The organism is Nocardiopsis sp. EMB25 (assembly GCF_026797795.1).
Taxonomy (GTDB): domain Bacteria; phylum Actinomycetota; class Actinomycetes; order Streptosporangiales; family Streptosporangiaceae; genus Nocardiopsis; species Nocardiopsis lucentensis.
On record NZ_JAMTDN010000001.1, the window covers coordinates 4,880,846 to 4,936,494 of the forward strand.

Here is a 55,649-nt window from a genome sequence, read left to right on the forward strand (position 1 = left end):
CGCGGCCAGGTCGTGCTCACCCCTCTCGGACAGCAGCCGTTGGGTGGTCAGCGCGACCACCTCCGCCCCCTGCCGGGAGCGCACGAAGACGAGCGTACGGACCCCGTCCCGCACCAGGTCAGCGAGCATCTCCGCAGCCTGCGACGACGCCGTCCGCCGCACCGGGGCGCCCTGCTCACCCGTCATCTCGGTCAGCTCCGGCTCCACGAGCGCCACGGACATCCCCGCACGGGGTGAACCGTCCTCGGTGACCTCCGCGACCGGAACCCCCGTGAGTCGGCTCGCGCTCTCGCCGGGGCTTCCGGAGGTGGCCGAGGCCAGCACGAACACCGGCTCGGACCGGTACCGGGCACAGATCCGGCGCAGCCGCCGCAGGATCAGCGCGACGTGCGAACCGAACACCCCCCGGTACCGGTGCGCCTCGTCGATCACCACGTACCGCAGCCTGCGCAGGAAGCGCGACCACGCCCCGTGCCGGGGCAGGACGCCGTGGTGCAGCATGTCCGGATTGGTCAGGACGTAGTTGCCGTGCTCACGTACCCACGAACGCTCCTCCGGCCGCGTGTCCCCGTCGTAGACCGCCGCCCGCACGCCCGGAAGTCCGAGGTCCGATATCCACCGCAGCTGGTCCTGGGCGAGCGCCTTGGTCGGGGAGAGATAGAGCACGGTCCCACCCGAGTCAACCGCGTCCACCGCGGGCATAAGGAAGGCAAGCGACTTTCCCGAGGCGGTACCCGTGGCTATGATCACATCACTGCCCGAGCGTGCGAGGTCGGCCGCGGCGGCCTGGTGGGACCACGGACCCGTGATCCCCCGTGCCGCGAGGCGTTCGACCAGGTGGGGCGCGGTCCACCCCGGCCACTCCCCGCTCGCCCCGTCGCCCGGGGCCACACGTTCGATATGGGTCACCCGCGGGTACCGGGTATCGTCACGCCACACATCGGGGAGCACGGGCTCCGATCGCCTCATCCGAGACCCCTCCTCACTGGACACGTTCCCGACCCACGATCCTCCCGGCGAGGGGTGTGGCACTGGGGGACATCGGTTTCAGTGTGGCATCCGGGGGAAGAGTGGCGCGGTGTCACCGTTTTTCTGCTCATCGCAGGAAGACACACTCTGTACCCGTGGTTGAATGCGTGCTGGTGGGGTAACGCCCGGCAGAAGACCATTCGCGTTATACGCGGTTCGGCGCTGGAGGACTAGTGGACCTGAAGCTTGATCATTACACCGAGGGCGACACCGAGGTCGTTGTCGTTGAGGGTGAGATCGATGTCTATACCGCGCCCCGGCTCCGCGAGCTGCTGATCGACCTGGTCAACAAGGGCAACTTCCACCTCGTGGTCAACATGGAGAAGGTGGAGTTCCTGGACTCGACGGGCCTCGGCGTGCTCGTGGGCGGGCTCAAGCGCGTCCGCGCGCACAACGGGACGCTCGCCCTGGTCTGCACCCAGGAGCGCATCCTCAAGATCTTCCGGATCACCGGCCTGACCAAGGTGTTCGGTATCCACGACTCGGTGCAGGAAGCCATCGACAAGCGCCCCGAGAAGTAGTCCAGAGCGAGCGATGGCAACCATCACGCTGACGATCAGCGCGCTCCCGGCACACGTGCGGACGGCGCGGCTCATGGCCGCGACCGTCGCACGGCGGGCCGGTATCGCCGCGACAGCGATCGACGAGATCAGGCTGGCGGTCGGTGAGGCGTGTTCTCGGGCGGTGGCCGCGCACAAGCTGCACTGCCCGACACAGCCGATCCTGCTCCAGCTGATCGACGGTGCCGGCGCCGAGTCCACGGCGAAGGCCGATGGTGGCACGCCCGGTCGCGTCCTGCGCGCCAACGGCAACGCCACACAGCGTTTCGAGGTCGTCGTCTCCGACCGTGCCCCGGCCAAGGACACGGAGGAGTCGACCAATCACACGAGCCCCCTGCTCGACGGGCTCTTCCTCGACGGTGACGAGACCCCTCCAGGCGGGATCTCGGGGTTCTCCCCGGGCCTCGGCCTGGCGGTGATCACCGGCCTCGCGGACGAGGTGCGCATCGATCCCAGCGACCAGGGCACGATCGTGCGGATGAGCTGGCCGGTGGCGGCCGAGCGGGCACACGACCCCAGCTCCAACTAGATTCGCGAACCCGATCGGGGGGCGTCTCCGGCCGGAGACGCCCCCCGTCGCCGTCCCACGGCGACGGGGAGGCCCCGGAAGACACCGCCCGGGGCCTGTTCCTCGGAACGCTCACCCGAGGGGTGTCGTTCGCACACGGGCCGAAGCGAGGCGGCAGGCCCCGAAGGACACCGCTAGGGCGTGTGCCGTGGATGCTGCCCGTAGCGAGCGGCGCATCCGGTGCGGCTCTCGCAAGGCCGAAGAAGGAGTCAGCCCGGGGTTGGCTGTCGACTGATGAGAACGCCGCGAGAGTTGTGCCGGGGCGTCGCGCAGCAGGGTACGTGTCCGCGGAACACGCCCTAGTCGCAGACCTCCGACGAGACCTCGGAGTCGGCCTCCAGGCCCGCGCTCGCGTTGGCGGCGACCTCGTCGGCGGTGAGCACGTACCCCGTCTCGTCCTCGTTGGTCGCGGCGGCGAACACCACGCCGTAGACGGTCCCGTCGGGCGCCAGCAGCGGACCCCCGGAGTTGCCGGGGCGCACCACGGCCCGCACCTGGTAGATCTCCCGGCTCACCTGCTGGGAGTGGTAGAAGTCGGGTCCCTGCGCCGTCTGACGGGCCCTCACGCGCGCTGGGACGGCCGTGAAGCCGCTGTTGCGGGGGAACCCGGCCACGACCGCGTCGTCGCCCTGCTCGGCGGCTCCGTTGAACTCCAGCGGCTCCAGCTCCAATCCCGGCACGTCGAGGACGGCCAGATCCTGCTGGGCGTCGAACAGCACCAGGGTCGCCTCCAACTGGTGCCCGTCCCTCGTGACCACCCGCAGGTCCTCGGTGACCCCGGCGACCACGTGGGCATTGGTCATGATCCGGTCCTCGCCGTACACGAAGCCGGTCCCCTCCACCCGGCGCTGGCAGGCGGGCGCCGTTCCCAGCACCTTGACCACGCTGCGGCTGGCGTCGATCAGCTCCGATGTGGTGAGCACGTCGGGGTCGGGCGGCTCCACCTCGGCCAGCTCACCGGTGCCCAGACCACTGAACACCTGCGGGAAGTCACTCTGGTCGACGATCCGCCGGAAGGTCAGGAACCCGCCCCGGGCCGACTCCGGCATCACCGCGTCGACCGACTGGAGGACACGCGAGTCCCGCACCTGTCCGGCCACGAACGGCAGCGCCGAGTTGGCGACCGTGCTTCCGATGAACCACGCCACCAGCAGCACCGACAGCCCGCTGACGACGGCCCCGCCCATGGCGTCCAGGACCCGCGCCGAGTCCCACGTGACACGGTTCCGTACCAGGGTCCCCAGGTAGGAGAACAGGAACTGGCCCAGTGCCGCGGACAGGAACACCACCGCGATCGCCACCAGCGCCTGTCGCCCGGGGTCCACCACCCATTCCTGGATGTGGGTCGGGGCCGTCAGCGCGGCGAGGACGCCGCCGCCGATGAACCCCGAGAAGCTGAAGACCCCGACGATGAACCCCTGCCGGTAGCCGGTCACGGCGAACAGCAGCAGCAGGACGATCAGGATGACGTCCAGCACGGTCCCCTCCCCTCCCAGAGTGAGCGCTACCCGACCGGGCGCAGGCCGTGCGGGGTCGCTTCGAACATGTCGGTGAGACCCTCACGGCGCCACGGAAGTTCCCATCCGCCCAGCACGAGCAGACTGTCCACGATCGCTCCGGTGAATCCCCACACGAGCATGCCGTCGACACGGAAGCCCGGACCCCAGCGAGGGCCCTCGCCGTAGCGCACCTCGACCCGGTTCTCCGGAGCGGCCAGGTCGGCGACGGGGACCCGCGAGACCGCCGCGACCTCGCCCAGGTCCACGGGGCGCACCTCGCACGGCTCGCGCCACCACCCCAGGACGGGCACGACGCGAAAGTCGCTGTACCGCAGGTACAACTCGGGAAGGCGGCCGACGACGTCGATCCCGACCGGGTCGGCGCCGGTCTCCTCGGCGGCCTCGCGCAGCGCGGCGGCCTCGGGCGAGACGTCCGCGGCCTCGATCCGGCCGCCCGGGAAGGCGGGCTGTCCGGCGTGCCTGCGCAGGCCGTCGTTGCGCTGGATCAGGAGCAGGTCCGGCCCCTGGGGCCCCTCACCGAACAGGATGAGAACGGCGGACTCGCGCCCGCCGGTCTCCGGCGGGCGCATGGGTCGGGGCACGGGCATCGTCCTGGCCGAGTCCGCGAGCGCGGTGAGCCAGTGCGGTGTCGAGTTCATGAAGGGAACCTGTTCCAGGGGCCGAGAGCGCCGTCGTGTGGGTGGGGAGGGAGAGGGCCGGTCGCCCCGGGGACGAGGAGTGTGCGCTCGCCCACGTGATCAGGGTACAAACCGCCGTCCGATCCCCACGGGAGTCACAACGCGTCAGGCGAACGAACGCATCCGCAGCAGCTTGGTCGCGGTGGCCTCGTCCGTGGGCCCCTCGCCGTAGGACGGGCACCAGCGAGCCAGACCGCACGCGCCGCACGCCGGTCTGCGGGCGTGGCAGACGCGGCGCCCGTGCCACACGACGCGGTGGGACAGCATGGTCCAGTCCTTGCGCGGGAAGAGCTCCCCGATCGCGTGCTCGACCTTCACCGGGTCCTGCTCGTCGGTCCACCCGAAGCGTCGGACGAGCCTCCCGAAGTGCGTGTCCACGGTGATTCCCGGCACATCGAAGGCGTTACCAAGCAGTACGTTTGCCGTCTTCCTTCCTACACCGGATAGTTTGACCAGGTCCGCGAGGTTTCCCGGAACCTCGCCGCCGTGTCGCTCGCACAGCGCCTGCCCCAGCCCGATGAGGCTGTTGGCCTTGGCCCGGAAGAAACCGGTCGACCGGATCATCTCCTCCAACTCCTCACGACGGGCCGACGCGTAGGCCTCGGCGTCGGGGTAGCGCGCGAAGAGGGCGGGGGTGACCTGGTTGACCCGCTTGTCCGTGCACTGGGCGGACAGGATCGTCGCGACCAGGAGTTCGAGCGGGGTCGTGAAGTTCAGTTCGCAGTGCGCGTCCGGGTACAGCTCGACGAGCTCCCGGTACATCCGGCGGGCGCGGCGCACCAACGCGAGCCGGCTCTCCCCCGTCGGAGTGGTCGGCGCCGCGGTGCTGTCTGGTGTCTCACGGGGCATCGTCACAGGGTAGGCGCACGGCGGCCCGGGTGCCCGTGCCGACCGGGGAGGGGACACGCTCCTTGGCGGGATCCACTGACACGGTGCGCCAGTGACCGAGATTATGTAACCAATGTCCGATGACACGGCGCGGACCGCCCTGATACGGGTCGATGCGGACTAAGATCTCTTGGGCTGACGTCGGCTGTTGTGGGCTCGTGGTCTCCCGGCGGACAAGCCGAGGTAACGACCTGGTTTCACACCCGGGTGCGATATACGTCACACTGTTGGCGGTCAGGTTTTAGGAGGACGTGTGGTGGACGAGATCAACGAAGTACTGCGGAAGGCCCCCCTCTTCGAGGCCCTGGACGAGGAGGACACGGCCGGACTCCGCGCCTCGGTCAACGAGGTACGACTCGGCCGCGGCCAGACCCTCTTCAGCGAGGGGGACGAGGGTGACCGGCTGTACGTGATCCTCAGTGGGAAGGTGAAGCTGACCCGCACGGCCGTGGACGGCCGCGAGAACCTGCTGGGCGTGCTCGGCCCGAGCGAGATGTTCGGTGAGTTGTCGCTGTTCGACCCGCGTCCGCGCACCGCGAGCGCCGTCGCCGTCACGGACTCCGTGCTCGCCGGGCTGGGCCACGACGACCTGCGCCCCTTCCTCTCCAGCCGCCCGCACGTGTCGCTCCAGCTGCTCAAGTCGCTGGCCGCCCGTCTGCGCCGGACCAACGACGTGATGGCCGACCTGGTCTTCACGGACGTGCCCGGCCGTGTGGCCAAGGCCCTCCTGGAGCTCGCCGACAAGTTCGGCAAGGAGGGCGAGGACGGTCTGCACGTCCACCACGACCTCACTCAGGAGGAGCTCGCGCAGCTCGTCGGCGCCTCCCGCGAGACGGTGAACAAGGCGCTCGCCGAGTTCGCCCTGCGTGGATGGTTGCGGATCGAGGCCAAGGCCGTCGTCCTGCTGGACGTCGAGCGCATGCGCCGCCGCGCGCGCTAGGAGCGCTGGACACCGCGTGGCCGCTCACCCTGGAGGGGGTGGGCGGCCGCGGTCGTTCCCGGAGCCATAGCGCCTCCTACGACTCGACCTCCGCGGACAGCTCATCGCGCACCGCCAGGTAACGCAACTGCGCCCGCACCGACGAGCCCGCGGCGCCGCGAATCTGCTCCGAGATGTCCGGATAGACCCGGTCGATGATCTCCTCCACCCTGGTCGCACCCGCGCGAAGGGCCGACCGGACCTGGTCCAGGCGCGACTCGCGGTGGTCGATGTAGGAGCTCAGCACCGACACCGGTGAGGACAGGATCGGGCCGTGGCCCGGCAGGATCGTCCGCACCTGGTGCTCACGCGCGATGTCCCGCAACCGGTACAGCGAATCCATGTAGGGACCGAGCCCGTCGTCGCCGTCGATCACCGGCGTACCGTGCCCCAGCACCGTGTCGCCCGTCAGCAGCGCGTTGTCGGACTCCAGCAGCAGGCAGATCGAGTCGTCCGTGTGCCCCGGCGTCGTGATCACCCGCACCGACAGCCCGTCCACGGTGAGCACCTCGCCGTCGACCAGCCCGGCGCCGCCGACGCGCATCTCCGGGTCGACCGCGTGCACGGGGGCGCCCGTCAGCTCGGAGAAGTAGCGGCCTCCCTCGGTGTGGTCCGGGTGCCGGTGGGTCACGATCGCCATGAGGACCTGTGCGCCCTGTTCCTGCACCGTCCGCGCCACCCGTTCCAGGTGGCGCTCGTCGTGCGGCCCGGGGTCCACGACCACCACGCCGCGCGCACCGGGCTCCCGAAGGATCCAGGTGTTGGTTCCCTCCAACGTCATCGGGCCGGGGTTGGGGCACAGCACGCAGCTGGCGCGCAGCGTCCCGGAACCGTCGATCCTCATCGCACCTCGCTTCGCTCGCCGGTACCGGACCGGTCCGGAGGGGACGGCCACGGGACGCGGCGCGTCCGTCCGCACCAGTGCGGGCCACACCGTGACGTGGGGACCCCTCAGGGGGTCGCGTCGGGCTTCGGAAGGGGGTAGTGGGCCCCGTCCGGGGTCACGATCCGGGTCTGACCGTCGACATCCCGAACGTCCGGTTCAATGGGGACGATATCCCGTCGCGCCTCGCGTACACCTTCCAGGGTGCGACAGGCGGCCAGCTCGGCGCAGGAGACCACCGTGGGCGGCAGCATCGGCATCCGCCCGGCGGCGTTCTCCGCGGCGACCCGCGCCGGGTCGGTCCAGCGGGTCAGGTCGGCCTCACCGCCCACGTTCCGGGACTCCTGCCCGGGGGGCAGTTCGGCGGCGAAGAACCAGGTGTCGAAGCGGCGCGACTGCACCCTCGGCGTGACCCAGCGCGACCAGGCCCGCAGCCACTCCGAACGCACGACCAGCCCGCGCCGGGAGAGCACCTCGGTGAAGGAGTGGGAGCGGTCGACCAGCCCCCGCCGGTCCCGCTCCCACTCCTCCGTCGCGGTGTCGAGGGTGATGGCCGGCGCGCCGGCCGCCTCGGGCCCACTGGCCAGGAGGACCCCGGTCTCCTCGAAGGTCTCCCTGACCGCGGCGCACACCAGGGCGCGCGCCATCGGCACGTCGGTGCCCAGGACGCGGGCCCACTCGGCCGGGGACGGCCCGGTCCAGGGCAGGTCACCGTCGGCGTCGCGCTGGTCCACGATCCCGCCGGGGAACACGTAGGCGCCCGGGGCGAAGCCCATGGAACGGACCCTGCGCATGAGCAGGACCTCCATGTCCCGCCCGGCGGCCGGAACCCGGCCAGTGCCGGCCGCCCCGGCGCCGGCCCGCTCCGCACCGGCCCGCGCGGGTCGGAGCAGCATCACGGTGGCGGCGGGCCTGGCCTCGGTACCGCCCCTGAACGCGGACTGTTCGGCCATCGGCGCACCCTCCTGGTCTGTCTCGGGGCCGGTGGCCGCGCCACGGACCCGCTCCCCATCACGGCCGGACCGTCCGGTCAGCGGACCTCGACGATCATGTCCAGCTCGACCGGCGCGTCCAGCGGCAGCGCGGTCACGCCGACGGCGCTGCGCGCGTGCACCCCGGCGTCGCCGAAGACCCGGCCGACCAGGTCGCTGGCGCCGTTGATCACTCCGGGCTGGCCGGTGAAGTCCGGCGTGCTCGCCACGAACCCGGTCAGCTTCACGACGCGGACCACCCTGGACAGGTCGCCGATCTCGGCGCGGACCGCGGCGATGCCGTTGAGCGCGCACCGGGCGGCCAGCTCCTGGGCGGTCTCCGGAGTGACCTCGGCGCCGACCTTGCCCGTGGCCGGCAGCTCACCGTCGACCAGGGGCAGCTGCCCGGACACGTACACGTGGTCGCCGGAGCGGACCGTCGGCGTGTACGAGGCGAGCGGAGGCACGACGTCGGGCAGGGTCAGCCCCAGCTCGGCGACGCGTTCCTCGGGAGTGGCGGTCATCAGAGTTCTCGCTTCATGTAGGCGACGTACTGCTGGTTGCGCGGGTCGGTGCCCTCGGGAAGCGGAGCGGGCACGACGGAGACGAGCTCCCAGCCGTCCGCACCCCAGTTGTCCAGGATCTGCTTGGTGGCGTGCGACAGCAGAGCCACCGTCTGGTACTCCCACTTGCTCATGATGTACTCCCCCATCCGGAACCGGCGGCCCACCGGGGTGTGGCGGGGCCGCACGTCAACGCCGCCACCTTACTCACCCGGCGGATCGCACGCGTCCACCGCCGGCGCCCCGGCACGGTTCCCCCGACGTGCCCGGTCGCGGGGGTCGGCACGGACGTAGACTCCGTGGGGTGAACGAGGCTGAGTTCGGACCGGGGCGCCCTCGGGAGCCCCGTGCCGGGGTGCGACTGCACATCGTCACCGGCAAGGGCGGGACGGGTAAGACCACGGTGGCCACGGCGCTGGCCATGGCCCTGGCCTCGCGCGGCGGCCGCGTCCTCCTGGTCGAGGTCGAGGGGCGACAGGGAGTGGCGACCCTCCTCGGACACCCCGCGCTGCCGTACGAGGAGCGGGAGTTGATCCCCCTGCCGAGCGGCGGGCGGGTGTGCGTCCTGGCCGCCGACGCCGAATCGGCGCTGCTGGAGTACCTGGAGCTGTTCTACGGGATGCGGCGCGCCGGACAGGCGCTGAACCGGCTGGGCGCCGTCGACTTCGCGACCACGATCGCCCCCGGACTGCGCGACGTCCTGCTGACCGGCAAGGCCACCGAGGCCGTCCGCCGCCGCGTCGGCGCGCGCCGACGGGCCGCGGACAGCGCCTCCGCGCCCTTCCACTACGACGCCGTCGTCATGGACGCGCCGCCCACCGGCCGGATCGGCCGGTTCCTCAACGTCAACTCGGAGGTGGCCGGCCTGGCCCGTGTGGGTCCGGTCCGCGACCACGCCGACAAGGTCATGTCGGTCATCCGCTCCCCCCGGACCCGGGTGCACTTCGTGACCCTGCTGGAGGAGATGCCCGCGCAGGAGACCCTGGACGGGATCGCCGAGATCAACGCCCTGGGGCTGCGCGTGGGATCGGTGGTCGTCAACATGGCGCGTCCGCCCCTGCTGGGGGAGGACGACCTGGCCGCCACCGCGAACGGCGGGCTGGACAAGGCGGAACTCGTCTCCGGGCTGAAGGCGGCCGGGCTGTCCGACGTCGACGGCCTGGCGGCGGCACTGTCCGACGAGGTCCGGGCACACGCGCTGCGGGTGCGGCTGGAGCACCGGACACGGGCCCGTCTGGCGGAACTGGGGCGGCCCGTGGTGGAACTCCCCCACCTGGAGGGCGGTGTGGACCGCTCCGCGCTGGACGGACTGGCGGAGACTCTGGGGGAACAGGGGATGGACCGGTGACCGCGACGCACGCGCCCTCCGCGCCCCGTCTGGACGTGGACGCGCTCATCGACTCTCCGGAGACCCGGATCATCGTGTGCTGCGGCGCGGGTGGGGTCGGGAAGACCACGACGGCCGCCGCTCTGGGGCTGCGCGCGGCCGAACGGGGACGGCGGGCGGTGGTGATCACCGTGGACCCGGCCCGGAGGCTGGCTCAGTCACTGGGCCTGGAGTCCCTGGACAACGCGCCGCGCCCGGTTCCGCTCCCCGAGGGGACGCCGGGCGGCCTGCACGCGATGATGCTCGACATGAAGCGGACGTTCGACGAGGTCGTCGAGGAGCACGCCGACCCCGAACGCGCGCGCCAGATCCTGGCCAACCCCTTCTACCAAACGCTCTCCACCAGCTTCTCCGGAACGCAGGAGTACATGGCGATGGAGAAGCTGGGCCAGCTCCGCCAGTCGGGCGAGTGGGACCTGATCGTGGTGGACACACCGCCCAGCCGGTCGGCACTCGACTTCCTGGACGCCCCCAAGCGGTTGGGGCGGTTCCTGGACGGCAGGTTGATCCGGTTCCTCAGCGCTCCGGCGAGCACGGGCGCGTTCCGGTTTCTGGGAGCCGGGGTCAACCTGGTGACCTCCGCCGTGAACAAGGTGGTGGGCGCCCAACTCCTCAGCGACCTGCGCTCGTTCGTCTCGGCCTTCGACACCGTCTTCGGCGGTTTCCAGGCGCGAGCGGAGCGGACCTACCGGCTGCTCCAGGCGCCGGGGACGGCGTTCGTGGTGGTGACGGTGCCCGACACGGACGCCCTGCGCGAGGCCTCCTACTTCGTCGACCGCCTGGCGGCCGACGGGATGCCGCTGGCGGGGCTGGTGGTCAACCGCGCCCATCCCCTGCCGGACGGGGCGGGCGCGCGCCTGACGGCCGCGGAGGCGGTCAGGGCGGAGACGGCGCTGCGCGACGCGGGCACGCATCCGCTGGCGTCGGCCGCGCTGCGGTTGCACGCGGAGCGGGTCCGCACACGCGAGCACGAGGCCCGGCTGCGCGACCGCATGCTGTCCCACCACCGCGGGATCCGGGTGGCCGAGGTGGCCGCGCTCCCGGAGGACGTGCACGACCTGGCGGGGCTGCGGACCATCGGCGCGGCCCTCGCGGACGGGTGACCCGGGGGTCCGACGGGCCGGGACGGACACCGGTCGTCGGATGGGGCGGACGTCGCGAACGGCGGCGCGTCCCAGCCGTTACCTGATCGTATGAAACCGGACACCAGGGGAGGCGAACCCCGCCATCGACCATCGCGTCCCACCTCATAAGGCCCGCTCGAACCAAGCCACACGGAGGGGCCCGCGCCCTCGGAGCCGGGGGCCCGGGAGAGCGAACCGCGCCCCCGTTCGGGGACGTTGGGCGTGACAAGATGACCCGGAGGCGTCGCCCGGACCCCCGACGGGCGATTCGACACGGCTACGCACCCTCCGTTCCACATCACACCTGTTCGAGCGTTCGTGGTCACTTAGTCTGATGGGGTGGGTCAGGGGACATTGCTTCAAAGAATCAGTCAACTCGTCGTCGTCGGCGCCATCGCGGGACTCCTCGTGGCGGCGCTGGCCCTCCCGGCACTCGGCGGCCTCGGGATCACGGCGAGGAACGTCGCCAGCGGCTTCCTCGACATGCCGAGCAACCTGGAGACGCCGCCCCCTCCCCAACGTTCCACGATCTACGACCGCGAGGGCAACGTCATCGCGGAGGTCTTCGACCAGAACCGCGAGCTGGTCGAGCTTGAGGACGTCTCACCGGTCATGGTCGACGCGATCCTCGCCATCGAGGACGCCAGCTTCTACGAGCACGGCGGCATCGACGTCTCCGGCACCCTCCGCGCGGCCGTTCGCACCCTCAACGGCGACGTCGAGGGCGCGTCCTCCATCACCCAGCAGTACGTGAAGAACGTCCAGATCGAGGCCGCCACCTCCCAGGAGGAGCTGGAGCAGGCCCGTGAGACGACCATCGCGCGCAAGATCCGGGAGCTGCGTTACGCCGTGGCCCTGGAGCAGCGGATGAGCAAGGACGAGATCCTCGAGGGCTACCTCAACATCGCCTACTTCAGCGACGGCGCCTACGGGGTCGAGTCCGCGGCCCAGCACTTCTTCCAGGTGTCCGCGAGCGAGCTGGAGCTGCACCAGGCCGCCACGATCGCGGGTCTCGTGCGCTACCCGTACCTCTACAACCCGCGCTTCTACCCCGAGCAGACCACCGAGCGGCGCAACGTCGTGCTCGACCGCATGGTCGCCACCGGGGCGATCACCCAGGAGGAGGCGGACGAGGCCAAGGAGGTCCCGATCGACCTCGACCTGGACACCGAGCCCAACGGCTGCGTCCCCAGCGACCAGCCCTTCTTCTGCGACTACGTGATCCGGGAGATCGAGGCGGACGAGCGCTTCGGCTCCGACGAGACCGAGCGGGCGCGCTGGCTGCGCACCGCCGGCCTGGAGATCCACACCACCCTGGACCCGCAGACGCAGGAGGCGGGCCAGGCGGCCGTGGACGACTGGGTGCCCCGGGAGAACGAGTCCCGCAAGGTCGCCGCCCAGGCCATCATCGAGCCGGGCACCGGCCACATCATCGGCATGATGCAGAGCCGCAACTACGGCCCCGACGAGAGCAAGCTCGGCGAGACGTCCATCAACTTCGCCACCGACTTCGACCGGGGCGGGAGCACGGGCTTCCAGGCCGGGTCGACGTTCAAGCCGATCACTCTGGCCGCGGCCCTGGACGAGGGGCTGCCGTTCAACACCTCCTTCCCCGCGCCGGGCACCATGACGGTGAGTGGGCAGCGGTCCTGCAACGGCGGCAGTCTCCAGCCCTGGAACGTGTCGAACTTCGGGGACAGCAACGACGGCGTGCACAACATGGTCACGGGGACCCGCGCCTCGTCCAACACCTACTTCGCCCAGCTCCAGCGTCGGGTGGGGTTGTGCGACGTGATCGAGATGGCGGAGAACCTCGGCCTGCGGCGGGCCGACGGCACGCTGTTCACGGAGAACCCGAACACACTGGCCAACAGCAGCTTCACTCTGGGCAGTGAGGAGGTCTCGCCGCTGCGCGTCGCCAACGCCTACGCGACCTTCGCCTCGGGCGGGATCTACTGCGAGCCGCAGGCGATCACCCGCATCGTGGACAAGCAGGCCGACACGACCACCGACTTCGAGCCGGACTGCGAGCGGCGGCTCGACGAGGACGTGGCCGACGGGGTCGCCTTCCTGCTGTCGCAGACCTTCAACGGCGGCACCACCACCGGCCTGGGCATCGGCCGTCCGGCGGGCGCCAAGACCGGCACCACCGACAACTCGGCGGCGGCCTGGTTCGCCGGGATCACCCCCCAGATGGCCAGCTCCATCTTCGTCGGCGACCCGCGCGGCCCGCAGCAGCACCCGCTGACCAACGTCACCATCGGCGACCGCTACTTCAGCGTGGTCTTCGGCGCGACGATCCCGGGTCAGATCTGGCATGACACCATGCTGGCCGCCCACGAGGGCCTGGAGGTCGAGCAGCTGGCGCCCGCGCCCTCACAGTTCGGCTCCACGGCACCGCCCCGGCAGCCCAGGGAGACCGAGGAGCCCAGCCCGGCCGCAGACGAAGGCGGCGTGCCCGACGTGATCGGCATGGAGGAGGACGCCGCGGTGGCCGCCCTCCAGGACGCCGGGTACCGGGTGAACGTGTCCGGCGGCCGGATCCGCTCCTCACAGCCCGAGGGCACGGTGGCCGCGGTCAACCCCGACCCGGGCACACGCCTGCCGGAGGGCGCCACGGTGAACGTGTTCCTGAGCCAGGGCGGCCTCACGCCGACCGGCCCGGCGGACACCGAGACCTGGTTCCCGGTACAGCCAATGTCGCCGTTCCCGTCACCGCAGCGGAACGAGTGAACGACGGGCGGGGGTGGCGCGCCACCCCCGCCCGTTTCGTCGTGGGTCAGGCCAGCTGGCGCTTGACCTCGGCGGCCACCCGGGCCCCCTCGGCCCGACCGGCGATCCGGGGGTTGACCACCTTCATGACCTGGCCCATCGCACGCGGACCCTCGGCGCCGGTCTCGGCGATGGCGGCGGCGACCAGCTGGGAGAGCTCCTCGTCGGAGAGCTGCGCGGGCAGGTAGTCGGAGATGACCTCGCTCTCGGCCCGCTCAGCGGCGGCCTGCTCGGCCCGTCCGCCCTTGTCGAACGCCTCCGCGGCCTCCTTGCGCTTCTTCGCCTCGCGGGTGAGGAGCGTGATGATCTCGTCGTCGTCGAGGGAACGCTGGGTGGATCCGGCGGCCTCCTCGGTCGAGATCGCGGCGATGACCATGCGCAGGGTGCCGGTGCGAACCGTGTCACGCGCCTTGATGGCGGTGGTCAGGTCGTTCTTGAGGCGGTCTTTGAGTTCGGACATGGCACCGATCCTACGGCGGCGGCCCACGGCGGAACCAACGATTTGTGAACACGCGCACCGCGCATCTGAGACGATCGAGTCGACCAATGGAGGAGAGCCGATGGGAACGGACAGCGGGCGGGTCCTGCGCCGGATCGGGCGTGCGGCCGCCGTGACGGGCGCGATCGGTGCGGCGGGCCTGGGTTACGCCTCGGTGATCGAGCGCAACTGGTTCCGGCTGCGGCGGTACGAGTTGCCGCTGCTTCCGCCGGGGAGCGACCGGTTGCGAATCCTGCACCTGTCCGACGCACACCTGACGCCCGGCCGGAGGATGCTCATCGAGTGGATCCGGGGACTGGCGGCGCACGAGCCGGACCTGGTGGTCAACACGGGAGACTCGCTGGCGCACCCGGACGCCGTCGGGCCGTTCGTCGACGCCCTGGGGCCGCTCCTGGACCGGCCCGGGGCGTTCGTGTTCGGGTCGAACGACATGTACTCGCCGCGGTTGAAGAACCCCGCGCGGTACCTGTGGCGGACGAGTCGGGCCGACTACGAGGAGCGCCGGACCCCGGACCTGCCCTGGCGTGAGCTGGGCGAGGCGATGTCGGCGTCGGGTTGGTTGGACCTGAACAACCACCGGGGGGCGCTCAAGGCGGGCGGTCTGGACGTGGCGCTGGCGGGTGTGCACGACTCGCACATCGAGCTGGACCGGTACGAGGACGTCGCCGGTCCGGCGGACCCGCACGCGGACGTGCGGGTGGGTCTTCTGCACTCGCCGGAACCGGCCAATCTGAGCCGGTTCTCCGCCGACGGGTACCAGTTGCTGCTCGCGGGACACACGCACGGCGGCCAGCTGTGCCTGCCCTTCTACGGAACGCTCGTCACGAACTGCGGGATCGACCGGCGCCGCGCGTGGGGGCTGCACCGGTACGACGACGCGTGGCTGCACGTGTCCGGCGGCCTGGGCACGTCGCCGTACGCGCCGGTGCGGTTCTGCTGCCGCCCGGAAGCGTCGCTGCTGGACCTCGTCGCCGCGGGCTGAGCCGCCCGCCGTCGGGGGCCGGGAAAGGTGTGCGCGAGCACTCCACACGTCCGCTAGACTTGGGGACGTTGCTTCGGGGTGTAGCGCAGCTTGGCAGCGCGCTTCGTTCGGGACGAAGAGGTCGTGGGTTCAAATCCCGCCACCCCGACGGAGGAACGGGTGTCCACGCAGGTGGGCACCCGTTCTTTGTTGTGCGCGCCTTCCGGCGCGCGGTGGTCGGTGCGCATTCGGCGCACATGGAGTCGGGGAAGGCTTCCGGTTCTCACACCCCGGCGAGGGCGGGAAGGCGGGCCGTCGCCCGCGTCCGGTCGGAGTCCATCGCTTGGACGGGCGTGACGCCGGACCCGGAGGTGATGGCCAGGGACGCGGCGGTGTGCCGGAGCTTGTGCGGTGTCAGCCCCACACCGTCCAGCTTCGCCGCCTTGAGGGCCTGGGCGAACTCGCGGTGACGCCGGTCGCGCAACCGCACCGGTGTCCTGGGGCGCCTGCTCCGGCGCTGTGGGCAAGCAGCCCACGCGCACCCTGATCCTTCTTGCTCACGGAGACTTCGTCTGGTCGGCGGGGATCCCTCATCCGCTCTCCGCGCTGCCGAAGAGCCGCCGGTACCACCAGAGGTCGGTGCGCCACTGGCGACGATGAACGAACGGATCAGGCAGGGTCCGCTTCAGGTACAGCGTGTCCATGGGTGCGACACGGCGCTTCAGTTCAGCCCGTGCCCTGGGGGGAAGCCGCCGCATGATCTCGTCGAGAACATCACGGGCGTGCCTGACGTCTTCGAACGAGCAGCCCCTGCACGGGCACGCTGACTCCTGGGGGTAAAGAGGACGTCGTCCCGACGGAGCCAGGAACTCCGCGTACCGACGCAGCGCACGAGCAGTGGCACCGGTGAAGACGTAGTGGTCGTCCCCCGAGTGCCTCTCCACACGATGGATCAGGAGACTGGTGCGGGCCGACAGCCCCCTGATTTTAGGAGGAAGCGGATCTTCCCAGAAGAGAGGCCTGAGCTGTCTCGCGCGCAGCGCGCCAGGCCGTCTACGCGGCATCAGCCTTTCGAGTCGAGATCATGGACGCCATGATGCCAGGGCTCTCAGACGCGCGCTGTCGGGCACCTCGGACCGAAACCGTGGTGGCCCTCCTCTGTGGCAGGGGTGTACGGCTGGTCCACCGGTTGGACCGAACCGGTCCCTCGGATTCAGCCTCCGCAGAAGAACACCCGCGGTCCTACGAATGGATGGCGGGCATTCTTTTCAGGCTTTCCCATCACAGCCCTGGCCACCTCCGGGTCCGCACGCTGTCCGACGCGGAGAAGGCCCGAAGAGAGGTCGTGGGTTCACATCCCGCCACCCCGACGGAGGAACGGGTGTCCACGCAGGTGGGCACCCGTTCTTTGTTGTGCGCGTCTTCCGGCGCGCGGTGGTCGGGCGCGCCCGTTCAGTCGAGGACCGCGACGGCCTCGATCTCGACCAGGTGCTCCGGGACGTCGAGGGCGGCGACGCCCAGCAGCGTGGCCGGGGGAACCGGCGTGGTCCCCAGCTTCGCGGACGCCCGGGAGATCCCCTCCAGGAGCGCCGGCATCTTGTCCGGGGTCCAGTCGACGACGTGGACGGTCAGCTTCGCCACGTCGTCGAAGGAACCGCCGGCCCCGGTCAGGGCGGCGCCGATGTTGAGGTAGCACTGCTCGACCTGCGCGGCGAGGTCGCCCTCGCCGACGGTGACCCCCTCGGCGTCCCAGGCGACCTGCCCGGCGACGAAGACCAGCTTCGTCCCGGAGGAGATCGACACCTGCCGATAGACGTCGATCTGGGGCAGTGCCTCGGGGTTCATCAGTGTGACGGCCATACCGCCTTCTCTCCGTGTTCGGTGTGGTGGGATCGTGCCCACCCACACACGGTCTCTTGTGGTTACTCGAAAACCGTAGGAGAGTGTTCGCTGACATGGAAGAACGCACTTTTCAGTGACTGGGGAACCTCGTGGTGACCAAACAGCTCAAGGACTTGTCCGAGGACGCGGACCTGAGGCGCGCGGACTCCCTGGCGCGGGAGATCTTCTCGGACGTCGCCAACAAGTGGGCTTTGCTGATCATCGAGACCCTCGGCGACCGCACCCTGCGCTTCAGCGAGCTGCGGAAAGGGGTCGAGGGCATCAGCCACAAGATGCTCACCCAGAACCTGCGCATGCTGGAGCGCAACGGCCTGGTCGAGCGGGAGGTGTACCCCACCGTGCCGCCTCGGGTCGAGTACACCCTCACCGAGCCGGGACGGGGCCTGCGCGCGACGGTCGACGGAATGTGCGACTGGACCCAGAAGCACCTCGGCCGCATCGAGGACGCCCGCAGGCGCTTCGATGCCTGAGGCCCCGGACGGAGTTCAGCCGCGAGCGGCCCCGGGCTCCCCGCTTCGATCCAGCGTCGGGCCGAAGTCTCCCAGGCCGTTCACCCGTGTGTTGTGCGCGGCGCGGATCCTCCATCCGGCCCCGCGCCGCACCAGCACGTAGGTGATGACACCGCGCCGGTCCTCCGGTTCCCCGCCCGTCGGGAGCCGGTGCCCCGGCCACGTCCACAGGGTGTGGACGAGCGCCACACCCGGGGCGATCCCCTGGACGCTCACGACCTCCTGGGAGTAGTTCGCCTTCTGACCGAGCACGGAGGCGGGCACGTCCTCGTGCCCCTCGACGCTCTCCCGGCGCGACCTCCACCAGAGGCCGCGATGGGTCACGAAGTCCGCGTCCTCGGTGAAGTACTCGCCCCAGGCGTCCATGTCGTGGTCGATCCACAGCCGGGTGTGGGTGGCCAGCAGATCCCTGATCTCCTGTGTGTCACGTTCGTTCACGGACCCATCCTGATACCTTAATCTAAATTGAGGTCAAGTGCCTTCCCCGATCGCGTGACGGTGCCGCGGAATGAGTGTCGCCACGGACACGCGGCCCCGTTGCCCGCCCGGACCCGCGAGCGGGGCCCGTCTCAGCTCCGCTGCCTCTCACCGGTCTCGCCGCCGCGGACCCGGTCCCCCACTTCCAGCTCCGCGCGCTCCTCCGCCAGACGGCGCAGCGCCTCCTCCCGAGTGACCGTCGTGCGCGGGGTGACCAGGCTGACCACCACCCCCGCGATCAGGGCGACCACCAGCGACGGCAGCACCGCGTTCCCCCAGAAGTCGCTGTAGGCGTCGACGTTGTTCACGACCAGCGCCGCGGCCGATCCGCCGACCATCGCGGCGATCCCGCCCTGCCAGGTGGCGCGCGGCCAGAACTTGCCCAGGAGCGAGGCCACCAGCAGTCCCGTGAGCACCGTGGAGATCATCATGTTGATGTAGCCGATGATCGTCGTAGCCAGCAGGGCGAACGCCAAGGCCAGCAGGAGCACCGCCGCCAGGGCCCACCGCGAGTAGGCCACCAGCCGCTCCGCCTTCGGCAGCCGTCCCGTGACCACCTGGGAGATGTCCCTCATCAGGATGGTCACACCGACGATCGCGTCGGAGTCGCCCGAGGACATCGTCGCCGACAGGCCCGCGACCAGCAGGAACGCACCCACCCACATCGGGAAGAGGGTCGTGGCCAGGTACGGGAAGGCCATGTCCGGGTTCTCCAGCCCGGGCGCCAGGGCGCTGGCCGACATCCCCGCGACGGCGGGGAGGAGGGAGAAGACGGCGAACAGCACACCGGTGAGCAGGAAGCTGCGACGTACGGTACGAACGTTGACCGCGGAGTAGATCCGCTGCCTGAAGGAGGGCGTGGCCAGTACCCCCACGGCGTTGACCACCGCGAGAGACAGCGCGGGCAGCGGGCCGAGGGCCCCGACCCCCAGCATGGAGGCGGCCTCGTCGCTGACCCCCTCGTGCATCCCGTCGAACCCGCCCACGGCCACCAGGGCCAGCACGGCGAGGATGGTGAAACCGAGGAAGAGGATGGTGCCTTGGACGGCGTCGGTGATGACCACCGCCAGGTAGCCGCCCACCACGGTGTACAGGCCAAAGCCCAGAGCGACGACCACCTTGGCCAGGTTCGCGTCCATCCCGGTGAGGAAGGACAGGTACATCGCCCCGCCCATGATGTGCGCGCCCAGCCAGCCGACCGAGGCCAGGAACAGCAGGACCGCCACGACGCCCTTCACCGCCCGGCTGGCGCCGTAGTAGTAGCTCATCTCCTCGGAGAAGGTCATGAAGCCGTGTTCGCGCACGTTGGCGAAGATCCACACGAGCAGGAAGACGCCGATGGCGCCGCCGATCCCGTACAGCGCGGCCGCCCAGCCGTTCTCGTAGGCGAAGCCCATGGCACCGAGGGTCGACCCCGTGCCGACGAGGGTGGCCAGCGCGCTGCCCATCAGCAAGGGGGTGCCGAGCTTGCGTCCGGCGAGCAGGAAGTCCTCGCCACCGCTGGTGCGGCGGGCCACCCACCAGCTGATACCGAGCATGAACAGGACAGCGGCGAACAGGGCCACCAAGTAGCCCATATGCGTTTCGATCATGACATACGTCCAAAGGTCATGGGGGGATGACGCTCAGTGACCACAGAAGGTCCGGAGCGGATGAGGAGGGTGGGGTCCGTCCGACGCGTGCGCGCGGGACGGACCGGGACGAGGCAAAGGACCAGAGACGGATACCGCCTACCGAGCGGGCTTGTACAACACCGCGTCGACCTCGATGAGGAATCCGGGAAGGTCCGCCTGGATGGTGGTGCGTACCGGGGGCTCGTCTCCGAAGTACTCGGCGAAGACGGTGTTCATCGCCTGGAAGTCGTCGAGGTCGCGCAGGTAGACCCTTGCCTGGACGGCGTCGGCCAGGTTCGACCCGGCGGCCTCGGCCACGGTGGCGAGGTTGTCGAAGGTCGCGCGGGCCTGCTCTTCGAAGGACCCGTCCACCAGCGAGCGGTCGGCGCGGTGCGGGGTGGCGCCCGCGAGATGGACGAAGTCACCAGCGATGACCGCCTGCGAGTACGGCCCCCCGGGCGGCGCGGCGTCCGGGGCGGTGACGATCTGCTTCTTGCCAGCCATGTCCTGCTCCTCGATGGTGCGATGTGGTTGTGCGATACGAGTGTGGGGCGCGTCGGGTCCCGACGCGGTCAGAACAGCGTGCGAACGGCGTCCACGACCCGGTGTTCACCATTGAGCACCGGAATCAGCGGCCACTTGTCGAACACCGTGCACGCGTGGGACAGCCCCAGTTCGACGACGTCGCCGACGGCCGGCGTATCAGGGCCGGTACCGGTGACGTCGAGGAAGGCGTGGTGGTCGTTGAGTGCGACGACGCGCGCCGTGCCCGTGAGGGGGATCCTGCGTTCCCCCCGCACCAGGACGCGGGGAACGGGGAGGTCGATGTCGAAGGACACGTCGCGCTTGCCGACTCCCAACAGGGCCCGACCGGGCTCGGGTCGGGAGAGCACCCGCGCGTGGCAGGTGAGCGCGGGACGCAGCGGGTCGTCGTCAGCGGCGGAGCGCAGGGGGGACGCGCGCTCCATGAACAGGTCGTCGTGGGTCACGTAGCAGCCCGAACGGATGATCCGCCGGACCGGGCGTGACAGGCCGGACGGCTCCAACAGCGCGTCGGCGGCCAGGTCGGGGTAGCTGCTGCCACCCGCGGTGATGATCACCTCGTCCGCCTCCGCGAACAGGCCCTCGGCGTCGGCGCGCCGCGCGAACTCGGGCAGCGCGTCCAGCCAACGGCGCACCCGCTCGGGCGAGTCGTCGTCCCGGCGCTGCGGGAAGACGCCCTCGAACGCCTCGACCCCGGCGAGCGTGAGCCGCGGACTGGCGGCGACCAGCCGGGCCAGGGACAGCGCGTCGTCCACGCCCCGAACCCCGGTGCGCCCGCCCTCGACGCCCAACTCCACGAGCACCGGGAGGGGGCGCGCGGCCCCGGCCAGCGCCGACTCCATGATCCGCGCTCCCGCGGCGGAGTCCACCAGGCACAGGAGCTCGAAGTCCGGGTCGGCCAGGACCGAGGCCACTCAGGCGAGCTGCCCGTCCTCGACGATCTCGTTCGCGATCAGGACACGGCGGGACCCGTGGGCGCGCATGACGCGGGCCTGGGCGACGGTCGCGGCGGTCAGGCCCCAGGCTCCCCGCTCCAGCTGCGCCGACCACAGGTGCGGTGACATGGTGGTCTTGCCGTGCGGCGCGAGGTCGACGCCGTGGTCGGCGCACCAACGGGCGAACCGGTCCAGGTTGTGCCGCAGCGCGGCCTCGTCGAGTGTGACGGCGGGCAGCCACAGGTCGCTCAGACGGAGTCCGGCCGCCCGGACCGCGGCGGCCGTGGTGGGGCTGGCCGGCAGGGAACGCGCTTCGACCGGCGCGGTGTCCAGGGCGGCCAACGGCGCGGCGGGCAGACCCGCTCCGGCGATCGGGGACGGGACGGAGCCCCCTGCGACGTGCTCGGTCGTGGTGCCGGTCATCGCGTTCCCTCCGTGGTGGTCGTGTCCTCGGTTCCGAGGGTCCGTTCCGGGTGCCCGTGCCCCGGCACCCGATCCGGGCGCGGAAAGGGTTCGTCGAAGTCCTCGGGCCGGTCCAGATGCCGGACGGAGGTCCGGACTCGATCGCGGCGGTCGGCCTCGGCGCCGCGCTGGGCCGAGCTGAGGGGGACCCACACCGGCGGCGGGGCGGCGGCCAGCGGCGGCAGGAGTCGGCCCGCGGCGTAGGTGGCGGTGTTGGCCAGGCGGAGGGGGGACTCACGGACGCCCCCGTGCACGTCGACGGTGGGGAAGCGGCCGTACTCGGTCTCGAAGACGGCGATGTCGGCCCGCGCCCCGACCTCCAGGGTCCCGGCGTCGATCCCCAGGGCCCGGGCGGGTCGCACGGTGGCGGCCGCCACCGTCTCGGCGAGCCCCATTCCGGCGGCCAGAGCCTTGCCCATCACGGTCGGCATGTCGAAGGCGGGGCCGTGGACGGAGCGGACGTGCAGGTCGGTGGAGACGATCGGTTCGATCCCGGCGGCCAGCTCGGTTTCGAGGACGGCGAAGTCGAAGGCGCCCGATCCGTGTCCCAGGTCGAAGAGCACGCCGGCGTCGCGCAGACGCAGGAAGGTGTCCGTGGGCCGGCCGTCGGCGACGAGGCCGGCGGCCACACCCGTGGCGCAGTGGGTGAGGATGTCGCCCTCGGTGAGCAGGGGCGCGATGTCGGCGAGGTCGGGCGGACCGTAACCGATGTGCGCCATGAGCGGGCGCTCCAACCGCCGGGCGAGTTCGACGGCCCGGCGCAGCGGCTCCAGGCCGTGCTCGCCGACGGTGTGGCGGTCGATGCGTGCCTTGACGCCGCGGACCAGGTCACCGTGCTGGGCGGCGACCGCGGCGGCGGCGTCCACGTCGAGGTTCTCCAGTACGTGGTGTTCCCCCGTGCGACCGACGAGCCCGAGCCCGGAGACGTTGATCAGCGCGTGCACGCGCAGCGGCGAGGGGTCGGCGACGGCGCGGCGCAGTCCCTCCATGGCGTAGGCACCGGCGGATCCGGCGTCGACCCAGGTCGTCACGCCCGTGCGCCAGGCCAGGGGCTCGGGGTCGAGCCCCCAGTAGGTGGCGCCGTGCCACACGTGCGTGTGCGCGTCGACCAGCCCCGGCAGGACCAGTCGGCCGGACACGTCGACGGTCAGTGCCGCCCGGCTCCCGGGGAGCCCCGCGGCGACGGCGGCGATCCGTCCCGCGCGGACGGCGACGTCAGCGGTCTCGTCACGCCCCGACGCGGGGTCGATGACGCGACCGCCGCGCAGCAACAGGTCCCACACACCGACCATTCCCTTCGATGCTGCGCTATGTGCAGCAGTGTTGCGTATTTCTCATCGCAAGGAATAGCATTCGGCTGTGTCGCGGGTCAACACCCCGTGTGACGCGGACGACGAACGGGAGGTCGTGAGTGAACGAACCACAACGGACTGGGAACAGGGCGGACTCCCCCGCCGGTGGCCCGGACGGCGATCCCGGGTCGGTGGACGCCGTGTGCGTGGGCGAGACGATGGCGCTGCTCGTCCCCGAGGGAACCGTTGGACACGCCGCGGACACCGCGCCGCTGTTCCGCGCGGAGATCGGTGGAGCGGAGTCGAACGTCGCCGTGCACCTGGCCCGCTCGGGGCGGCCGGTGGCCTGGCGCGGCGCCCTGGGCGACGACCCCTTCGGACAGCGGATCCGCGACCGCCTCGCCGCCGCCGGGGTGCGCTGCGTCGTCCGCACCGACCCCGAACGCCCCACCGGCCTGTACATGAAGGAACCGGGCCCCGACGGCACCCGCGTGCGCTACTGGCGCCGCGGATCGGCCGCCTCCGCCCTCGGCGGGGAGGACGCCGCCGAGATCTGGCGACTGCGTCCCCGCCTGGTCCACACCTCGGGGATCACCGCGGCCCTGTCCGCGTCCGCGCACGGGCTGGTCGAGGAGCTGCTGGACGCCGCCCCCGAGGCCACCCTGCGCAGCTTCGACGTGAACTACCGGCCCGCGCTGCACGGCGCCCGCAACGCCGGAACCCTGCTCGACCTCGCCCGACGCGCCGACGTGGTCTTCTGCGGACTCGACGAGGCCCAATCGCTGTGGGGGGTGACCGACGTTCCGGAACTGTGCGACCTCCTGCGGGGAACCGGACGTCGAAGCCCCGACCTGATCATCGTCAAGCAGGGCGCCGAGGGCGCCACGGCCGTGCGCGACGGACGATCCTGGTTCCAGGCCGCGCCCAGGGTCGAGGTCGTCGAACCGGTCGGCGCCGGCGACGCCTTCGCCGCCGGGTTCCTCACGCGGTTGCTGGACGGGTCCCCGGTCCCGGACTGCCTGGCGGAGGGCGCCCGGTTGGCCGGGGTCGTCCTGGGGATCCACGGGGACATCCCGCCCACGCGGCCGCGCGTCCCCACCGCCTGCGAGACTGGCTCCGGCCCTGACCTGGGGCCGCGCCCGCAGTGACGAACCGAGGGGGAGGACCGCGGTGTCCAACAGCGTCGAACGCGCCATGCGCATCCTGGTGGAGCTGGCCGACGGACCGACCACCATCAGCGAGCTCGGTCGCCGCCTGGACGTGCACCGCACGACCTCGCTCCGCCTGCTGCGCACCCTGGAGGAGCAGCGGTTCGTGCGCCGCGCCGACGACGGCAGGTACCAGTTGGGGCCCCGGATGGCCACCCTCGCCGCCGCCGCGTTGGAGGGCTTCGACGTGCGCGGCCTGGCCGCCCGGCACCTCCGGGACCTGGGCGCCGCCTGTGGTCAGACCATCCACCTGGGCGCGCTGGAGGGCGACCGCGTGGTGTACCTGGACAAGGTCGAGTCGCGCCACGCCGTGCGCATGTACTCCCACATCGGCGCGCTCGCCCCGCTGCACGCCACCGGCATCGGCAAGGCGATCCTCGCCCATCTGCCGGAGCACGAGCGCGACGCCCTTCTCGGCGACCCGCCGTTCGCCCGGTGCACACCCAACACCCGCACGGACCGGGCGGCGCTGGACGAGGAGTTCGCCCTGACCGCGGAGCGCGGATGGGCGCTCGACGACTTCGAGCACGAGGAGTTCGTCCACTGCGTCGCCGCGCCCGTCTTCGACGCCTCCGGGAAGGTGACGGCGGCGATCTCGGTCTCGGCGCCCAGCATGGTCCTCGACCGGCCGGGCCTGCTCGCCCTCACCGGGGACCTCACCGCCACCGCACGCGACATCAGCGAGGAACTGGGTTGGAGCCAGCCATGACCAGTACGTCCACCACCACCGCGTCCCCCGACGGCGGCGGGGCGCCGCACCGCCCGATCGCCGTCTGGGCCGACTACTTCACCGACGGGCTGTCCCCCGTCCCCCTGATGCTGATCCTGCGAGGTGTCTCCCCCGACGACGCGGTCTCCGCCGCCCGGGAGGCCTGGCGGGCCGGTGTGCGGCTGGTCGAGGTCACGCTGGAGCGCGAGGAGGGCCTGCCCGCGCTGGAGGCGGTCGTCCGGGCCGCCGAGGGGCGTTTCGACGTCGGCGCCGGAACCCTCACCACCCCCGAGCGGCTCCGACGCGCCGTCGACGCCGGTGCGAGGTTCGGCGTGGCACCGGGCCTGGACGCCGACACCGTCGCCGAGGCCGACCGCATGGGGGTCCCGTTCCTACCCGGCGCGGCCACACCGACCGAGGTCGGTCAGGCGGTGCGGCTCGGGCTCACCGCGGTCAAGGCGTTCCCCGCGCACCTGCTGGGGCCGGGCTGGATCCCGGCCCTGCGCGGACCGTTCCCGGAGCTGCGCGTGGTGGCCACCGGGGGCGTCGACGCGACGAGCGCCCCCGAGTACCTGCGCGCGGGCGCGCTCGGGGTGGGCGTCGGCCGGTCGCTGGCCGCCGGCGGCGGACTGTCCGACCTGGCCGGTGCTCTGTCCCGGTAGACCCGTTCAGGGATCCGGGTGGTCACTCACGCTCCTCCAGCATGGTCACCGCGCGCTCGGCGACGGCGATGAGCAGTTCCTCGTCGTCGACGAAGTCGGCCTCGCCGGTGGCGCTACCGTAGGCCTCGCCCGCCGAGACCTCGATGAGGACGGTGCCCACACGCACCAGCACGTCGGCCTGACTGCGCGGCTCCTCACCGCTCCCCACGACGTAGTGCGAGACCAGCGCCTCGTCGCCGAGGCCGTCGAGTTCGTCAGACTCGATGACGTCCCGCCACTGGTACTCCGCCTCCCCGAGCAGATCCTCCGCCTCCTCGTCGTATTCCCGCTCCGCCTCCTCCTCATCCACGACGGCCTCGTAGTCGTCGTCGTGGGGAAGTTGGAAGGAGACCGTCAAGCGCCCCACGGTTCCGTCGGAGAACTCGGCGACCCAATTGCACCTCATGCCGCCGTCGTAGTACCCCTGACCCGGCAGTGCGGCTGAGAGGGCACCCAGTTCCGACCCCGTCGCGGCGGCACACGGATCACCGGGCAGCTCGTCGAACACCGGCTCCGGTGCGGCCGTGCCCGAACCGGTCAGGGCGAACACCGTCCCGGCCGCCCCGGCCACCGCGACGTAGGCCGCGAGCGTCGCCGCCACGGTGATCCCCACGGTGCGCCCGGTACCGCCCCTCCTCACGGGCGGTGGGACGGGCGGGGGCGTGGGGGCGGCGGGGTACTGGGCGGGGCCTTGCTGCATGGCGGGGGTCTCCTGTCGTCTGGACGCCGTCCACAGGGCGGCGCCCCGTGCGTCTGGGGAAGGGCGGCTATCCGAACACGTCGGCGATCACGTCGGTGAGCAGTTCCTCGGCCCCGGCGGCGTCGAGGTCGTCACCGCCGCTCGGCAGGGTCACCCGGAGCGAACTCACGACGTCTCCCTCGCGCACGACGACGCTCACGCGCTGGGTGGTGCCGGACTCGTACTCGTAGGCGATGTCCGCCAGGACGAGCACGTTCTCGTCCCCGAGGCCGAGATCCGCCTCCTCGGTACCGACGATCTCCGTCGTCGATCCCTCGACCACGGCGGCGAGCTCTCCGGCGGACTCGACCTCGTCCTCGTACATCGTCTCGGCGTCCCGGGGGACGTCCTCGTCGGACAGCTCCTCGGCCAGTTCGGCGTCCGCCTCCGACATCGGCACGGAGTGGAAGACTCTCAGGGAGACCTCGTCCTGACCATGCATGGAGACATTCCAGCCGCACCCGCTGGAGTAGTTGGACACGCTCCAGGAGGAGACCTCCGCGTCGAGGTCGTCGCGGAGCTCCTCACTGACGACCGTGCACGGGTCGGCGGGCAGCCCCCTGGCGGGGCTCACGCCGGAGGACCCGAAGGGGGAGAGGGCGTAGAGCACGGTCCAGGTGAGGCTTCCCGCGACGACCAGGGTCGCGAGGGCGGTGGCGGTCACCGTCAGGGCCCTGCGGGGCGGCCGCGCGGCGGTCGGCGGCGACACCGGTTGGCCAGGAGGAACAGGATGCCCCTGTGGCGCGGGGTACCCATGCGGAGGTTGGGGTTGCCCCGGGTTCCCCGGGAACGGGGGTTGGCCCGGCTGCCCCGCCTGGGGAAACGGGCCGGGTTGGCCCGGCTGCCCCGGTCGGGGCGGGGGCTGCTGCCCGGGAACCCCCGGGGACGAGGGCTGCCCCGGCTGACCGTGAGGGGGCGGTGGGCCCGGCTGAGGCGGTTGAGGGGGCTGTCCCATGAGCGAGGGTCCATCCGGGGGAGAGTCGGCACCTGACGCCACGTATGGTCCCACGCCGCGAACACCGAAAGTACGCCTTACCCCCGGAATGGCACATACCGGCCACCGAAGCCGGGTCACCCCCACGGCGTGTTCCGCGGACACGTGCCCTGCCGCACGACGCCCCGGCACGGCCTCGCGGCGTTCTCACCGGTCCAGGGCCTGTTTCCCGGAACGGTCACCCGAGGGGTGCCGTCCGACGACACCGGCCGGGGGGAGGAAGGCCGGTGTCAGGCCCCGCCCCGGGCGACGGTCGAGCCGTCCCGCCGGTGGCCCGGCCCGTCCCGTCACCGGTCGACCGCATCCGCCCAGTGGGGGGCGACGCCGCGAACGTGTACGTCCCCCCAGGCTCCGAGCGGCCCGAGCGCCGCGTTGAGGGAGACCCCCATCGGGGTCAGCGAGTACTCGACACGCGGCGGCACCTCCCCGAAATCCTCGCGGCGCACGATGCCGTCCTCCTCCAGCTCCCGCAGGTGGGCGGCGAGCACCTTCTCCGACACGCCCTTCACCATGCGGCGCAGCTCACCGAACCGTCGCGGCCGTTCCTCCAGCGCCCAGACGATCACGACCTTCCACTTGCCCCCGATCACGTCGAGCGCGGCGTCGAGACCGCAGCCGTACGCGCCGGGCCTGCGTGACTCGCGCATGCTCCCCTCCTTCACCTGCACGCTTACCCCGAGGTGCGCACTCACTTCGAAGTGCGTACTTGTGGGCACCCGAGTCCTGCATGAACCCTAGTCGACATGACCGAACACACGATCGAAAAGCCCCGCGTCTGCGTCCTCGGCCTCGGCGACATGGGCGCCGCCTTCGCCCGCGCCTGGCGCGCCGCCGGTCACCCGGTGACCGTCTGGAACCGCACCGCCGCCCGAGCCGAACCCCTCGCAGCGGAGGGCGCCGACGTCGCCGCCACGGCCGCCGACGCGGTCGCCGCGAGCGACCTGGTGGTCACCGTCCTGTGGGACGACGCCTCCGTGGGCGCCGTGCTCTCCGACGCCGACCTGACCGGGAAGGACCTGGTCAACGTCACCACGAGCACGCCAGAGGAGGCGCGCGCACGCGCGGAGTGGGCGAGCGCCCGGGGCGCCCGGTTCGTCAGCGGCGGGATCATGGCGGTCCCGACCATGGTCGCCGCCCCCGAGGCGGGCGGCTACGTCTTCTACAGCGGTTCCGCTGACGCCTTCGCCCGTCACGAACGCACCCTGTCCGTGCCCCTCACGACCAGATTCGTCGGCGAGGACGCCGGGCACGCCGCCCTGCACGACGTCGCCCTGCTCAGCGCGATGAGCGGCATGTTCGCCGGGGCAGCCCACGGCCTCGCCCTGGTCCGCGACGCGGACGTGGACCTGGCGCGGTTCGGTGCCTTGCTCTCCGACTTCTTGGCCGCCATGGCCTCGGCCGTCCCCGACACCGCGCGGCGGCTGGAGAGCGGCGACTACACGACCGGCGTCGCCTCCAACCTCGCCATGCAGGTCAGGGGGAACGCCACCCTGCTACGGACGGCCGAGGAGCGCGGCGTGAGCACCGAACTCCTCCGCCCGTACACGCGCCTGATGGAGCTCCGCCTGGCCCGCGGCGGTGCGGAGGAGGACGGCACGGGCGTGGTCGACCTGCTCAGCGAGGTGCCCCGCTGAGATCCGCGTCCGCACGGTCCGGCCGACCCTCGCGCCGCCGCCAGTCGGGGACCTCCAGGTTCGTGACGGCACGCAGGAACCACTCGGCCGGGCCGTACCGGTGCCGCGCCATCCACCACGCGCTCAGCCACAGCTGCACGGCGAAGAGGACGACCGCGATCAGCAGCACGAACGGCGGGGCGACCCGTCCCACCAGCCCAAGGCCGAACCCGGTGAACAGCAGCGCGCAGACCAGTGACTGGCCGAGGTAGTTGGACAGGGCCATCCGTCCGGCGGGGGCGAGCGCGGCGGCGATCCGCCGACCGCGACCGCGTTGGAAGAGGCGGAGCAGGGTCGCGGCGTAGGCGGCGCTGAGGAACGGGGCGGTGAGCAGGGCCAGGGAGAGCGCGTAGAGGTCGGCGGTACCTCCCAGATCGGCCAGGACCAGGGATCCGACGAGGCCGACCGGGAAGCCCACCCACTGGATCAGGCGCAGCGTGTGGTCGTGGGCGCCCGCGTCGGCCAGGACCCGGTGCCGTCCCACCGCCAGCCCCACCAGGAACGCGGCGAGCGCGACCGGACCCTGTACGCCCACGAGCGTGACGAGCATGCGCGGCAGGCTCTCCAGGTGTTCGCCGATGACGGTCAGCGGGCCACCCGCGAGCGCGGCCGTGGTCGCCTCTCCCGCGGCCAGGGCGGTCTCCTCGTCGAAGGGGGCCGCCCCGCTCATCCCCGCCCAGCGCATCATGACCGCGACGAGGCCGACCAGCACCGCCGCCGCGATCACAGCCGTACGCGCCCGTGCCCGGTGCAGGGCGAGCAGGACCAGTCCGAGTACCGCGTAGGTGGTGAGGATGTCGCCCTGGAACAGCAGCACCGCGTGCAGGGCCCCGATGGCGAACAGTCCCACCAGCCGCCGCAGGAACCTTCCGGTGAAGCCGACGCCCCGCCGCCGGGCCGAGTCGAACTGGAGCGTGAAGCCGTACCCGAACAGGAACGAGAACAGCAGGTAGAACTTCATCTCGAAGAACATCGCCACCAACCAGTGCGTACCCCGGTCCAGCGGTGAGGTGAAGGCGGGGTCGTGCACCTGGTGGAAGGCGTATCCGGAGGCGAAGAAGCCGATGTTGACGACGAGGATCCCCAGCAGCGCGAAGCCGCGCAGAGCGTCGAGGTCGAGGATCCGCCGCCCCGGTTCGGGCCGTGTGGAGGGGCCGTCGGCCGCACGTGTGCTCATGCCCCGAACCTAGGGACCGGGGAGCGTCCCGGACCATGGGCCGGGCTCGCCGAGTCGGGGTGGGGGGAACGCCACGTGCCCGGGGGGTGTTCGCACCACTGGCGGGGACGGGAGCACCGCGGGGTTGCAGATCCCGGCCCGGGGAGGGGCCGGGCCGGGAGCCGGAGGGGGACGGTCCCGTCAGGTCAGACGGCCGCGCCGATGTTGACGTCCGTGCAGGAGTAGAAGGCGTTGGCCGTGTCGGCGATGTTCCACACGGCGAGGATCTTGTGCTGACCGCTGTAGGCGCTCAGGTCGACGGTGTGGGCCACGGTCCACGGCGGGCGGTGGCCCCCGTAGTCGAACCTGGCGACCTCCTGCCCGTCGACGTAGTACACCCAGTCGGTCGTCGCGTGGGCGGCGGTGAACGTCCAGGTGAAGGTGAGGGTCGAGCTGACCGGGGTGACGTCCCACCCGTAGTTGTCATCGTCGAGCTCGGCGAACCGGGCGTTGCCGCCGGAGCAGCTGGAGAGCCCCTTGGGGCCCTCGACGCTCTGCGGCTCCCACTTGATGGAGCCGCACTCCACGACCCCTGCGGCGCACTGGGCCTGACGGCTGGGGGGAGAGGAGACGTAGCCGTGGGCGTTGGCCACGCCGGCGGGCATCAGGGTGAAGGTCATGGCCGTCGCGGCGGCGACGGCGGCGAATGAGCGGAGTCTGCCGCGAATCTTCATCTGCGAACCCTTCGTGACGGGTCACGGCCCCGGAGAGTCCGGCGCGGTACGGAGTGTCCGGGGCCGTAGCGGGACGACCCGGGCCCCTTCGAGCCCAGGGCGGGCGGCCACCGTTCACGGATTCGGATATTCCCGGAACGAATCTGACTACTTTGTCGTGGTTTTCCAGGTTTCCGTGAAAAGTCCATTCCACCCGCTTCGGAAGACGGTAGGGAGACCCCTACCGCCCGTCAAGACACCCGCGCGACCGGTGCGAACACGGGAGTCCGTACCAGCGCGGGAACCCCGCGCCCCCTCGGATCCACTGGTACTGACGTCACTGCGGCGACCATTTCCACCCTCAACTGGAAATATACTTAACAGATAGACGCCGTGGTCCACCCAGGAATCGGTTGAAAAAGGGTTCCACAGGCATGGCACGCCGACCAGACCTGTCTTCGAGGTTATATTTTCCTGTCCCGTAAAGTGAGTGCCACCAGGGCCGGTCGGACCCCGTACCACGCGACCCGCGCGCCCGTGACCGAGTCACACCACACGCACGGGCGCGCCGTATCCGCCGGGAACGGTACGTGTCCTACGATCCAGGCATGGGCCGATCGTCCGAAGAGTCGCCACTGCGCAGAATCCACTCCGAGGCCAGCCTGCTCGGAGGCGCCGCGTACGCCATCCTGCTCCAGATCGCCCACCCGAGCGTCGCCCAGGGCGTACACGACCACAGCGACTTCACCTCACGCCCCCTCGACCGCCTGCGCGGCACGCTCTACTACGTGTACGGCACCTCCCTCGGCACCGACGAGGAGCGGGCGCGCGTCCAGGCGATCGTCCGCGCCATGCACCGCCGGGTGAACGGTCCCGGGTACCGGGCACTCGACCACGACCTCCTGCTCTGGGTGGCCGCCACGCTGTTCCACACGTGGACGCGGCTGTACGAGCTGACCGTCGGCGAGATCGACGAGGACGAGTACCCCGTCTTCCTCCGCGAGGCGGCGGTGTTCGCCACCGCCCTGGGGCTGCCCGAGGAGGAGTGGCCCGCCACCCCCGAGGCCTTCGACGCCTACTGGGCGGACGCGGTCGGACGGCTGGAGGTGGGCGAGACGGCTCTTCGCCTCTCCCGCCAGATCTTCCGACCCGCCAACCGGCTGTGGTGGCCGATCACGTCGGTCCAGCGGTTCCTCGCGGGCGGACTGCTCCCTCCCGAGCTGCGCGAGGGGTTCGGGATCCCCTGGTCCCCCGCCCGACAACGGCGGTTCGACCGCGTGGTCCGGGTGACCCGCACGGTGTACCCGCGTCTGCCGCACGCCCTCCGCGCGCTGCCGAGCAGGCTCTACCTGCGGTCCATGCGCAGGAACGGGGGCTGGACGAAGCCGCGCGGGACGTGGGGGAGCCGGGCGTCCCACCGAACGGGCGGAGTCCGCGGGTAGGGGGTCCCAGGGCCTGTTTCTTGGAACGGTCATCCGAGGGGGTGTCGTTCGGGCGTCGGCAGGGTTCTTATGGATAGGGGTGCGCCGTAGGCGTCCGTTGAGGGTGGTGGCGGGCGACGGGCGGGCGAGGCAAGCCGCGTAGCGAGGAACGAGCGACAGGCGCCGCCGGAGGAAGAACCGCGCCGCAGGCGTCCGTTGAGGGTGGTGGAGGGCGACGGGCGGGCAGAATCCCTGCCTCACGGACGCCCGAACACGGTCCGAAGCGAAGCGGAGGACCCAAAAAACACCGCCTGGGGCGTCTCAGCCAGCGTCGAGCTCGGCCAGGGCGGCACGGGCCTGGCCCAGCTCGGGAACCCCCATCACGGTGAAGGCCCGTTCGGCGCCCCGGAGAAGCGTGCGGGCGCGGTCGGCGGGCATCACCGGGACCGGAAGCCGTCCGAGGGCGAGCGCCGCCCGGGCCTCGATGTAGCGCTCACCGCGCTCGACGGCGAGAGCATGCGCCTTCTCCAACTCGACGGCGGCCTCTTCGTACCGCCCGGCGGCGTGGTGGGTCACCCCGAGGTCGGCGCGGATCTCCGCGTCCCCGCTCCGGTTCCCCGACGCCTCGCCGAGCGCCAGAGCCTCGGTGTGGCACTCGACCGCCTGGTCCCAGCGGCCGGCGACCCGGTGGGCGATCCCCAGGGAGTTGTGGATGTAGATCTGGCTCGCCACGAGCTGCGACCGCCGGGCGCGCTCCATGGCGTCGTCCAAGGCGCGAAAGGCGCTCTTCAGGTCACCGAGACCCAGGTAGGCCTCGCCCATGGTCGTCATGGCCCGTGACCGCATGTCGGCGTTGTCCTCGTCGCTGGAGTCACGAAGGGCCTGCTCGCAGGTCTCCAGGGCCTCCTCGTACCTCCCGAGGATCCGGTGGAACAGCGCGAGGTTCCCCCGCTGCAACGCCTCCACTCTCGTGTTCCCGACGCTGATGGCGTACTCCAGGACACCGCGCGACGCCGCCACGGCGTCCTCGAACCGGCCCAGCCTCTCGTAGGCCATGGCCAGGTTGGCCAGTGCGCGGATCATGCCCTTGGCGTCCCCGACCGCCTCCAGGAGGTCCCGTGCCTCCGTGAGCAGTGCGAGGGACTCCTCGAAGCGTCCGGAGAGGCAGTGCGCGATACCCAGGCCGATGAGGGTCACCGCGCGACCGCGCTGGTTCCCCTGCTTGTCGCTGACCTGGAACGCCCTTTCCTGCGAGCTGATCAGCAGCGCCATGTGGCCGTGCAGCGCGTAGTAGCGCCACACCGCGTCCGCCAGGCGCCAGGCGCTGTCGCCGTTGTCGCTCGCCGCGAAGTACTCGATCGTGTCCGTCAGGTTCTCCTGGTGGAGGGAGAACCAGCCCTCCGCCTCCTCCCGCCCCGACAGATAGGTGCGGTGCCTGGCCTCACCGGTGTCCGGGTCGGCTCGGCCGTGCACCCCCATGACCTCCGCCCCGTGCTGGGCGGTCTCCAGGTAGAACTCGGCCAGTCGGGTCCGCGCGGACTCGACCTCCCCGTCCTCGAACTCAGCGAGCGCGCGTTCGAGGGAGAAGGCCCTGATCAGGTCGTGGAGCCGGTACACGTCCCCCTGCGGCTCGTTCAGAAGGCACACCCCGACGAGCTCCTGGAGTGTGTCGTCGGCGTCCTCGAGCTCCATGTCCAGCAGCGCGGCCGCCCCGCCCAGGTCGACCGTGTTCCCGATCATCAGGCCGAGCAGGAGGAAGGCCCGGCGCTGGTCGTCGGAGAGGCTCTGGTAGGAGAGATCGATCGCCGACTCCACGCTCTGACCCTCGACGCTCAGTTCACGGAACTTGCGGTTCCGCTCTCCGAGCCTCCTGGCGACGTGCGCGAACGACCACCGGGGACGGCTCACCATGCGACCCGCGAGGACCCTGAGCGCCAGGGGCAGGCCATCGCAGATACGGATGATGTCGCGCGCCGCCTCCGGCTCGGCTCGCACGCGGTCCCGGCCCACGACGCGTTCGAGGAGTTCCAGGGATGTCGACTCGTCGAACATCCCCAGGGAGAGGAACCTGGCGCCGCTCAGACCGGCCAGGTCGTTGCGCGTCGTGATGAGGGTCATCGACCCCGGTGAGGAGGAGAGGAGCGGGCTGACCTGTGCGTAGCTGGCCGCGTTGTCCAGGATGACCAGGGTCCTGCGTCCCATGAGCGTCGCCCGCCACAGCGCCGACCTCTCGTCGAGCGACTCCGGGACGGAGTCGGGACGGACGCCGACCGCGCGCAGGAGGGCCGCCAGCGCCGAGGAGGAATCGAGCGGTTCCTTGTTCGACGTGTAGCCGTAGAGGTCGATGAAGAGCTGCCCGTCGGGAAAGCGCTTGGCCGCCTCGTAGCCGAACCGGACCGCGGTGGTCGTCTTCCCCTCCCCGCCGGCTCCGGTGATCACACAGACCTTGGCGAGGTCGTCGTCGCCCTGGGAGATCTCCTCCAGCAACCGCAGGGAGTCCCGGCGTCCGGTGAAGTCCGGCAGGTCCCGCGGAAGGTCGTTGCGCACGATGTAACCGGACCCGTGCCCGGTGGCGGGAGCCGCGGCCTGGTCCGTCACCCGCGCGGACCGCGCGTCGTCCCGGAGGATCCTGCCGTGCAGGGCGGTGAGCTCCGGTCCCGGATCGACTCCCAGCTCTTCCGCGAGGTTGGCGCGGAAGGTCTCGTAGACGGCGAGCGCACGGGCGCGTTCGTTGTCCCGCCACAGGGCGGTGATCAGCAAAAGGTGCAACCGCTCCCGGAACGGCTCCTCGCTCACCATGGGCGTGAGCCGGGACACGACCTCCGCCTGGCGCCCCAGGTCGAGGGCGCACGAGGCCCACGCGACGACGGCGGCCCACCTCTCCTCACGCAGGGGGGCGACGATCGAGTGTTCGAGGAAATCGGACCCGACGCCGGAGAACGGGACCCCTCGCCAACACTCCAACCCCTGGTCCAGGAGGTCGAGCCTGAGTTCCGGCTCGGAGTTCGCGGCCCTTTCCCGCAGTCCGCGGAACCGGTGCAGGTCGACGGTCTCCGGGGCGACGTCCAGGATGTATCCGCCGGAGGTCGTGGCGATGCTGTCGGGGAGCAGTTGGCGCAGGTGGTGGATCTGGACCTGGATGACCGAACGCGCCGTGCGCGGCGGATCGTCGTTCCAGAGGTAGGAGATCAGCTGGTCGACCGTGACCTCACGCCCGAGATGGACCAGCAGCGCTCCGAGCACGCAGCGCTGACGTGGTCCACCGACCGACAACGGTCGGCCATCGGACCACGCGGCAATGGGGCCGAGCACGCCGAATTCCACAAGAGGCAACCCTACAAGGGGAATTCACACGCAACGAGAATGCGGGCGCGCCGAACACTCCGAGTACCCCCCTCTGCCCAGTACTCGGAGTGACCGGTCACCACTCAGTGGATTACTTCTTGTCCCCGTCCTCCTGCTCGGAGGGCGCGCTCTGCACGGTCTGCTCCTCTTCCGAGGCGCTGCGGTCAGGATCGGGGTCGCGCTGCGGGCTGACCCTCGCGACGGGACCATCGCCGGTGATGATCGCCTCGAACTGCTCGTCGATCGTCAACATCCTGGGCACACGGACTCCTTTTCTCACCGCACTCGTGTAGAGACGTAACGTCGCCCTACGTCGTCTGCGCAGCATCACGGGGGACTTCACCTCCTATGACGGAGGGCCACCCGTGGCGGTTCCGCCTGCGACACGCCACGGGTGGCATGTGTCCAACGAACGTCGGACCGGCCTGCACTCACGAGCCGTCCTCTCGCGGGAACCGGTCTCGTCGAACGTGTTCCACACTAGAGACATACTCTTCCGTTCCACTTACAGTCCACTTTCAGCGCGTGCCCACCGCCTGGACTGACAGAACGTCGTTACCCGCACACTCTGGGTCCTATTCATGGCCCTTGGCTAGTGCCTGGCCGAATGCGGACAGGATGAAAGTGCTCACGGAGCGCGCGGACGGACGCCACCGGAACGTTTCCCGTCTCACCGAGAACGGCGTTCCCGCGTCCTTCCCACATCGCGTGACAGCGAAACGGCGCTGAAAAAGTGTCCCATGTCCATACCCGCGAACTCCCACCCGCATCCTGCACCTTTTCGGATGTTTAAGGTCACATGTCATGTTTCGTCGATGGACTTCCTCTCCGCGGTCCACCATGCCGAGCCGACCGCCGGCCCCGCACCGGAAGCCTGGAACCGGGCACCGAACCGAACACCCTCCGGTACCGCCTCACCCGCGTGGAGGCCGGGATCACACGAGGGGACTCCGGCCCGGAGACTCGGATCCGCGTCGACGTGGAGAACACCGGCTCCAGACCGATGGAGGTGTCCCGCGTCGGCCGGACCTCGCGCCTCGTCCTCGCACCCGGCAGCCGTGTCCTCAGACGGCCGACAGGCATGATCCACGCTCAGCGGGCATCATCGTGCGTGGCGGATCGTTGTCCGGGAAGGGTGGACGGCCGGTCGGCCGAGTGCGACGCGAGAGAGGGAGGCGCCTGATGCAGGACGGCGACGGAAACGGCTGGGTGAGCCTGCCCGACGGGACCCGCCGGTGGGGGGTGTACGGCGCGGCCGGGCTGCTGCTGTACGCCACGGACATGACCGGGACCGGACACGTGCTTCTCCAGTACCGCGCCGGATGGACCCACATGGGCGGCACCTGGGGCATCCCCGGAGGTGCGCGCAACCGCGACGAGACCCCTCTGGAGGCCGCCGTGCGGGAGTTCCGCGAGGAGGTGGAGGGGGATCTCGGCGAGTTCACCGTCATCGGCGCCTACGAGCACGATCTCACCGTGTGGCGGTACGACACCTTCCTCGCCCGCACGTCCGCTCTGCTGCCGTTCCGCCCCGGCAACTCCGAGAGCGAGGAGATCCGGTGGGTGCCCGTGGCGGAGACGGCGGCGCTGCCCCTGCTCCCGGCCTTCCGTTCGACCTGGTCGCACCTGAGCGAGGACCTGACCGGCATCGGGAACCGCGCCGGACCGGGCACTCCGACGGGCGCCTGATCGTTGGCCCACCGTAGGGCGAGGCGCCGGACGCGGACCGCACCGTCCGTCCACGGGCCGACGGTGGGCGAACATGCGCGAGCGAATTGGGGGGAAGGTCAGGGACGAGCCCTGATGTCCCGACGGACCCCCTGGGCGCATGCTGGAGGGGACGGCCGTGCCACGAGCGGACGTCACATGATTCGACTGGAGCGGTGAACATGACGCTGGAGCGCGGTAACGCATTCACTCCCGTCGCCTCGGCGACGATGATCTGGCCCTGGGGAGCGTCGCTCGCGGGTGGCTCGGTGGCCGCGGCCCTGTCCTTCCTGATGAACTTCGGCCTGTCCGGAATCCCCGGTGCTGTGACGACCGGTATCTTCTTCTTCGCCCTGATCGGCGGGATCGGCGGTGTGATCCGCAAGAAGGGCGACCGGCGCGGCCGCCGATGGGCCGCCACCTACCCGTTCCGCTACGCGACCGCCCCCGCCCTGCTCGGCGGCGGCGCCACCGCCGTGATGAGCTACATCGCCTCCGTGATCGGTAGCTTCGCGATCTTCAGCGGGCTGTTCGGCGCCCTGTTCGCCGGACTGGGCGTGGGCCTGGTCCTGTGGGTGATCATCGGGGTCATCGCGATGGTGGTCGGGAACAAGAACGCCTAGGCTCGGTGTTTTCCGCCCGTGGGCGGAACCAGAACACTCACCTACGGGAGACAACCGGGCGCCGATGACTGAAGCTGCTCGTCAGAAGATGGTCGAGCGGGTCCGCGGGCTCCTCCGGATGGCGGAGGACCCCGCGGTCACCGATGCCGAGAGCCAGGCGTTCACCGCCAAGGCCGCCGAGCTGATGACCCGCCACGCGATCGCCGAGGCCGAGGCCCGAGCGGAGCGGGGAGAGGAACCCGACGCGATCAGCCGTATGGACTACGCGGTGCCGGGGGTGGGCGGCCATGGAAAGGCCCGGGTCCGGGCACTGGCCGACATCGCCGCGGCGTACGGCTGCCAGTCGGCGGTGCGCGGCAACACGGCCGAGACCACCGAGCGCACCATGATCCTCGTGGGCACGGTCGACGCGCTGGAAGCGCTGCGGATACTGCTGCCGTCGATCTCGATGCAGATGGAGGCGTCCGCGAGGTTCATGAGTTCGTCGCACGTGACCGATATCCGGGAGCTGCGCAATTACACGCGTTCGGAACTGGAGACCGAGCGCAAGCGCTACTACCGCTCGTTCGTCCGGGCGTACGGGCGCGCGGTGGCCGAGCGGATCCGGGAGTTTCGTACCCGTCTCCGGGAGAACGCGTCCCCGGAGGGAACCGACGGGACGTCGAACGGCTCCGACGCGTCGGAATCGAGCCGCGGCGCGGAACTCGTGCTGCGGGACGACGTCCACCGCGTGAACGAGGAGTTCCACAAACAGTTCCCGCAACTGCGCAAGCACCGCCCGGAACGCACCCACAGCGCGGCCGGGTACCGCGCCGGGTACCGGCGTGGGCGCGAGGCGGAGCTGGGGCTGGAGACCCCTGTGTCCGGCGGTGGGACGTCGACGCTGACCGGCGGCGACTGAGCCGCGTTCCGCGGGCCTTCCGCCTCGCTCCGGTTCGCCCGGCGCGGTCCTTCCTCAGGCGCCCTGGGCGCCGCTTGGGGCGGACGTTCCAAGGAGCAGGCCCCGGCCGCACTGTCCACTGAGTTGTCCACAGGCCGCCCACACCTGGGGAACTTCGCTGTTCTTGCACGTCAAAGCCGAAATGCGAAGGATTTCCAACGTTGCTTCGGGGCTCTGGAACGACGATGACCCTGGGTTATCCACAGGAATGACACCGGGCCTGTGGATAACTTGTGGACAGCTGGGGAGAAACCACACCGAAAGCTCGTTCTCCCAGGTCAGGAAAGTCGGAGCGGTTGCACCAGATAGCGGAAGGACGGACGGTCGTCCTCCTTCGCCGGAACCTCGGTGAACACGGCGGGTTTGGTCGGCTCGGTGAAGTTGAGGCGCGCGGTGTCGGTCTCCACCCCCGCCAGCCCGTCCATGAGGTAGTCCGGGCGGAAGGCCACCCGCAGCGGGTCTCCCTCGTAGTCGGCGCTGATCGTCTCGACGGCCTGGGCGTCCTCACCCGAGCCCGCCTCCAGCACGACCTCGTTCCCGGCGAAGGCCAGCCGCAGCGGCGTGGCCCGGTCCGCCACCAGGGCGACGCGCTTGACGGCCGCGATCAGCGGCGCCACCGCGACCTCCGCCCGCGCTGAGAACTCGGCGGGGAACCACGAGGCGTACTTGACGAAGTCGCTGTCGATGAGTCGGGTGGTGGTGCGGCGCTCGCCGTTCTCGAAGCCGATCATGCCCTCGCCCGGAGCCGTGCCCGAACCCGCCGCGCCAGCGGACAGGGCGATGTCCACGTTGGACTGGCTGAGCAGACCGCGCACGACGTCGTTGAGGGTGCGCGCGGGCACCAGCGCCGCCGTGTCCAACCCCGGATCATCGGGCCGCCACCACAGTTCGCGGGCGGCGATGCGGTAGCGGTCGGTCGCGACCACGGTCAGCGTGTCACCGGAGAAGTCCAGGTAGGCGCCTGTGAGCATGGGGAGGGTGTCGTCCCGGCTCGCGGCCGGGGCCACCTGGCGAACCGCCGTGGCCAGGGTGTCCGCGGGAACGGAGCCGATCCGGTCGGGCATCCCGGGCAGGGAGGGGTAGTCCTCCAGGGGCATGGTCACGAGTGTGAAGCGCGCCGCCCCGCCCGTGACGAGGAGCTTCGGCCCGTCCGCCTCGATGCGCACGGAGCCCTCCGGCAGGTTCCGCACGATCTCGGCGAGCAGGCGGCCGGGGACGAGGGCGGCGCCGGGCTCCTCGGAGAGCACCTCCACCGAGGCGCGCGCGGAGACCTCGTAGTCGAACCCGGACAGGTGTAGTGAGGTTCCGTCGCCGGAGACCTCCAGCCGCATCCCCGCGAGCACGGGGACGGCGGGCCTGGTGGGGAGCGCCCGAGCCGTCCAGGCGACCGCCTCGGCGAAGGCGTCGCGGTCTACTCGCAGTCTCACGGTGACTCCTCCTCATCAGGGTGGTTCACCGTGAACGTACCCACCGGGGGTGACAATCGACGGCCCCGCCAGGAGCCAGTCCGAGCGGGGCCGAGAGGAGTGGGTCCGGCGGGGTCACTTCTTGTTGGGGCGCAGCGTCCACACCACCGTCATCCGGCCGGTGACGGTGCCGTCGTCGGTGCGCAGCTCGATCTCGACCGGGAACTCCGGACGCTTGCCCTCGTCCAGTTCGGCGACGACCTCCTCACGGGTGCGTCCGAGCGTGGCCTCGGCGGTGACGTCGCCCATGGCGAGCTTGAGGTACCTGATCTCGGCGCTGACGGCGAGCGGGACGGCCCGCTCCAGCTGGTCGCTGAAGGCGCCGATGACGATGGCCCCGGAGGCCGACTCGGCCAGGGTGAACATGGCCCCGGCGTGGGGCCCGCCGACGTGGTTGTGGTGGTCGGCGTTGTCGGGCAGACGCATGACGGCGCGGTCGAAGTCGAGGTCGGTGAAGGTGACCCCGAGCGTGCGGGCGAAGGGCACCGCGGCCAGGAATCCGGACTTGACCATCTCCGCCGTCTCGGCGTTCATCTTTGCCATGACAGCAATGTTACTCCCGAGTAATGTCGCGACGCCACCCGGGACGATCTTCAATCCCCACCGGCTTTCCGTTAAGTCGATGTGAATGGTAGTTCTGAGTGATGACCGACTGGGACCTCCGCAAGTTGCGCGTGCTCCGCACCCTGGACGAACTCGGCACCGTCAGGGCCACCGCCGAGGCGCTCCGCATGACACCGTCAGCCGTGTCCCAACAGCTCTCCTCGCTGTCCACGCAGACCGGCGTCCCCCTGCTGGAGGCCCACGGGCGCCGGGTCCGGCTCACGGACGCCGCCCGCGTGCTGCTCCGCCACACCGACATCGTCCTCGCCCAGCTCGAACGGGCCGAGGCCGAACTGGAGGGCTTCGCCCGCGGGGAGGCGGGGCACGTGCGTGTGGGCGCCTTCGCCACGGCCATCCCACGACTCGTGGTCCCGGCGGTCAGCGCCCTGCGACGCGCCCACCCGGGGCTGACCGTCAAGGTGCACCAGGCCGACGCGGCCGAGGTCTACGACCTGCTCTCGGCCGGTGAGATCGACGTCGGCCTCTCCCTCGCCGCCCAGGCCCCCACCGGCCAGGACAGCCGCTTCGACCGGGCCGAACTGCTCACCGACCCCCTCGACGTGGCCCTGCCCGCCCACCACCGCCTGGCCAACGCGCCCGGCCCCCGGCTGGCCGACCTGGCCGACGAGCCGTGGATCTACGGCGACGCGGGCCCCTGGCGGGACATCACCGTCGCCGCGTGCGCCCAGGCGGGATTCGTACCCGAACAAGCACACGTGGCGGCCGACTGGCGGGCCATCCTCGACATGGTCGCCGCCGGGCTGGGCGTCGCACTGATCCCACGGCTGGCCGCGGCCGGCCGGACCCCCGGCGTCGCACTCCGGGTACTACCCGCCGACCAGCCGCGCCGCCACGTGGTCTCCGCGGTCCGTTCCGGCGCGCGCGAACGGCCCTGGATCGCCCTCGTCACGCGCGCCCTGGGCGAGGCCGCCGCAAACGTTCAGTCTTCCTAAACAGATTGAGCAGAAAGTTTCGATGGACGTAACCGTTTTCTCCTGCGACTCTGAAAGGGTCCGCACAGACCGACCCTCAGGAGAGACATGACCGCACCGGCCCCCGTCGATCCGCGTGCCTTCAACGCCCAGCCGTACCAGGGAGGAGACCCCTACGCGGACTACCGCTCCGCCAAGCGCGACTTCTCCACCCTCGTCGACCTCGCCGATCGCCGACTGGGGGGCGGTGTCGTCGCCGCCAACGACGAGTTCTTCGCCGAGCGGGAGAACCTGCTCAAGCCCGAACCCGCCGTGTTCGACCCCGAGGCCTTCGGCCACAAGGGCAAGGTCATGGACGGGTGGGAGACCCGCCGCCGCCGCGGCGTGAGCGCCGAGCAACCGCACCCGACCAGTGACGACCACGACTGGGCCCTGGTCCGCCTCGGCCTGCCCGGCGTCATCCGGGGCCTCGTGGTGGACACCGCGCACTTCCGCGGCAACCACCCGACCGAGGTCAGTGTCGAGGCCGCGCACCTGGCCGGCACTCCCTCCACCGAGGAACTCCTCGCCGCCGAGTGGACCGAGATCGTGCCCCGCACCCACGTGTACGGGCACGCCGCCAACGACTTCGAGGTCACCCGGGAGCGCCGCTGGACGCATCTGCGGCTCAAGCAGTTCCCCGACGGCGGCGTGGCCCGCCTGCGCGTGTACGGCGAACCGATCGCCGACCCCAGCTGGCTCGCCGCGCTGGACAGCTTCGACGTGGCCGCCCTGGTCAACGGCGGCCTGGTCGAGGACGCCTCCGACCGGTTCTACTCGCCGCCGGAGAACATCATCGCCCCGGGCCGCTCCGCCAAGATGGACGACGGCTGGGAGAACCGGCGCCGCCGCGACAAGGACAACGACTGGGTGCGCTTCCGTCTCACCGCGCAGGCGTCGGTCCGGGCCGTCGAGTTGGACACCGCCTACCTGAAGGGCAACTCGGCCGGGTGGGTGACCATCCTCGGCTGTGACGCGGAGAGCGACCCGGACACCTGGTTCGAGATCGTGGGCCGCACCAAGCTCCAGCCGGACAGCGCACACCGGTTCCTGCTCGCCTCCCCGGTCACCGTGACCCACGTACGCACGGACGTCTTCCCCGACGGCGGCATGGCCCGCCTGCACGTCCTCGGCTCCCTCACCGACACCGGCCGCGCCGCCCTGGCCGGTCGCTGGGAGTCCCTCACCGGCTGACCCACCAGCCGGCCCGCCCCCCGACACCGCGTTCCCGGCGTCGGGGGCGCGAACATACCGGGGTGTGGATTCACGGACGATGCCCTAACATGACTGGCGGAGACCAGCGCTCCTCCGGGAGGGTTCGCATAGCGGCCGAGTGCAGTGCTCTTGAAAAGCACCAAGTCCTTGACGGGACTTCGTGGGTTCAAATCCCACACCCTCCGCCGAAGCGGTGAGTCGTCGCAGGTCGGCGGCTCGCGGCGAAGACACCGAAGGCCGGTGGTCCGGGCCCGTCGCACATGTGTCGCGCACGGGCCGGGAAGCCACCGGCCTTCGGTGTTCCCGGACTCAGGCGGCACGGAGTGCGGCGGGAAGCGCACCGCCCCAGGGCCGGGGTCCCTCCCGATCACCTACGCGGCCATCAGCTGGTCGCTCCACCGCAGATCCGAGGACGGGAATCGCCCTACCGCGTCCTCGGTCGAAAAGCCCGGCCCGTAGGCGTCGGTCATCAAGGTCCGGGACCGGGCGACGCCCCTCGACCGCTGAGAGACTGAGGGGCATGTTCGAACGGTTCACCGACCAGGCGCGGAATGTACTCGTGCAGGCGCAGAGCGAGGCGGTCGCGCTCAGGCACAGACGTATCGGCGGCGGGCACCTGCTGCTGGGGCTGGCCCGGGAGGGCAACGGCCTCGCGGCCGACACGCTGGCATCCCTCGGGCTGAACCACGAGGCCGCTCGAACGGAAGTGGCCCGTCTCGGCGGCCGCAGGAGTTGGACCCGCCGGAACCACCGACGGCTCGCCCCTGAGACGAAGAAGGCCCTGGAGGGCTCGCTGTACGCCGCTCTGGAGCGGGAGCACACCTTCATCGGGACCGAACACCTGCTTCTCGGACTGTTGCGCGGGGAACACGATGCGGCATCCCGCGTCCTCCGAAACCTCGGGATCCCTCCTGAGGACGTCGTCCAGCACGTACACCGAACCCTGGACGAGCTGGCCGAGCACACGCGGGATCACGGCCAGGACCGGGCCTTCCCGCTTCGACTGATGCCAGAGCAGTAGCCGTGTTGGATCCGAGGAGACCCCTCGGCGATGATTTTGGAGAGGCGGACATGGCCACGGTGTACACCAAGCAGGGGCGGCGAGTCATCGAGCTGGCCGTGCGGGAAGCAGTGGATCTCAGGCACGACAGCATCGGATCCGTGCACCTGTTGCTCGGAATCCTGCGCGTGGACGACTCCGTCGCGGCTCCCGTGCTGAGGTCTCACGGAGTCACCCGCGCAGCGGTTCTGGCCGAGGTGGATCAGACCCGCCAGCGGGGGAAACCGGGTTTCTGGAAGGAGTGGCGACGAAGTCGGAACCTGGCCCTGACCGAGGAGTGCAGGACGTCCCTGGAGCATGCTGGCGGGGAGGCTCTGGCACACGGGTGTCTGATCGGACCGGAGCATCTGTTGCTCGGTGTGCTGTGCGAGGACCACAGCGAGGTATGGCCTTTGGTGTGCGACCTCGGCCGCTCCCCGGACCAGATCTTCCACCAGGTCCACCAGATGCTGGACGACCCCGCGGGCGACACCCGGGGGAGGGCCCGTGGGTGAGCGGATCGACCACTGCGACGCCCCGAGGCCAGGGGCTTTCCATGTCCACCCGCATGCGGTCACGCGCAACTCGAAGAACCCTGAAAGTGGTACGGAGGTTCCGTACCACCCACGATGGGAGACACCGTGTCCATCAGCGCCAGCGAGGCACGTTCCTCGCTGTTTCCCCTGTTGAAGAGAGTCAACGAGGACCACGACGTGGTGCACACCAACTCGCGGCAGCACGGCGACGCGGTACTCATGTCCGCCGACGACCGGCGAAGCTGGCGGGAGACCGTCTACCTCCTCCGCTCGCCCGCCAACGCCGCCCGGCCGCTGAAGGCCAATCTGTCCGGGTACTGGTCACGCCGGATCACCGACGAGCACCGGCTCGTCTACCGGGCTGACGACCGCGAACTGAGGATCGTCAGCGCCCGGTACCACTACGAACAATCGAAACGGTCGGACCTTCGAATCACCCGTGCCGCCCCTACTCGTACTCCTCCGCGTGCTTGGGCAGCACCACGACCGGCACCGGCGAGTGGTGCAGGAGCCCCTGGCTGACCGACCCCAGCAGCAGACCGCGCACGCTCCCCCGCCCGCGCGAGCCCACGACGATGGCGTCCGCGCCCCGGGCCGCCTCGATCAACGCGTCCACCGGGTTGGACTGGGTGCGCACCACACTGACCCGGACCGCCGTGTCCTCGCGCTGCTCGTCGAGGACGTCGGCCAACGCCTCGGCCACGAGCTCCTGGGACTTCTGGTCCAGCACGTCGTCCTGCAGCTGGTACCCGGCCGCGGCCAAGCTGACGGGGTCGTAGGGGAAGGCGACCTCCCAGCTGTTGACCACGACCACCTCGCCGTCGTCCTCCTTCGCCAGGTCGACGGCCAGGCGCAGCGCACGGTGGGAGTTCGCGGACCCGTCGACCCCGACCACGACCCGGTTCAGCGACGTGCTCGCGGGCTTGCCGGCATCCCCCACCGGCACGACCACCACCGGACACGGCGCGTGCCCGGACAGCCGCACGCTGACCGATCCGGCGAACATCGACGCGACCGAACCCATGCCCCGGGTCCCGACCACGATCAGGTCCCCCGGGTGCGCCTGCCGGAGGATCGCCAGCGGAGCCTCCTCCATGGCCGTCAGGGTCCGGACCGTCACCGACGGCGCGATCGCCCGCGCGTACTCCACGGCACGCTCCAGCACCTGCGTGGCCTGTCCGGAGATCTCGTCGGTCGGGGGGAAGCGGACCGGGCCGCCGTAGGCCGTCACCACCAGCGGCATCCCCAGCGCGTAGACGATGGTCAGCGGTGTACCCCTGCGTCCGGCCTCGACCGCCGCCCACTCCAACGCCGCCCGGCCATTCTCCGAGCCGTCCACGCCCACGATCACCTGGGGCGTGTGCTCCGCCTTCTTGTCCGCCATGGCAACTCCCTTGGATCTGGATCCATCATCGCCGAGAAGGCACCCGATACCTGGGAACGGCACGGTTGCCCGTTCCCATATTCACCCACGCCTTCGACCGGCGTAAGGCGCCCCCCTCAATCGGTGTCCTCCGAGTGCGGCGGCAGCACGGCGACCGGGACGAGCGCGTGGTGCAGCACCCCCTGGCTCACCGAACCCAGCAGCAGACCGCTCACCCCGCCGCGGCCGCGCGACCCCACGACGATCAGGTCGGCGTTCCTCCCCGCCTCCAGCAACGCCTCCACGGGGTCGGCCTGCATGCGCACGGCACTGATGTCCAGGTTCTCCGTCTGGTCGTCGACCACCTCGGCGAGCACCCCCGCCACGATCTCCTCCGACTGACGGTCGAACACCTCCTCGTGCGCCTCCCGGGCATCGGCCTCCAGGGCGGAGACGTCCGCGGGCAGCGGCACCTCCCAGCTGTTGACCACCTCCACCGCCGCTCCGCTCAACAGCGCCTCGTGCAGCCCGAAGCGGAGTGCCCGGCGCGAGGAGTCGGAGCCGTCCACCCCCACGACGATCCGGCCCTTGGGCGCCGACGGCCCCACCGGGGTGGGTTCGTCCTTGTGGGCCGGAACGAACACCACCGGACACGGCGCCTCCGAGGTCGCCCGCGGACTCATCGACCCGTGCAGCATCGCGCGCACCGCGCCCAGGCCCCGGGAGCCGACCACGATCACGTCACCGTGTCGCGCCTCCTCCATGATCGCGTCCGGCGCGTCCTCCGCGGCCAGGACGGTCACGACGTTCACCCCCGGATGCGTGTCGCGCACCAGTTCGGCGCCGTCGTCCAGCAGGTCCCGCGCGTAACCGCGCGCCTCCTGGACCGCCAGGCGGCGCTCCGGCGTGCCGTGCGCGACCACGGAGTCCTCCCCCATACCGTGCACGATCCTCAGTTGCGCCCCGCGTCTGGCCGCCGCCTCCGCGGCCCACTCCAACGCGGCGTGGGCCGCGGGCGTACCGTCCACCCCGACGACGACGGCCGTCGGGCGATCCTCTGCGCTCATCCTCATCCCCTTCCCCTCCCCTTCATTGTCGGGACTCGGTCCGGGGAAACCGGGACCACCGCGCGCCGACCGGCTCACCCCCGCCGGGCGAAGCCCTCACCGACGCCCGCGGCCAAGCATAGGTAGGCGTCCCGGGTCGCGGGGGAGAGCTGGTCGAGATCCACCTCCGCGCCCTCCTCCAGGTGGCCGTCCCACGGCACCCGGACGACCGACCGGCACCGTCCGGAGAAATGCTCCTCCAGCCGCCCCAGGTCGACGCTGCTCCTGCTGTTGGAGCGGACCATCGACAACACGACCACGGCGCCCCGGACGAGGTTCATGTGACCGTGCGCCTCCAACCAGTCGAGGGTGGCGCTCGCGCTGCGCGCCCCGTCCACCGACGCCGAACTCACCAGCACGACCTGGTCGGCCAGACCCAGCACCCCCCTCATCGCGGAGTGGAGCAGACCGGTGCCGCAATCGGTGATGCAGATCGAGTAGAAGTGCTCGACGATCCGCGCGACCTCCCGGTAGTCGTCCTCGCTGAACGCCTCCGACACCGCCGGGTCACGGTCCGAGGCGAGGATCTCCAACCTGCTCGGCGCCTGGGAGGTGAATCCCCGGATGTCGGCGTACCGCGACACGAGGTGGCGCTCGTTGAGGAGGTCACGGATGGTGGCCGCGGTCTCCAGGCGCACCTTGTCCGAGAGCGTGCCCCGGTCGGGGTTGGCGTCCACGGCCAGCACGCGGTCTCCGCGCAGGGAGGCCAGGGTGGCACCGAGCGCGACCGAGGTGGTGGTCTTGCCGACCCCGCCCTTGAGGCTGAGGACCGCCACGCGGTGGTGCCCCGACGCGACCGGTGTGCAGGCGCGGGCGACGAGTTCCCGCTGGCGCAGCACCCGTGCCGACTCCCCGGGGTTGACCAGACCGAGGGTCGCCGTGTGCACGGCCTTGCGCCACCCCCCGCTCGGCCCCTGTCGGCGGTTGCGGACCAGTGTGGCGGCGTTGAGCGAGTCGGAGGTCTCGCGTCCGTCCTCCCCGGGACGGCCTCCGGTGTCCGGCTCGGGGTGCCGCGTGGGCGAGGCCGCGGCGGCGCGCGGGCCGGTCAACGACGGCGGCGTCGGCCGCCACGGGGTGATGGCCCCGTCCGTGTCCGGGGCCGTGCCGAGCGCCGGCGGGTCGGAGGTCTCGGCCTCCAGCGGCGGCAGCTGCTCGGGTTCGGGCACGTCGGGGTCGGGCCGCAGCCGACGCGGCGCCAACGGGTCCGGGCCCTCCGACTCCGACCGGTCGATCCGCCCCGGCCGGAGCGGACGCCGCGGGCGCTCGCGCGGGGTCGGCGGCTCCTCCTCCGCCCCCTGGGCGTCCTCCGCGTCCCCGGGCGCGCGCCCGGCCTCGTCGGCCACGCGTCCCTCGGCCGCCGGCTCCCCGGGTTCCGGATCCTCCGGAACCGCTTCCTCGGGGTCCGACCGCGCGGACTCCGCGGGCGGTGTGGTCTCGGGCAGCCGCGCGTAGGGCGGCGGAGGGGGCGCGGACACCTCGAATCCCCCGAACCACTGCTCACGCGGGCTGGGCGCGGACGCGGAGAGCGCCGGCCCGGAGATATCGTCCGGGGATGTCGGGGGAAGGCGGTCGGGATCCGGTCCGCTCTCCCCCTCGATGTCGCCGTCCCCCTCCGCGACGTCCGGAGGCGGTTCCCACAGCGGCTCGGCACGCTCCTCGTCGTGCGGGTCGCGCCCCGTCCCGGGGCTGCGGTCCGGCCCGTTCTGTTCCTGGTGTGCCACCAGAGTTCTCCTCAAGAGGCGTCAAGGGGTGTTGTGAGAGGGGAGGGGCCCCACGGGGAGCGGTCGGAGGTTGTCCCCGGTCCCACTCATACCCGCACACGCCAAGCAAAGCATGCCGGTCGGAAGGGAGATACGGACGGATCCCCGGACCCGCCCGCGGCCTTCACTGGGTACTGTCTGCCTCATGTACGCGATGCGCATCACCGAACCCGGAGGACCCGAGGTCCTGTCGTGGTCCGAGGTTCCCGACCCGGCCCCCGGATCTGGCGAGGTCCTCGTGGACGTGACCGCGAGCGCGGTCAACCGGGCCGACGTCGCCCAACGTCAGGGCACCTATCCGCCGCCGCCGGGCGCCCCCGAGTATCCGGGCCTGGAGTGCTCCGGCACGGTCGCCGCGCTCGGTCCCGGCGCCGAGGGCTCCGGGTGGTCCGTGGGCGATCCCGTGTGCGCCCTGCTCTCCGGCGGCGGCTACGCCGAGCGCGTCGTCGTACCGGTGGGACAGCTCCTCCCTGTGCCGAAGGGCGTCGGTCTCACCGAGGCGGCCGCACTGCCCGAGGTCGCCGCCACCGTCTGGTCCAACCTGGTGATGGTGGGCCGCCTCCGAGCCGGGGAGACGGTCCTGGTGCACGGCGGCGGCAGCGGGATCGGTACCTTCGCGATCCAGTTCGCCCGCGCCATGGGCGCGCGGGTGGCCGTCACCGCGGGCAGTGAGGCGAAACTGCGCGCCTGCCGTGAACTGGGCGCCGAGACCACCATCGACTACCACACCGAGGACTTCGCCGAACGCGTGCGCGCGGAGGGCGGCGCCGACGTGATCCTGGACATCATGGGCGGCTCCTACCTGGACGCCAACCTGAGGTCGCTCAAGACCGGCGGGCGCCTCCTGGTCATCGCGCTCATGGGTGGCCGGCGCGCCGAACTCGACCTCGGCCGCATGCTCGCCAAACGGCTCTCGGTGCACGCGACCACGCTCCGGTCCCGCCCCGTCGAGGAGAAGGCGGCCATCACCGCGGGAGTACGGGACGGGGTCTGGCCGTTGGTAGAAAAGGGTGCCGTCCGACCCGTCATCGACCGCGTCATACCGATGCGGGACGCGGCGGAGGCGCACCGTGTCATGGAATCGAGCGCGCACACGGGCAAGATCCTGCTCACCCGCTGACCGTGTGCCGACGACATCCGACAAAGGGGACTGATGACCAGCTCAGACGACCACAACGAACAGCCCCACGTCCTCGTGGTGGGCTCCGGGCAATCCCACGAGGAGGACGGTGACGGGCACCAGGAACCGCGCACCCTCACCGACATGGTGGAGCAGCCCGCCAAGGTGATGCGGATCGGCAGCATGATCCGCCAGCTCCTGGACGAGGTGAAGGCCGCTCCGCTCGACGAGGCCAGCAGGGCCCGTCTGAAGGAGATCCACACCTCCTCGATCAAGGAGCTGGAGGACGGCCTGGCCCCCGAGCTCATCGAGGAGCTGGAGCGGCTGACCCTGCCCTTCGCCGACGGCAGCGCGCCCAGCGACGCGGAGCTGCGGATCGCCCAGGCCCAGCTGGTCGGCTGGCTGGAGGGGCTGTTCCACGGCATCCAGACCACGCTCTTCGCCCAGCAGATGGCGGCCCGGGCCCAGCTGGAGAACATGCGCAAGGCGCTGCCGCCCGGTGTTTCCGGGTTCCAGGGCTCGGCGGGGCCCGAGGAGGGCGGCATGGCGGCGGGCGGCCCCTACCTGTAGCCCACGCACGAACGGAGCCCGCCCCCGGACGGGGGCGGGCTCCGTGCCGTTCGTTCTTTCGCGCTACCGCTTCCTCGGTGCGGCCACCGGCTCCAGGACGTCGCGGCCCAGGTAGGGGCGCAGCGCCTCGGGGACGACGACCGAGCCGTCCTCACGCTGGTGGTTCTCCAGGATCGCGACGATCCACCGGGTGGTCGCGAGCGTGCCGTTGAGGGTGGCGGCGAACCGCGGCTTGCCCTCGCCGTCGCGGAAGCGGACGTTGAGCCGTCGCGATTGGAAGTCCGTGCAGTTCGACGTGGACGTGAGCTCGCGGTAGGTCTCCTGGGTGGGGATCCACGCCTCGCAGTCGTACTTGCGCGCCGCGCTCGTTCCCAGGTCGCCCCCGGCGATGTCCACCACGCGGTAGGACAGCTCGAGCTTGTCGAGCATCTCCCGTTCCCAGGCCAGCAGCCGCAGGTGCTCCTCGTCGGCCTGGTCCGGGTGGGTGTAGACGAACATCTCCACCTTGTTGAACTGGTGGACCCGGATGATGCCGCGGGTGTCCTTGCCGTAGGAGCCCGCTTCCCGGCGGAAGCACGGCGACCAGCCGATGTAGCGGTTCGGCAGGGCGTCGGCGGGCAGGATCTCCCCGGCGTGGTACCCGGCCAGCGGCACCTCGGAGGTGCCGACCAGGTACAGGTCGTCGTTGCCGAGGTGGTAGACCTCGTCGGAGTGCTCGCCGAGGAAGCCGGTGCCCTCCATGGTCTCGGGCTTGACCAGGACCGGCGGGATCATCGGGGTGAAGCCCGCCTGGACCGCCTGGTTCATCGCCATGTTGAGCAGCGCCAGCTCCAGCTGGGCGCCCACCCCGGTGAGGAAGTAGAAGCGGGCGCCGGAGACCTTGGCGCCGCGCTCCATGTCGATGGCCCCGAGCATCTCGCCCAGTTCCAGGTGGTCGCGGGGGGTGAAGTCGAAGCTCCGCGGCTCGCCCACGGTCTCCACGACCCGGAAGTCGTCGACGCCGCCCTCGGGGGCGTCCTCCTGGACGATGTTGGGCACGCGCGAGAGCACGGCGTCCAGCTCGTCGGCGAGTCGACCCGCCTCCGCTTCGGCCTCCTTGACGTCGGCGGCCAGTGCCTTGGCGCGCGTCAGGAGCTCCTCGCGCTCCTCGGGGGAGGCCTTGGAGACGGACTTACCCACACTCTTCTGCTCAGCCCGCAGGGACTCGAAGCGGGAGAGCGCCGATCGGCGGCTGGCGTCGAGTTCGAGCAGCCGGTCCGCGACGGAGGCGTCCTCCCCGCGGGCCCGCTGCGAGGCACGGAGTCGTTCGGGGTCTTCTCGAAGAGCGCGAAGGTCGATCACGTCTTGCAGGTTACCGCCCGGCCCGCTCCGGACCGACACGTTTTTCCGTAGTCGCGTCATAACTGAGAGCGATCGTCGTCCTCCTCCATGACAGGGCCGACCGGACACGGGCGCGGCCGTCGGCACACCGGCCAGGGGGAGACACAGCGTGAAACCACTGAGAGAGATGAACACCGAGGAGCTCAGCGCGGCCCTGACCGCCCTGGACGAGTCCAGGCCCGAGGACACCGCCCTCCGGCTGGCCCTCCATCTGGAGCTGCGCCGCGCGGCCGCGGAGGAGTGGCTCCTCGACGACTCCGAGTCCGACCTCCCCTGAGGGCGGTGGCGGGCGACGAAGTGGGGGAGACCGCGCCGCAGGCGTCCGTTGAGGGTGCCCGCCCCTCCGCGAAGCGGCCCCCGGGCGGTGGCGGGCGACGGGTGGGGGAGCACAGCGGCAGGCCCAAAGAACACCGACTAGTCGACATACCCCGCGCGGACGCGTGCGAGCCAGCGCTCGGCCTCGGCGAAGACGGCGTCCGTCGTCGGGCGCGGACGCAGCAGCGGATCGACCTCCGTGGCCCGACCGCTGCGCGGATAGCTGCCCAGGAAGCGCACGTCCCGGCAGACGCGGCGGATGCCCATGAGCGCCTCACCGACCCGCGCCTCGGCCACGTGGCCCTCCGCGTCGATGCAGAAGCAGTAGCTGCCCAGCCCGTCCCCGGTGGGGCGGGACTCCAGCCGCGTGAGGTTGACCCCGCGTACGGCGAACTGGTTGAGCACCTCGATCAGCGCGCCGGGGTGGTCGTCGTTGATGAACGCGACCAACGACGTCAGATCGGACCCGGTGGGCTCGGGCAGCGCGCCTGGCCGGGACAGGTAGATGAACCGGGTGGCGGCGTCGGAACGGTCGCCCACCCCGGTCGCCAGTGCCTGCAGGCCGTAGCGCTCACCCGCGATGACGGCGCAGATCGCGGCGTCGTAGGGCGCACCGGGCTCGGCCACCGAGCGCGCCGCCGCGGCCGTCGACGAGACGGTGTGCGTGTCGGCGTCGGGCAGGTGCCGCGCGAGCCAGCCCCGGCACTGCGCCAGGGCGTGCGGATGGGTCGCCACCCGCTTGACGTCCTCCAGGACCGTCCCAGGCCGGGCGAACAGCGCGAACTCCACCGGAACGGCGGTCTCCCCGGTGATGATCAGCGGGTCCCCGTTGATGAGCTCGGCGATGGTCGCGGTGACTCCGCCCTCGACCGAGTTCTCCAGGGGTACGACACCGCCGTCGACCGAGCCCGACCGCACCGCGTCGAAGACGGCGGCGACTCCCTGGCACGGGACGCGGGCGCCGTCGGGGGCGCCGGGTCGCAGTGCGCGGAGCGCGGCTTCGGTGAAGGTGCCCTCGGGGCCGAGGTAGGCGTAACGGTTGGGCATGGTGTTCAGGCTATACGGCCGAGGCCACGCACGCTCATGCTCCGGTGGCCGGAGCTCCCGCCGGATCGCCCACGAGGTCGCCCACGGGATCGCCCTCGGAGATGTCGGAGGCGACCGCCGCGTCGGACGCGTCATCCGCCCTGAACACGGTGACCGGGACCTCCTCCTCGGCGGCGACGCTCTGGGAACGGCCCCCGTCCTCGCCTCCGGTCCGGGGTCGAACGACCGCGGCTCCCGCCACCGGGGCGGCGGACGCACCGACCCCGTTGCCCAGGCGCGCGGACCGGATGACGCGGTACTCCTCCGGGCTGAGCAGGGTGTCCGCCTCGCCGCGCGTGATCTCCTTGGCGTAGGTCCGCGACTCGGTCCGCCCGTTGATCGAGGTGAGCACCACGCCGTCACCGTCGCTGTTGAGCAGCGCGAGGGAGAACGAGCGTGCGCCCGACATCTCCTCGAGGGCGTCGTAGTGCAGGACCGCGACGTCGCGCACGGCACGCGGGTCCACACCGGAGGCGTTGACCGAGACCGCGCGTTCGGCCAGCGCCCGGGAATCGCCACTGATCTCCCGGGCCCGGACGAGCGCGTACCCGCCGAGGACGAGCCCGCCCACACCCGTGAGCATGCCTATCGAAGTCAGGATCGTTGTGAACACAGGGCGAGCGTATCGCTACACATCGCACGGATGGGGCTACTCTCGGCGATTCGCGCGACTAATTTGCCCGATTTTTCAGGAAAGATCGCCCCTGGTCGACCATGCCCTCCCTCTGGCCCGGTCCCACTGGCGCCGCACCGCCGGCCGGAACTTGCGCACCGTGAGTGCCCTGGCGACGTCCGTGAACTGCCGTGCCCGGTGCAGCTGCGCGCGAAGATCGGTGCCGGTCGCCCTGTGCTCCAGGGGCACCTCGACCTCGACCACCCGAAACCCCGACCGCAGCACGTCGATGGTCAGGCCGGTCTCCACCCCGAATCCCGGCGCCAGCGGGCGGGCCGCCTCGAAGGCCGCTCTGGTCAGACACCGCTGACCGTTGAGCGGCTGCTCCGGTTCCCAACCGGTGGCCCTGCACACGCCCTCGCGCGCGAGTCGCACCACGAACCCGTGGCCGCCCAGGCGCATGCGAGTGGCGGGGAACAGGGCGATCGTCATGTCGGCACGGCCCTCCAGGACCGGCGTGACCAGCGGCTCCGCGCTCTCGGCGGTCGCGCCCAGGTCGGCGTCGAGGAACAGGAGGTGGCGCGGTGGCCGACCACCCTCGTCCGTCTCGGCCGCCTCGATGGCGCGGACGCCCTCCGCCCCCGTTTCCATGGCCGCGCCCTTGCCCCGGTTGCGGCCGTGTCTGAACACGCGGGCTCCGGCGTCGCGCGCGACGTCGGCCGTACGGTCGGAGGAGCCGTCGTCGACGACGACGACGAAGTCCACCCCCGGCAGCGTGCTCGCGGCCCGGACGGTCGTGCCGATCCTGGCCGCCTCGTCCTTGGCGGCGATCACCACGGCGACACCCGCGGGATCGCCGTTCTGCCCCCGGTCCACGGTCACCCGACTACTCGCCCGTGCCGGTCCCAGCGCCCACCGGCCAAGCGTCGAACCCGGAGTGGATGGTGAAGACCTCGTCCAGCCCGGTGACCTCCAGGACCTTCACGACCGCCGCCTTCGGCGCCACGAGCTCCAGGTCACCCCCCTTGTCGCGGGAGCGCTTCATCGCGGACAGCAGCACGCTGATGCCGGTCGAGTCGCAAAACTCCGTCCGCGACATGTCGATGACCAGCCGCCGTGCCCCGCCCTCCAGGGCCTCCAGGAGGCCGCTGCGCAACTGGGGTGCCGTGTACAGGTCGATCTCACCGCCCACGGTTACCACCGCGAGGTCGTCCTGAGATCGGCTTGATATCTTCAACTCCACAGTCGTGACTGTAGCGTCCCGACCAGCCACGGGCCACCTCGTTGACGGTGTTTCGCGACATCGGTCACGTTCCTCCGGGTAGCCCGCCCGGGCGGCCTCCGGTCCGGTCGCCCGCGACGGCTCAGAGCAGCGCGCCCCAGGCGGGGGCGCTCTCCCGAACGCGCATGCGTACCGCGACCACCTCGTCGGGGGCCGCGTCCGCGACCGTGTCGGCGCAACG

At 71.1% G+C, this 55,649-nt stretch carries 59 protein-coding genes and 2 tRNA genes (2 of these 61 running past the window's edge); 26 read left to right on the forward strand and 35 right to left on the reverse strand.

The genetic code is table 11. The annotated features are described in order from the left end of the window. Nucleotides 1–969, reverse strand: partial view of a DEAD/DEAH box helicase gene (locus KIK06_RS21450; protein WP_268644856.1) — the 5' end (the start) only. Its footprint begins 1,326 nt before the window's first position; only the first 969 of its 2,295 coding nucleotides appear in the window; its start codon is at nt 967–969; its stop codon lies off the left edge, out of view. A 233-nt stretch (nt 970–1,202) separates the two neighbouring features. Between KIK06_RS21450 and KIK06_RS21455 the strand changes: the two genes are divergently transcribed. Beyond that, the gene (locus tag KIK06_RS21455) at nt 1,203–1,550 is read left to right on the forward strand and encodes an STAS domain-containing protein (RefSeq protein ID WP_017602110.1); all 348 of its coding nucleotides are present in this window, start codon (nt 1,203–1,205) and stop codon (nt 1,548–1,550) included. 13 nt (nt 1,551–1,563) lie between these two features. After that, nucleotides 1,564–2,118, forward strand: coding sequence for an ATP-binding protein (locus KIK06_RS21460; protein ID WP_017602109.1), 555 nt, complete (start codon nt 1,564–1,566; stop codon nt 2,116–2,118). Nucleotides 2,119–2,456: 338 nt separating this feature from the next. Here KIK06_RS21460 and KIK06_RS21465 read toward each other — a convergent pair whose 3' ends face one another. The 3 genes from KIK06_RS21465 to nth form a co-directional block, all read right to left on the reverse strand. Further along, nucleotides 2,457–3,635 carry a MarP family serine protease gene (locus KIK06_RS21465; RefSeq protein ID WP_017602108.1) on the reverse strand — a complete coding sequence of 393 codons (1,179 nt, stop codon included), beginning with the start codon at nt 3,633–3,635 and terminating at the stop codon, nt 2,457–2,459. Nucleotides 3,636–3,661: 26 nt separating this feature from the next. Further along, nucleotides 3,662–4,315, reverse strand: coding sequence for an NUDIX hydrolase (locus KIK06_RS21470; RefSeq protein ID WP_017602107.1), 654 nt, complete (start codon nt 4,313–4,315; stop codon nt 3,662–3,664). 144 nt (nt 4,316–4,459) lie between these two features. Continuing rightward, nucleotides 4,460–5,203, reverse strand: a complete 744-nt coding sequence (gene nth / locus KIK06_RS21475; protein ID WP_268644857.1) for an endonuclease III — start codon at nt 5,201–5,203, stop codon at nt 4,460–4,462. Between the two features lie 292 nt (nt 5,204–5,495). On the opposite strand from nth, the gene KIK06_RS21480 reads away from it, so the two are divergent. Further along, nucleotides 5,496–6,182, forward strand: coding sequence for a Crp/Fnr family transcriptional regulator (locus KIK06_RS21480; RefSeq protein WP_017602105.1), 687 nt, complete (start codon nt 5,496–5,498; stop codon nt 6,180–6,182). Between the two features lie 76 nt (nt 6,183–6,258). Here the strand turns inward: KIK06_RS21480 and KIK06_RS21485 are convergent, their stop codons facing one another. From KIK06_RS21485 to KIK06_RS21500, 4 genes are all read right to left on the reverse strand, one after another. Further along, nucleotides 6,259–7,065, reverse strand: a complete 807-nt coding sequence (locus KIK06_RS21485; RefSeq protein ID WP_268644858.1) for an MBL fold metallo-hydrolase — start codon at nt 7,063–7,065, stop codon at nt 6,259–6,261. 107 nt (nt 7,066–7,172) lie between these two features. Next, complete coding sequence (locus tag KIK06_RS21490; RefSeq protein WP_268644859.1) at nt 7,173–8,057, reverse strand: NUDIX hydrolase; 885 nt, start codon at nt 8,055–8,057, stop codon at nt 7,173–7,175. A 77-nt stretch (nt 8,058–8,134) separates the two neighbouring features. Beyond that, nucleotides 8,135–8,599 carry a RidA family protein gene (locus tag KIK06_RS21495; RefSeq protein ID WP_268644860.1) on the reverse strand — a complete coding sequence of 155 codons (465 nt, stop codon included), beginning with the start codon at nt 8,597–8,599 and terminating at the stop codon, nt 8,135–8,137. Beyond that, on the reverse strand, nt 8,599–8,772 hold the full coding sequence (locus KIK06_RS21500; protein WP_013156298.1) for a DUF4177 domain-containing protein: 174 nt from the start codon (nt 8,770–8,772) through the stop codon (nt 8,599–8,601). Before KIK06_RS21500 ends, KIK06_RS21495 begins: the two co-directional genes overlap by 1 nt. Nucleotides 8,773–8,942: 170 nt before the next feature. On the opposite strand from KIK06_RS21500, the gene KIK06_RS21505 reads away from it, so the two are divergent. From KIK06_RS21505 to KIK06_RS21515, 3 genes are all read left to right on the forward strand, one after another. After that, nucleotides 8,943–9,986 carry an ArsA-related P-loop ATPase gene (locus KIK06_RS21505; RefSeq protein WP_268644861.1) on the forward strand — a complete coding sequence of 348 codons (1,044 nt, stop codon included), beginning with the start codon at nt 8,943–8,945 and terminating at the stop codon, nt 9,984–9,986. Next, complete coding sequence (locus KIK06_RS21510) at nt 9,983–11,128, forward strand: ArsA family ATPase (protein WP_268644862.1); 1,146 nt, start codon at nt 9,983–9,985, stop codon at nt 11,126–11,128. The genes KIK06_RS21505 and KIK06_RS21510 overlap by 4 nt, the downstream gene beginning before the upstream one ends. A 375-nt stretch (nt 11,129–11,503) precedes the next feature. Further along, nucleotides 11,504–13,882 carry a penicillin-binding protein gene (locus KIK06_RS21515; protein WP_268644863.1) on the forward strand — a complete coding sequence of 793 codons (2,379 nt, stop codon included), beginning with the start codon at nt 11,504–11,506 and terminating at the stop codon, nt 13,880–13,882. Nucleotides 13,883–13,928: 46 nt separating this feature from the next. On the opposite strand, the gene KIK06_RS21520 is transcribed toward KIK06_RS21515, so the two are convergent. Further along, nucleotides 13,929–14,381, reverse strand: coding sequence for a GatB/YqeY domain-containing protein (locus tag KIK06_RS21520; RefSeq protein WP_268644864.1), 453 nt, complete (start codon nt 14,379–14,381; stop codon nt 13,929–13,931). 100 nt (nt 14,382–14,481) lie between these two features. Between KIK06_RS21520 and KIK06_RS21525 the strand changes: the two genes are divergently transcribed. Together KIK06_RS21525 and KIK06_RS21530 are read left to right on the forward strand one after the other, a co-directional pair. After that, on the forward strand, nt 14,482–15,402 hold the full coding sequence (locus KIK06_RS21525; RefSeq protein ID WP_268644865.1) for a metallophosphoesterase: 921 nt from the start codon (nt 14,482–14,484) through the stop codon (nt 15,400–15,402). A 74-nt stretch (nt 15,403–15,476) separates the two neighbouring features. Beyond that, nucleotides 15,477–15,550 (forward strand) — tRNA-Pro (locus KIK06_RS21530). A gap of 114 nt (nt 15,551–15,664) precedes the next feature. Here the strand turns inward: KIK06_RS21530 and KIK06_RS21535 are convergent. Continuing rightward, nucleotides 15,665–15,871, reverse strand: coding sequence for a hypothetical protein (locus KIK06_RS21535; protein ID WP_268644866.1), 207 nt, complete (start codon nt 15,869–15,871; stop codon nt 15,665–15,667). 962 nt (nt 15,872–16,833) lie between these two features. After that, complete coding sequence (locus KIK06_RS21540; RefSeq protein ID WP_017601519.1) at nt 16,834–17,241, reverse strand: RidA family protein; 408 nt, start codon at nt 17,239–17,241, stop codon at nt 16,834–16,836. 134 nt (nt 17,242–17,375) lie between these two features. Between KIK06_RS21540 and KIK06_RS21545 the strand changes: the two genes are divergently transcribed. Continuing rightward, nucleotides 17,376–17,753, forward strand: coding sequence for a winged helix-turn-helix transcriptional regulator (locus tag KIK06_RS21545; protein WP_241479728.1), 378 nt, complete (start codon nt 17,376–17,378; stop codon nt 17,751–17,753). 15 nt (nt 17,754–17,768) lie between these two features. On the opposite strand, the gene KIK06_RS21550 is transcribed toward KIK06_RS21545, so the two are convergent. The 6 genes from KIK06_RS21550 to KIK06_RS21575 all read right to left on the reverse strand — a co-directional run bounded on the left by KIK06_RS21550 (nt 17,769) and on the right by KIK06_RS21575 (nt 23,105). Then, nucleotides 17,769–18,230 carry an SgcJ/EcaC family oxidoreductase gene (locus tag KIK06_RS21550; protein WP_268644867.1) on the reverse strand — a complete coding sequence of 154 codons (462 nt, stop codon included), beginning with the start codon at nt 18,228–18,230 and terminating at the stop codon, nt 17,769–17,771. Between the two features lie 131 nt (nt 18,231–18,361). Further along, nucleotides 18,362–19,861, reverse strand: a complete 1,500-nt coding sequence (locus KIK06_RS21555; RefSeq protein WP_268644868.1) for a sodium:solute symporter family protein — start codon at nt 19,859–19,861, stop codon at nt 18,362–18,364. Nucleotides 19,862–19,999: 138 nt separating this feature from the next. Continuing rightward, a complete protein-coding gene (locus tag KIK06_RS21560; protein ID WP_268644869.1) occupies nt 20,000–20,386 on the reverse strand; it encodes a RidA family protein in 387 nt (128 codons plus the stop codon). Between the two features lie 68 nt (nt 20,387–20,454). Further along, the gene (locus tag KIK06_RS21565) at nt 20,455–21,339 is read right to left on the reverse strand and encodes a hypothetical protein (protein ID WP_268644870.1); all 885 of its coding nucleotides are present in this window, start codon (nt 21,337–21,339) and stop codon (nt 20,455–20,457) included. After that, nucleotides 21,340–21,783 carry a hypothetical protein gene (locus tag KIK06_RS21570; protein ID WP_268644871.1) on the reverse strand — a complete coding sequence of 148 codons (444 nt, stop codon included), beginning with the start codon at nt 21,781–21,783 and terminating at the stop codon, nt 21,340–21,342. After that, nucleotides 21,780–23,105, reverse strand: coding sequence for an amidohydrolase/deacetylase family metallohydrolase (locus KIK06_RS21575; RefSeq protein ID WP_268646106.1), 1,326 nt, complete (start codon nt 23,103–23,105; stop codon nt 21,780–21,782). Before KIK06_RS21575 ends, KIK06_RS21570 begins: the two co-directional genes overlap by 4 nt. Before the next feature lie 200 nt (nt 23,106–23,305). Between KIK06_RS21575 and KIK06_RS21580 the strand changes: the two genes are divergently transcribed. From KIK06_RS21580 to KIK06_RS21590, 3 genes are read left to right on the forward strand one after another with little or no spacing between them, the layout of a single operon-like run. Next, nucleotides 23,306–24,262: a sugar kinase gene (locus tag KIK06_RS21580; RefSeq protein WP_268646108.1), complete on the forward strand. Its 957-nt coding sequence runs from the start codon at nt 23,306–23,308 to the stop codon at nt 24,260–24,262. Between the two features lie 22 nt (nt 24,263–24,284). Then, nucleotides 24,285–25,031, forward strand: a complete 747-nt coding sequence (locus KIK06_RS21585; protein ID WP_017601509.1) for an IclR family transcriptional regulator — start codon at nt 24,285–24,287, stop codon at nt 25,029–25,031. Then, nucleotides 25,028–25,693: a bifunctional 4-hydroxy-2-oxoglutarate aldolase/2-dehydro-3-deoxy-phosphogluconate aldolase gene (locus tag KIK06_RS21590; protein WP_268644872.1), complete on the forward strand. Its 666-nt coding sequence runs from the start codon at nt 25,028–25,030 to the stop codon at nt 25,691–25,693. Before KIK06_RS21585 ends, KIK06_RS21590 begins: the two co-directional genes overlap by 4 nt. A 22-nt stretch (nt 25,694–25,715) precedes the next feature. On the opposite strand, the gene KIK06_RS21595 is transcribed toward KIK06_RS21590, so the two are convergent. The 3 genes from KIK06_RS21595 to KIK06_RS21605 all read right to left on the reverse strand — a co-directional run bounded on the left by KIK06_RS21595 (nt 25,716) and on the right by KIK06_RS21605 (nt 28,112). Continuing rightward, the gene (locus KIK06_RS21595) at nt 25,716–26,432 is read right to left on the reverse strand and encodes a hypothetical protein (protein WP_268644873.1); all 717 of its coding nucleotides are present in this window, start codon (nt 26,430–26,432) and stop codon (nt 25,716–25,718) included. A 67-nt stretch (nt 26,433–26,499) separates the two neighbouring features. Beyond that, nucleotides 26,500–27,135, reverse strand: coding sequence for a hypothetical protein (locus KIK06_RS21600; RefSeq protein ID WP_268644874.1), 636 nt, complete (start codon nt 27,133–27,135; stop codon nt 26,500–26,502). Between the two features lie 617 nt (nt 27,136–27,752). Next, nucleotides 27,753–28,112: a winged helix-turn-helix transcriptional regulator gene (locus KIK06_RS21605; RefSeq protein ID WP_268644875.1), complete on the reverse strand. Its 360-nt coding sequence runs from the start codon at nt 28,110–28,112 to the stop codon at nt 27,753–27,755. 96 nt (nt 28,113–28,208) lie between these two features. Here KIK06_RS21605 and KIK06_RS21610 point away from each other — a divergent pair, with 96 nt between their 5' ends. Next, nucleotides 28,209–29,099 carry an NAD(P)-dependent oxidoreductase gene (locus KIK06_RS21610; protein WP_268644876.1) on the forward strand — a complete coding sequence of 297 codons (891 nt, stop codon included), beginning with the start codon at nt 28,209–28,211 and terminating at the stop codon, nt 29,097–29,099. On the opposite strand, the gene KIK06_RS21615 is transcribed toward KIK06_RS21610, so the two are convergent. Beyond that, the gene (locus KIK06_RS21615) at nt 29,080–30,315 is read right to left on the reverse strand and encodes a DUF418 domain-containing protein (protein ID WP_268644877.1); all 1,236 of its coding nucleotides are present in this window, start codon (nt 30,313–30,315) and stop codon (nt 29,080–29,082) included. The genes KIK06_RS21610 and KIK06_RS21615 overlap by 20 nt on opposite strands. A 185-nt stretch (nt 30,316–30,500) precedes the next feature. After that, the gene (locus tag KIK06_RS21620; RefSeq protein WP_017601502.1) at nt 30,501–31,028 is read right to left on the reverse strand and encodes a lytic polysaccharide monooxygenase auxiliary activity family 9 protein; all 528 of its coding nucleotides are present in this window, start codon (nt 31,026–31,028) and stop codon (nt 30,501–30,503) included. A 587-nt stretch (nt 31,029–31,615) separates the two neighbouring features. Here KIK06_RS21620 and KIK06_RS21625 point away from each other — a divergent pair. After that, the gene (locus tag KIK06_RS21625; protein WP_268644878.1) at nt 31,616–32,449 is read left to right on the forward strand and encodes an oxygenase MpaB family protein; all 834 of its coding nucleotides are present in this window, start codon (nt 31,616–31,618) and stop codon (nt 32,447–32,449) included. Nucleotides 32,450–32,749: 300 nt separating this feature from the next. Here KIK06_RS21625 and KIK06_RS21630 read toward each other — a convergent pair whose 3' ends face one another. Continuing rightward, on the reverse strand, nt 32,750–35,740 hold the full coding sequence (locus tag KIK06_RS21630) for an AfsR/SARP family transcriptional regulator (protein WP_268644879.1): 2,991 nt from the start codon (nt 35,738–35,740) through the stop codon (nt 32,750–32,752). Between the two features lie 124 nt (nt 35,741–35,864). Next, complete coding sequence (locus KIK06_RS21635; protein ID WP_017601499.1) at nt 35,865–36,035, reverse strand: hypothetical protein; 171 nt, start codon at nt 36,033–36,035, stop codon at nt 35,865–35,867. Nucleotides 36,036–36,955: 920 nt separating this feature from the next. Between KIK06_RS21635 and KIK06_RS21640 the strand changes: the two genes are divergently transcribed. From KIK06_RS21640 to KIK06_RS21650, 3 genes are all read left to right on the forward strand, one after another. Then, complete coding sequence (locus KIK06_RS21640) at nt 36,956–37,462, forward strand: NUDIX hydrolase (RefSeq protein WP_017601497.1); 507 nt, start codon at nt 36,956–36,958, stop codon at nt 37,460–37,462. Between the two features lie 200 nt (nt 37,463–37,662). Next, entirely contained in the window at nt 37,663–38,103 is a 441-nt protein-coding gene (locus KIK06_RS21645; protein ID WP_017601496.1) for a membrane protein, read from the forward strand. Between the two features lie 88 nt (nt 38,104–38,191). Beyond that, a complete protein-coding gene (locus KIK06_RS21650) occupies nt 38,192–39,004 on the forward strand; it encodes a DUF2786 domain-containing protein (protein WP_268646111.1) in 813 nt (270 codons plus the stop codon). A 317-nt stretch (nt 39,005–39,321) separates the two neighbouring features. Here KIK06_RS21650 and dnaN read toward each other — a convergent pair whose 3' ends face one another. Beyond that, nucleotides 39,322–40,470, reverse strand: a complete 1,149-nt coding sequence (dnaN, locus tag KIK06_RS21655; protein ID WP_268644880.1) for a DNA polymerase III subunit beta — start codon at nt 40,468–40,470, stop codon at nt 39,322–39,324. Nucleotides 40,471–40,584: 114 nt separating this feature from the next. Then, nucleotides 40,585–41,052, reverse strand: coding sequence for a DUF4442 domain-containing protein (locus KIK06_RS21660; RefSeq protein ID WP_040691487.1), 468 nt, complete (start codon nt 41,050–41,052; stop codon nt 40,585–40,587). 101 nt (nt 41,053–41,153) lie between these two features. Here KIK06_RS21660 and KIK06_RS21665 point away from each other — a divergent pair, with 101 nt between their 5' ends. The 6 genes from KIK06_RS21665 to KIK06_RS21690 all read left to right on the forward strand — a co-directional run bounded on the left by KIK06_RS21665 (nt 41,154) and on the right by KIK06_RS21690 (nt 45,395). Continuing rightward, nucleotides 41,154–42,065 carry a LysR family transcriptional regulator gene (locus KIK06_RS21665; protein WP_268644881.1) on the forward strand — a complete coding sequence of 304 codons (912 nt, stop codon included), beginning with the start codon at nt 41,154–41,156 and terminating at the stop codon, nt 42,063–42,065. A gap of 87 nt (nt 42,066–42,152) precedes the next feature. Further along, a complete protein-coding gene (gene alc / locus KIK06_RS21670) occupies nt 42,153–43,277 on the forward strand; it encodes an allantoicase (protein ID WP_268644882.1) in 1,125 nt (374 codons plus the stop codon). A 117-nt stretch (nt 43,278–43,394) separates the two neighbouring features. Further along, nucleotides 43,395–43,483, forward strand: a tRNA-Ser gene (locus KIK06_RS21675). A 335-nt stretch (nt 43,484–43,818) separates the two neighbouring features. Continuing rightward, a complete protein-coding gene (locus KIK06_RS21680; protein WP_268644883.1) occupies nt 43,819–44,319 on the forward strand; it encodes a Clp protease N-terminal domain-containing protein in 501 nt (166 codons plus the stop codon). A gap of 50 nt (nt 44,320–44,369) precedes the next feature. Then, nucleotides 44,370–44,852 carry a Clp protease N-terminal domain-containing protein gene (locus tag KIK06_RS21685; protein ID WP_268644884.1) on the forward strand — a complete coding sequence of 161 codons (483 nt, stop codon included), beginning with the start codon at nt 44,370–44,372 and terminating at the stop codon, nt 44,850–44,852. A 114-nt stretch (nt 44,853–44,966) separates the two neighbouring features. Further along, entirely contained in the window at nt 44,967–45,395 is a 429-nt protein-coding gene (locus KIK06_RS21690; RefSeq protein ID WP_442789786.1) for a Txe/YoeB family addiction module toxin, read from the forward strand. Here KIK06_RS21690 and KIK06_RS21695 read toward each other — a convergent pair. The 3 genes from KIK06_RS21695 to KIK06_RS21705 all read right to left on the reverse strand — a co-directional run bounded on the left by KIK06_RS21695 (nt 45,322) and on the right by KIK06_RS21705 (nt 49,063). Then, on the reverse strand, nt 45,322–46,257 hold the full coding sequence (locus tag KIK06_RS21695; protein ID WP_268644885.1) for a universal stress protein: 936 nt from the start codon (nt 46,255–46,257) through the stop codon (nt 45,322–45,324). The genes KIK06_RS21690 and KIK06_RS21695 overlap by 74 nt on opposite strands. 116 nt (nt 46,258–46,373) lie before the next feature. Further along, nucleotides 46,374–47,303: a universal stress protein gene (locus tag KIK06_RS21700; protein ID WP_268644886.1), complete on the reverse strand. Its 930-nt coding sequence runs from the start codon at nt 47,301–47,303 to the stop codon at nt 46,374–46,376. 74 nt (nt 47,304–47,377) lie between these two features. Further along, nucleotides 47,378–49,063, reverse strand: a complete 1,686-nt coding sequence (locus tag KIK06_RS21705; protein ID WP_268644887.1) for an AAA family ATPase — start codon at nt 49,061–49,063, stop codon at nt 47,378–47,380. Between the two features lie 184 nt (nt 49,064–49,247). On the opposite strand from KIK06_RS21705, the gene KIK06_RS21710 reads away from it, so the two are divergent. Beyond that, nucleotides 49,248–50,222, forward strand: coding sequence for an NAD(P)H-quinone oxidoreductase (locus KIK06_RS21710; RefSeq protein WP_268644888.1), 975 nt, complete (start codon nt 49,248–49,250; stop codon nt 50,220–50,222). A gap of 33 nt (nt 50,223–50,255) precedes the next feature. Further along, the gene (locus KIK06_RS21715) at nt 50,256–50,792 is read left to right on the forward strand and encodes a bacterial proteasome activator family protein (protein ID WP_017601481.1); all 537 of its coding nucleotides are present in this window, start codon (nt 50,256–50,258) and stop codon (nt 50,790–50,792) included. A 63-nt stretch (nt 50,793–50,855) separates the two neighbouring features. On the opposite strand, the gene serS is transcribed toward KIK06_RS21715, so the two are convergent. Next, nucleotides 50,856–52,133: a serine--tRNA ligase gene (gene serS, locus KIK06_RS21720; protein WP_268644889.1), complete on the reverse strand. Its 1,278-nt coding sequence runs from the start codon at nt 52,131–52,133 to the stop codon at nt 50,856–50,858. Between the two features lie 148 nt (nt 52,134–52,281). On the opposite strand from serS, the gene KIK06_RS21725 reads away from it, so the two are divergent. Next, nucleotides 52,282–52,449, forward strand: a complete 168-nt coding sequence (locus KIK06_RS21725; protein WP_268644890.1) for a hypothetical protein — start codon at nt 52,282–52,284, stop codon at nt 52,447–52,449. Nucleotides 52,450–52,586: 137 nt separating this feature from the next. Here the strand turns inward: KIK06_RS21725 and pheA are convergent, their stop codons facing one another. From pheA to KIK06_RS21750, 5 genes are all read right to left on the reverse strand, one after another. Next, nucleotides 52,587–53,534, reverse strand: a complete 948-nt coding sequence (gene pheA / locus KIK06_RS21730) for a prephenate dehydratase (protein WP_268644891.1) — start codon at nt 53,532–53,534, stop codon at nt 52,587–52,589. 34 nt (nt 53,535–53,568) lie between these two features. Next, complete coding sequence (locus KIK06_RS21735) at nt 53,569–54,186, reverse strand: DUF4446 family protein (RefSeq protein WP_268644892.1); 618 nt, start codon at nt 54,184–54,186, stop codon at nt 53,569–53,571. A gap of 75 nt (nt 54,187–54,261) precedes the next feature. Beyond that, nucleotides 54,262–55,068 (reverse strand): glycosyltransferase family 2 protein, encoded by an 807-nt coding sequence (locus KIK06_RS21740; protein ID WP_268644893.1) that lies wholly within the window; start codon nt 55,066–55,068, stop codon nt 54,262–54,264. A gap of 4 nt (nt 55,069–55,072) precedes the next feature. Beyond that, nucleotides 55,073–55,429, reverse strand: a complete 357-nt coding sequence (locus KIK06_RS21745) for an STAS domain-containing protein (protein ID WP_268644894.1) — start codon at nt 55,427–55,429, stop codon at nt 55,073–55,075. A 121-nt stretch (nt 55,430–55,550) separates the two neighbouring features. Further along, nucleotides 55,551–55,649 carry the end of an ATP-binding protein gene (locus KIK06_RS21750; RefSeq protein WP_026128109.1) on the reverse strand. The gene runs 501 nt beyond the window's last position, so 99 of the gene's 600 nt are visible here — the last part of the coding sequence; its start codon lies beyond the right edge, outside the window; its stop codon occupies nt 55,551–55,553.

Bases quoted from the DNA above. Each gene is read 5' to 3' on its own strand.
- KIK06_RS21610 (WP_268644876.1), top strand. From the start codon at position 28,209: ATGACCGAACACACGATCGAAAAGCCCCGCGTCTGCGTCCTCGGCCTC.
- KIK06_RS21700 (WP_268644886.1), bottom strand. From the start codon at position 47,303: ATGAGCGCAGAGGATCGCCCGACGGCCGTCGTCGTCGGGGTGGACGGT.
- KIK06_RS21615 (WP_268644877.1), bottom strand. From the start codon at position 30,315: ATGAGCACACGTGCGGCCGACGGCCCCTCCACACGGCCCGAACCGGGG.
- pheA (WP_268644891.1), bottom strand. From the start codon at position 53,534: ATGCCCAACCGTTACGCCTACCTCGGCCCCGAGGGCACCTTCACCGAA.
- KIK06_RS21570 (WP_268644871.1), bottom strand. From the start codon at position 21,783: ATGACCGGCACCACGACCGAGCACGTCGCAGGGGGCTCCGTCCCGTCC.
- KIK06_RS21555 (WP_268644868.1), bottom strand. From the start codon at position 19,861: ATGATCGAAACGCATATGGGCTACTTGGTGGCCCTGTTCGCCGCTGTC.
- KIK06_RS21520 (WP_268644864.1), bottom strand. From the start codon at position 14,381: ATGTCCGAACTCAAAGACCGCCTCAAGAACGACCTGACCACCGCCATC.
- KIK06_RS21620 (WP_017601502.1), bottom strand. From the start codon at position 31,028: ATGAAGATTCGCGGCAGACTCCGCTCATTCGCCGCCGTCGCCGCCGCG.
- KIK06_RS21460 (WP_017602109.1), top strand. From the start codon at position 1,564: ATGGCAACCATCACGCTGACGATCAGCGCGCTCCCGGCACACGTGCGG.
- KIK06_RS21605 (WP_268644875.1), bottom strand. From the start codon at position 28,112: ATGCGCGAGTCACGCAGGCCCGGCGCGTACGGCTGCGGTCTCGACGCC.
- KIK06_RS21495 (WP_268644860.1), bottom strand. From the start codon at position 8,599: ATGACCGCCACTCCCGAGGAACGCGTCGCCGAGCTGGGGCTGACCCTG.
- KIK06_RS21710 (WP_268644888.1), top strand. From the start codon at position 49,248: ATGTACGCGATGCGCATCACCGAACCCGGAGGACCCGAGGTCCTGTCG.
- KIK06_RS21650 (WP_268646111.1), top strand. From the start codon at position 38,192: ATGGTCGAGCGGGTCCGCGGGCTCCTCCGGATGGCGGAGGACCCCGCG.
- KIK06_RS21525 (WP_268644865.1), top strand. From the start codon at position 14,482: ATGGGAACGGACAGCGGGCGGGTCCTGCGCCGGATCGGGCGTGCGGCC.
- KIK06_RS21665 (WP_268644881.1), top strand. From the start codon at position 41,154: ATGACCGACTGGGACCTCCGCAAGTTGCGCGTGCTCCGCACCCTGGAC.
- KIK06_RS21490 (WP_268644859.1), bottom strand. From the start codon at position 8,057: ATGGCCGAACAGTCCGCGTTCAGGGGCGGTACCGAGGCCAGGCCCGCC.
- KIK06_RS21660 (WP_040691487.1), bottom strand. From the start codon at position 41,052: ATGGCAAAGATGAACGCCGAGACGGCGGAGATGGTCAAGTCCGGATTC.
- KIK06_RS21690 (WP_442789786.1), top strand. From the start codon at position 44,967: ATGGGAGACACCGTGTCCATCAGCGCCAGCGAGGCACGTTCCTCGCTG.
- KIK06_RS21685 (WP_268644884.1), top strand. From the start codon at position 44,370: ATGGCCACGGTGTACACCAAGCAGGGGCGGCGAGTCATCGAGCTGGCC.
- KIK06_RS21595 (WP_268644873.1), bottom strand. From the start codon at position 26,432: ATGCAGCAAGGCCCCGCCCAGTACCCCGCCGCCCCCACGCCCCCGCCC.
- KIK06_RS21640 (WP_017601497.1), top strand. From the start codon at position 36,956: ATGCAGGACGGCGACGGAAACGGCTGGGTGAGCCTGCCCGACGGGACC.
- KIK06_RS21560 (WP_268644869.1), bottom strand. From the start codon at position 20,386: ATGGCTGGCAAGAAGCAGATCGTCACCGCCCCGGACGCCGCGCCGCCC.
- KIK06_RS21540 (WP_017601519.1), bottom strand. From the start codon at position 17,241: ATGGCCGTCACACTGATGAACCCCGAGGCACTGCCCCAGATCGACGTC.
- KIK06_RS21485 (WP_268644858.1), bottom strand. From the start codon at position 7,065: ATGAGGATCGACGGTTCCGGGACGCTGCGCGCCAGCTGCGTGCTGTGC.
- KIK06_RS21470 (WP_017602107.1), bottom strand. From the start codon at position 4,315: ATGAACTCGACACCGCACTGGCTCACCGCGCTCGCGGACTCGGCCAGG.
- nth (WP_268644857.1), bottom strand. From the start codon at position 5,203: ATGCCCCGTGAGACACCAGACAGCACCGCGGCGCCGACCACTCCGACG.
- KIK06_RS21645 (WP_017601496.1), top strand. From the start codon at position 37,663: ATGACGCTGGAGCGCGGTAACGCATTCACTCCCGTCGCCTCGGCGACG.
- KIK06_RS21715 (WP_017601481.1), top strand. From the start codon at position 50,256: ATGACCAGCTCAGACGACCACAACGAACAGCCCCACGTCCTCGTGGTG.
- KIK06_RS21590 (WP_268644872.1), top strand. From the start codon at position 25,028: ATGACCAGTACGTCCACCACCACCGCGTCCCCCGACGGCGGCGGGGCG.
- alc (WP_268644882.1), top strand. From the start codon at position 42,153: ATGACCGCACCGGCCCCCGTCGATCCGCGTGCCTTCAACGCCCAGCCG.
- KIK06_RS21500 (WP_013156298.1), bottom strand. From the start codon at position 8,772: ATGAGCAAGTGGGAGTACCAGACGGTGGCTCTGCTGTCGCACGCCACC.
- KIK06_RS21680 (WP_268644883.1), top strand. From the start codon at position 43,819: ATGTTCGAACGGTTCACCGACCAGGCGCGGAATGTACTCGTGCAGGCG.
- KIK06_RS21625 (WP_268644878.1), top strand. From the start codon at position 31,616: ATGGGCCGATCGTCCGAAGAGTCGCCACTGCGCAGAATCCACTCCGAG.
- KIK06_RS21695 (WP_268644885.1), bottom strand. From the start codon at position 46,257: ATGGCGGACAAGAAGGCGGAGCACACGCCCCAGGTGATCGTGGGCGTG.